A 56,557-nucleotide genomic window follows, 5' to 3' on the forward strand; every position below is an offset into this window, starting at 1 on the left:
GTGATGAGGGTGGTGGAGGTGGAGAGGATGAGCTTCTCCGTCCGCGCGGCGACGTAGCCGAGCATGGTGGTCGGCGACGACGGCACGAACGGCGGATTGTGGTGCTCACCGGTCGCAAAGACGTCCAGGCCGACCTCCTCGGCCTTCAGCGCGATCGCGACCATCGCCTTGATGCGTTCGCGTTCGGTCGGCGTCCGCCCCGTGGTGGGGTCCGGCGTGACGTCGCCGACGCTGAAGATCCCGAACTGCAAGGTTCCTCCGGTTATCAGATGATGGAGTGGTTCTCGAACGGTAGGTCTCCACCGCATGGCTGGGATGACTCTGTGCGCACGGGAAGTGGTCCCACGGCGTTCTTCCCTCCCGCCCCGGTCGTTCGGAGCGAAGGTTCTGAACCGCAAGCCGTGCTGTGCGGCACGAGAAGGCAGTCCTCGACGACTGGGTTGACTCACCCGCGGTGCGTCAAGGCGATGTCATCGCACAGCCGAGAGGCACCCCGGACGACGGCAGGTGATGTGCCGCAGCAGCGCGGCGACCGCCGGGGATGCCTCGCGAGGGGGCGTACCACCATGACCTTCCAGTTCGGTGCGTGCCGGTCGGACCGGTACTGGGGCAGATCGGGGAAGCGGTCCGCGATCGACTTGGGCATGATGCAGGCGCCCAGGCCGTTGCGGACCAGTCCGGCCGCCGGGACGACGTCGTTCACCTCTGACGTCGGGCTCCGGCCGATGCCTGCGGCCCGGAAGGCCCGGTCGACGAGCCGCCTTGCCGATGCCGTGAAACCGCCCGCGTCCGCCGCCGAGACGGCGAACTCCATCTGCCGCAGCTCCCTCATCCGCTCCGGTCGAGCAGCGCTCCGTCTGATGCGAAGGTGACGGTCTTCGGTCTTCGCGGCGTCGTATGCGGACGGCGGGGCGTCGTGCGGGTGTCGGCTCATGGGCCGCCTGGTCCCCGCTCACATGCGTCGGGGCGGCAGGCCGAGGCCGTTCTTCAGGCACGGACCAGTGGTGTGTCGACCAGATGCTCGGCCAGGAACCACGCCTGGCGTTCGCCGGTCCGGATCACCTGGGAGACCAGCAGGTCGATGGTGCCGTCGTCACCGCACTCGGCGGTCCGGGCGGTGGCGTCATGGGCGTCGATGAGGATGGTCTCGTGGGCCTCCAGCAGCCGTGACAGCATGGCCGGCACCTCCTCCACGCCGTCCGGGGGCCGCGGGATCGACGTGATCTCGGCGACGTGCCGGGGATCTCCCACCGCAACGCCGCCCAGGGACTGCACGCGTTCGGCGATGGTGTCGATGATGTCGAGCTGTTCGCCCGCGTGCTTGTCCAGGACCAGGTGGAGTTGGTAGAAGGTCGCGCCGCGCATCAGCCAGTGGTGCTTCTTGTAGAGGCCGTAGAGGATCTGCGTGTCCGCGAGGACCTTGTTCAGGCGTTGGCAGGAGTACATCCGCGCCTCGTAGGACAGGGCGACCGGGAACTGCTTGACGGTCCCGAACTCCTGGATCACCTCGCCTTTCTGGTGCAGCCAGGGCTGGCTGCCGTGCGGGGATGGCGAGTTGGTGGTCATGGGCCGCCTCCTGCGGTGCTGCGCTGTGCGTACCCCGGTGACGCTAGGTGCCCGGTTGGCGGGTGCCTTGACCGGCAGTGCATGCGGCGGTGCCCGCCAGCGCACGGTGCTCGGTGCTTGTCCCCGGCGTTCACTCTGGGGCGAGCCTCCGTGCGCTGGCGGACTCGGGCAGTTGTCCGGCCGCTCTAGCGTCAGCGGGACAGTCCCTGCCCGGAGAGCCGGTGGAACGAGGAGAGGCATGAACGCGAACGAGGCGGATGTGGTGGTCGTCGGGCTGGGGCCGGGTGGTGAGTATGTCGCGGGCACGCTGGCCGAAGCGGGTCTGGACGTGGTGGGGGTCGAGGCGGAACTCGTCGGAGGTGAGTGTCCGTACTGGGCGTGTGTGCCCAGCAAGATGATGATCCGGGCCGGGAACCTGCTCGCCGAGGCGGGCCGGGTCCCCGCTCTCGCCGGCGAGGTGGTCGTGACTCCGGACTGGACGAGGGTCGCCGGACGGATCCGCAACGAGGCCACCGACGACTGGAACGACCGGGTGGCCGCGGACCGTTTCGCGGCGAAGGGCGGTCGGCTCGTCCGGGGAACGGGTCGCCTCGCCGGGCCGCGCCGTGTGACGGTCGGTGACCGCACGTTCGAGGCTCGGCGCGGTGTCGTGCTGGCCACTGGTACCCGGCCCCGGATCCCACCGGTGCCGGGTCTGGAAGGAACGCCGTACTGGACCAACCGGGACGCGATGGGGGCCAAGGAACTGCCCGCGTCCATGGTCGTGCTCGGCGGGGGTGCCATCGGCGTCGAACTCGCCCAGGTCTTCGCCCGCTTCACGTGCGCGGTCACAGTGATCGAGGGGCAGGACCGGCTGCTGTCGCAGGAGGAGCCGGAAGCAGGGGAATTGGCCGCGCAGTTGCTGCGCGCGGACGGTGTCACCGTTCTCACGGGTGCCCGGGCGCGTCAGGTCAGCCATGACGGCACCGCGTTCACCGTCCGCCTCGAAGGCGACGAGCAACTGCTGAGCAGCGAACGGCTCCTGGTCGCCACCGGACGCCAGGCCGACCTGACTCCGCTGGCGGTCGACTCGGTGGGGCTCGATCCGACGGCGGGAACCGTGCCCACGGACGGGCAGATGCGGGCAGGGGAGGGGCTGTGGGCGGTCGGCGACATCACCGGCCGAGGTGCCTTCACCCATGTGTCGATGTACCAGGCGGAGATCGCCGTCCGGGACATCCTCGGCCGGCCCGGTCCCGACGCCGACTACCGGGCGCTTCCCCGGGTCACCTTCACCGATCCGGAGGTCGGTGCAGTAGGGCTGACGGAACGTCAGGCGCGCGAGCAGGGGCTGGTGGTGCGTACCAGCGTGGTGAGCATCGCTTCCTCCACGCGCGGCTGGATCCACGGGCCGGGCAACGAGGGGTTCATCAAGCTTGTCGAGGACACCGACCGGGGCGTGCTGGTCGGCGCGACCTCGGCGGGGCCGGTGGGCGGCGAGGTGTTGTACGGGCTGAACGTGGCCGTCCATGCCGAGGTACCCGTCGACCGCCTTCGGCACATGATCTACACCTATCCCACCTTTCACCGGACGATCGAGGCTGCCCTGGGAGCCCTCCGCTGAACCGCGCCCCTGCTTCCGGGAGACGTCATGTTCACCGGTACTCCGGCCGGTGTCGGTGTCGGTGTCGGTCTCGGCCGCTCGCCGCAGCGCTGACCTGGCCGCCGACGACGAACAGGTCAGCGTCATCCAGGGCATCGGCGAACTGCGTCAACGGTTCGTCGGCTGACCACGTACGAGCGAATCCCGACGTGAATCCGATCAAGCGCCCGCCTGCGCCGCGCGCCCCTGCAATCAGGGAAAGCACACGTATCGCCGAGCAGGAAGCAACAGAATGGAAGAGAAACACATGCCAAGAAGCCTGAAGGGTACGCGGATCGGCCTCCTGGCCGTCGCGACGACCCTCGCCATGACTGCCGCAGGCCCGGCGACCGCGGCCACCGACCCCGTATCGCACGTCCACTTCGTGTCGCATCTGAACATGGCCGAGGGACAGCGGCCGGAGAACATAACTCTGGAACCCGGCGGCGCCGCCGATGTCACCTTCGCCTTCAGCCGCCAGGTCGCCCGGGTCAGCCCCGATGGCCAGGTGCACGTCCTCGCAACCCTGCCGGCGCCCCCGGCCGGCGCCGACACCCCTGCTCTCTCCGCACCGTTCCTCGGCGGGATCGTCCGCGCACACGACGGAACCCTGTACTTCCTCTACGCCACCGGAAGCAGCGACCTGACCGGCCTGTGGCGCCTGCGCCCGGGCGGCACCCCGGAGCGCATCGCCGCGCTCCCCGCCGACAGCCTGCCCAACGGTCTTGCCCTCGACAAGCAGAGCGGCCTGCTGTACGCGGCCGACTCGGTCCTCGGCACGGTCTGGCGGGTTCCGGCCACCGGGGGCACGCCCGCCAAGTGGGCCACCGCACCCGAGCTGGCAGCCGCCGGCTTCCTGGGAGCCAACGGCCTCAAGGTCCACAAGGGTGCGGTCTGGGTGTCCAACCTGGACAAGGGCACCGTGCTGCGCATCCCGATCACCCGCCATGGCGCCGCCGGTCCCGTCGAGACCCGGGCCACCGGCCTGGTCAGCATCGACGACATCGTGTTCACCGGCGCGGGTGACACCCTGCTGGCCGCGATCAACGCGGACAGCGAGGTCGCCCTGGTCAGGCCGGACGGCAGCCACACCACGGTGCTGACCGCCGCCGACGGGCTGGAGAACCCGACGTCACTCGCCGTACGGGGCACCACGGCCTACATCGCCAGCGGCGCCTACGTCACCGACAACGACCCCAACCTCCTCGCCGCCCGGATCACTCCCGGCGAGTAGGCGGCCCTCGAAGCCGCCGAGGTCACCGAGGGGCACGTCGCTGGAGAGCCGGCTTCACGAAGAAGCACCGAGCGAGAGGACCATGTGATGGAGAAGCAGAACAGTGAGCCACAGGCGGCCGTACCGGCCGAGTTCGACCCCGACGCGTTCCTGGTCGTCCCGGCCAGGACGTTCGAGGACCTGCGTATCGGCGAGGTCTTCAGGGCCCCCAGCCGCACCCTGACGGACGCGCATGCCGCGGCCTTCCAGACGGTCTCCGCGGACAACCACCCGGTGCACTACGACGTCGAGTGGGCGCGCAAGCACGGACACTCCGCACCGGTGGTACACGGTCTCCAAGTGCTGGCTTTCACCGCACCGGGCGCCACCCTGTTCCCGCACTTCATCGGCGAGGTGTTCATCAGCTTCCTCGAAGTTTCCTGCACCTTCCTGGCCGAGGTGCACTCCGGGGACACCCTGTACCCGGCGCTCACCGTCACCGGCCTGGAGCCCCAGGGCGGCAACGGCGTCGTGGTCACAGCGGCCACCATCCACAACCAGCGCGGCCAACTCGTCCTGTCCGGGCAGCACAAGTACCTGCTACGGCGACAGTAACCCGTACAGAAGGGCCGAACGGCCCGGCGTTCCCGCGTGCGACAGCACCCGTCCCCCGGTAACGACCACGTCCCCCGGTAACGACCATGCGGGCCGTTACCGGGGGAATCGCATGACAGCCCATCCGGCAACACCGAAGAAGGCAGAACATGACGCACCGCAGAACTGTGCCCGCGGCACTCGCCTGCTGCGCCGCGCTGGCGGCCGCCCTGACCGGTTGTACGAGCACCGGGACGGGCAGTGCCGCAGGCGGCAGCCCGGCTCCGAGCAACTCCGGAAACCCGTCGTCGGCCACCGGCTCGGCGTCCGCCGGCGCTGGTACCGCCAGCCCGTCGGACGGACCGGCGCCGACCGCGTCCGCCGCTCAGGCGCCGACCAGATGCCACAGCTCCGAACTGCGGGCGTCCATCGGCCCGGACCACCCGGGAGCCGGGCAGGAGAACTTCGCCGTCATCTTGACCAATGGCTCCCACCGCACCTGCACGATGTACGGATTCCCGGGTGTGGCGTTCGTCAACAGTGCCGGCGGGGCTGTCACACCGGACCCCGAGCGGACCACGGGGCAGGAGCAACGGATCGTGACGCTTGCCCCCGGAGCGAGCGCGTGGTCGGCGCTGGTCTTCACCAATCCGTCGATCACCGGGGTCACCACCGTGACACCCGCGGCCGTACTCGTCACCCCGCCCGACGAGACGGAGCCGGTCAGAGTCCGCTGGACCGGCGGAAAGGTCTCCGACACGGGCAAGGCGTCGGTTCCTCAGGTGAGTCCCGTCCGGCCTGGCGACGGCAGCTGACTCCCACCCGGCCACCCCCCTGGGGTCGGCTGCGCCGTCAACTGCCGTTCGCCAGTGGGAAAGAGTGCCAGTCAGCGTGAGAAGACGTGCCACGGCCGAGGAACGTCACCGCAGAGGCCGACGGCGGGTGTTCGGGACTGACGGCGCGGATGGCCAGTGAGTGCGGCTTCGAAGTGCGGGGCGGTGGCCAGGCCGATCTCCCCGAGGACGAAGAGGACCACGCGGCCCGGGGTGTACAGGGTGGCCGCCCGAAGCGGCTGCGGCTGGAAACGTACGGCGGGTCCAGTCGGTCGGTCCGCGCTCAGAGCGTGTCCGAGCCGGTGACGGTGATGGTCCGCTGCCGTTCGGTCATGCCGCCCCAGACCCCGAAGCGCTGGTGGGTCCTCTGCGCGAAGGCGGCGCACTGGTCGAGCACAGGGCAGGACCGGCAGACACCGAGGGCCCGCTGCTCGCGGTGGCGCCGGGCGCGGCCACGTTCGCCGGTGGGCGAGAAGAACACGGTCGAAGCCATGCCTCGGCAGGCCGCGTCGGCCTGCCACTGCCAGGCATCCAGAAGGGGGACAAGGCCACGGGTTCTCATGGGCAACTTCATTGCTCGGGGACGACGGGGCGTTGTGGAGGGCCCGAGGTGTGGCGGGCGGGGTGGAGAAAGCTGATCCGCTCGCGGCACATGTGTGAATCCTCGGGCGTTTCGGGGCCGGGGGCCGGTACGGGTGCCCCGACCCCGAGACGTGGGAACAGCTCTGGGGGCGACGCCTGCGGCGGCTGCGGCACAGGCCGGAGGCGACCCGTGTCAGGAGCGGTCGGCCGCTCGGGCGGCGTCGAGGATGACGTCGGTCACCACATCGGGCCGGGTGATCAGTGACAGGTGGCCGGCGTTGACCTCGGTGATGTGAGCGCCCGCGCGGGTGGCCATGGCCAGCTGCTCGGCCGGCGGGATGACGTGGTCGGCGGTGCCGACCACGGCCCAGGAGGGGATGGTCTGCCAGGCGGGCGTACCGGACGGTTCGGATCCGGCGCTGACGGCGAAGGGGCGCTGGCCGGCCGCCAGGAGCTTGGCCTGGGCGCTGGGGACGCCGTTGGCGAAGCAGTCCGCGAATCCCTTGTAGGCACCGTTGGACGCGGTCTTGAGGTAGGCGTCGTAATCGCCCTCGGGCGAGCCCGGGTAGGGCACCAGGTTCAGGAACGTCGACGGGTCGGCGGTGACGCACGAACCGGGCTGGGCGGCGTTGATCTGGAATACGGTCTCGCCCTGGGCCGGGATGTAGGCGTCGTCGTAGACCAGGGCCTTGACGTCGGGATTGCCTGCGGCGGCGTTGGTGATGACCATGCCGCCGTAGGAGTGGCCCACCAGGACGACCGGGCCCTGGATGGTGGCCAGGTAGTTCTTCAGGGTCTGCGCGTCGTAGTCGACGCCGCGTAGCGGATTGGGCGGGGCGACGACGGTGTAGCCGTCGTGCTGGAGGCGGCTGATCACCGGGTTCCAGCTCGACGCGTCCGCCCACGCGCCGTGTACGAGCACGATCGTCGGCTTGGTGACGCCGTCCTCCGCGGTGGTGGTGGCCTGCGCGACAACCTGGGTTGTCGGCATCAGCACCCCGGCGGCGGCCAGGGCGCATGCGGCGGCCAGCACGCGGGATTTACGCAGTCGTGTTCCTCGGAATCGCATGATGGCGGGTCCTTTCCGTGGCCCTGTCATGGGCCATGTGAGTGGGCTCACCGAGCGCCGTGCGGCTTCGGTGCGGTACGGGATCGGGCATGGCCAGGACGGTGGGAAACGGTCCGGCATGTCCTGGGGAGGCCGCTGCCGGGCAGCCCGCTCCCCGCGGTGGTGGCGGCTTCACGCGGATGCGGCCAGTTGTACGGGTACGGCGGCCGGCGCCTGTCGGCGGACGGACCGCGGCCGGAGCAGTGGGTGCGGCGGCTGTCGTCGGCAGCACGGTGCGAGGGTGGCTCAGTCTCCGGTGACGAGCGTGGGAGCGCGAAGGGACTACCGGGCGTCGCTGAAACGGAAGGCATTGGTGCCGCCGCCCATGGTCAGCCGAAGCGTTCGGTGCGGATCGCGGCCGGGTCCCACCGCATGTCGATCAGCAGATTGCTTACGGATTCGACGAAGCCGGTGGGTCCGCAGACGTAAACGGGGCTGTCCGGCTGGAGCTGTGCCGCCTGCTTCTCCAGGTCGCCCCGGGTGACGCGGCCGGGCCTGCGCGTGCTGCCCGGCAGCGCCCGCCGGGTGTACACGATGCGGACGTCGAGCTGCGGGTCCCGGTCGGCCAGGTGGTCGCGGTACCAGACGTCGTCGGGGGTGCGCGCGGAGTACAGCAGGTGGAAAGGGCTGCGCGTCCCTGTCCCGCTGCGTGCGCGGATCATTGCTGCCAGCGGGACGACGCCGGAGCCGCCGGCCACCAGCAGCACCGGCTCGGTCTGTTCGGGCCGCCAGACGAACCAGTTGCCGAGCGGCCCGCGCAGCTCCACGTCGGCGCCCGGCGGCAGGTCGTGAGCCAGGTAAGGGGAGACCTCACCGTCGGGCACGGCTTGCACGCCCAGCTCGACGCGGTCGCCGTCGGCGGGTGCGGCCAGGGAGTAACTGCGCACCGTCTGGTAGCCGTCGTCGGCGGTGAGCCGCACGTCGACGTGCTGGCCGGGCAGGTGGCCGGGCCAGCCTGGAACAGTGAAGACCAGGGAACGGGCCGTAGCGGTCTGGGGGCGGCGCTCGACGAGGCGCGCGGTGCGCCAGGCGATACCCATGGTCAGTCGCCCCAGTTGCGCTGCTCGCGCCACGGGTCGCCGTAGTTGTGGTACCCGACGGACTCCCAGAAGCCTGGCTCGTCTTCGAGCGTGAGCTCAAGTCCGCGCACCCATTTGGCCGACTTCCAGAAGTACAGATGCGGCACGAGCAGCCGGGCGGGTCCGCCGTGCTCGGGTGAGAGCGGGTTGCCGTCGTACGTGTGGGCAATCCAGGCCTTGCCGTCGAGGAGGTCATCGAGCGGCATGTTGGTGGTGTAGCCGCCATGGCTGTGGACGACGACGTGGTCCGCGGCCGTCTCGACGTCATCGAAGAAGGCATGGACGGGGACGCCGCGCCAGCGCGTGTCGAATTTGGACCACCGGGTGACGCAATGAATGTCGGTCACCGTCTCCTGCTGGGGAAGAGCCATCATCTCGTCCCAGGTCCAGCGGTGCGTGCGTCCCTGCTCCGTGGTCACCGTGAAGGCCCAGGTGTCCATGGGAATGCGGGGCGTGGGGCCCGCCGACAGCACGGGAAACTGCTCCGTCGGGTACTGGCCGGGAGGCAGGCGGTGCGCCAGGGGACGGGCGCGCCCGCGAAAGCCAGGTGAGAAGGAGTTCATACGTCGTCTCCAGAATTCGTGGGGGCGCCAAGAGCCGGATGCGGTTGTCGCCTGCGTGCCCGTCGCGATCCGCAACCGGTGCAGCGCAGGAGGACTTGAACGGGGCCGCTCGGACGCGGTACGGGGGAGTCCGTCCACGCGGCTGCCTGTTCCGCCTGGTCAGCTCGTGGCGCGTACCGCGTCCAGGATCAGGTCGGCGACCTCCTTCGGCTGGGACACGGCGACCGCGTGCGATGCACCGTCGATCTCGACGACGGTCGCCCCGGCGCGCTTCGCGCCGAAACGCTCGACCTCGGGGTTGATCGCGTGGTCGGCCCCGGCCACGAGCGCCCAGGAGGGCTTGGTCTTCCACGCGGCCGCGGCGGCCGTCTCCGTGAAGGCCCCGGCGGCGAGCGGACGCTGCGCCACCGCCAGGATCTTGGTGACGGGAGCGGGGACGTCGGCGGCGAAGACGTCCGGGAAGGCCTCGGGCGTGATGCTGACCTCGACCGCGGGATCCGCGCCCTCGACGGGGTACGTCGCCTGCCGCAGGTTGCTGACCAGCGGGCTGTCGGGGAACCGGCCCTGCAGTTCGCCGAGGCTCTCGCCTTCCTCGAGGACGTAGGCCGCTATGTAGACCAGACCGACGACGTTCTCGGTGGTGCCGGCCACGGTGATGAGCGCACCGCCGTAGGAGTGGCCGACCAGGATGACGGGGCCGTCGATCTGGGCGGCCACGGAGGCGATGTACGCGGCGTCGGAAGCCAGTCCGCGCAGCGGGTTGGGCGGGGCCACGACGGCAATACCGCGGCTCTGCAACTCGGCGATGACCCCGGACCAGCTGGCCGCGTCTGCGAAGGCGCCGTGGACGAGAACGACGGTGGGGGTGGAGGTAGTCATGTCAGGGTTCTCTCTTCGGGGTCAGGCGGTGTGAAGGGCGGTGCGCAGGGTGCCGGTGGCCAGCGTGATGGCGGCCTAGGCGGCGTGGGTCTCGCACAGGGCGTTGAGCATCACGAAGTCGTGGAACAGCACCTGCCGGAGCAGCGGGACACCGCCGCGCTCCTTCGCAGTCAGGCTCAGCGCGGCGGTCTCACGACGCGTGCCGGACAGTGCCCGTGGGGCCGCCGGACACCGTGATCCGCTCCTCGTCGATCACCGGCTTCTCGATCTCGCCGGACTGGACCTCGTCGACCGCCTTGCGGCCGTCCGACGGGGCAAGGCCGAACAGGTACGGCGGATGGGCGCTCACCTCGGCGAACGCGGCTGCCGCGGGCTCCAGCACTGGCTGAACCAGTGTGACGGCGTCGGACATGCGGATCTCCCGAGTTCATGTGGTGCGCCGGCCTCTCCGGCGAGGTGAGGCGACTCCGGGCAGGCACGGAGATCTGCGGAGTCGTCGATCGCCACGATAAAGCCGCGCTGGCGGCGGAAATTATCCACGAGCGCACGGGATTTGATCCGACAGTGCACGGAGAGGCAGTGCACTGTCGGAACGCATCCAGTGCACTGCCGGGATACACGGACGCTTTGGTTCGAAATAGCGTCGCGGTGAATGGTCCGCGGGTCGCCGGGGTCTGGGCCTGTGCATCGCGCAGAAATCGCACCCGGAATTCGGATGGGTTCAGCTCGGGCGCAGCAATGCGCATCCGCGGTTCCCGCCCGCCCGCCGCTGTCGCCCACTTGGAAGTCGATCCGATGAAATCGACGCCGTTCATCCCGCAGGAGGTTGTCGAAAGGTGTCCACGATGCCGGTCGGTGGGCTGGTTCCCCGCGCCACCGACAACGCCGCGGACCTGGTCGTCCGCAATGCGAAGGTCCACACCGGAGACACGGTCCGCCCACAGGCCGAGGCGATCGCCATCCGCGACGGCGTCATCACGGTCGTCGGCGGCGACAACGACGTCGCCTCCCATGTCGGCCCGGGCACCAAGGTGGTCGACGCCCTCGGCCGCCGGATGGTTCCTGGCCTCAACGACGCGCACCTGCATGTGATCCGAGGCGGGCTCAACTATGTACTGGAGTTGCGCTGGGACGGCGTCCCCACACTGCGCCAGGGCCTTGCGATGCTGCGTGAGCAGGCCGCCCGCACCCCCAAGGGCCAGTGGGTAAGAGTGGTGGGCGGATGGTCGGCCGAGCAGTTCGCCGAACGGCGGCTGCCGACCGCCGCCGAGCTCAACGCCGCCGCGCCGGACACCCCGGTGTTCGTTTTGCACCTGTACCAGTCGGCGGTGCTCAACAGGGCGGCACTCAAGGCCGCCGGATTCACCCGGGACACCCCCGACCCCAGGGGCGGCCAGATCGTACGAGGCCGGGACGGTGAGCCGACAGGCATGCTGCTGGCCGCCCCCAGCGCCCTCATCCTCTACTCGACCCTGGCCAAGGCTCCCGTGCTGGGGGGCGAGGACAAGAAGACCTCCACCCGTCACTTCCTACGGGAACTGAACAGGTTCGGACTCACGTCGGCGATCGACGCGGCCGGAGGGTTCCAGAACTTCCCGGACAATTACAGCACGGTGGTCGAACTGGCGAAGGCTGGTCAACTGTCGCTGCGCATCGCCTATCATCTCTTCCCGCAGACCGCCGGTCAGGAAATCGACGATCTCACCCGGTGGATCGAGATGGCCCGACCCGAAGACGGGGACGAATGGCTGCGCCTCAACGGCGCCGGCGAGAACCTCACCTGGGCGGCGGCGGATTTCGAGAACTTCGCCCAGCCTCGCCCGGAACACGCCGACTACGAGGCGGAATTCGAGAAGGCCGTACGTCTGCTCATGGAGAACGGCTGGGGCTTCCGGCTGCACGCCACCTACGACGAGACCATCCGCCGGGACCTGGCGGTGTTCGAGAAGCTTGCCGCGGAAGGGCTCTTCCCGGCCGGCAACCGGTGGCTGTTCGACCATGCGGAGACCGTCTCCGCGGACAGCCTGGACCGCATCGCCGCCCTCGGCGGCGCCATGTCCGTGCAGAACCGGCTGTCCTTCCAGGGCGAGGCGTTCGTACGCCGCTACGGCCCCGGTGCCGCCGCGGACGCCCCACCGATCCGGGCCATGCTGGAGCGCGGCCTGACCGTCGGCGCCGGCACCGACGCCACCCGCGTCTCCACCTACAACCCGTGGGTCGCCCTGCACTGGCTCATCACCGGCCGCACCGTCGGAGACCTTGTCGTCCGCCCGCCGCACAACCGGGTCGACCGCCGGACCGCGCTGGCGATGTTCACCGAGGCGGGTGCCGCGCTGACCGGCGAGCAGGGTGTCAAGGGGGTCCTGCGCCCGGGCTTCCTCGGCGATCTCGCGGTCCTGTCCGAGGACTACTTCACCGTGCCCGAGCCGGACATCCCGCACATCGAGTCTCTGCTGACGGTCGTCGGTGGCCGGATCGTCCACGCCACCGCCGAATACGAGGGTTTGGACGAGGAACTGCCTCCGGTCAGCCCCGAGTGGAGCCCCGTGGCGCACTTCGGCGGCTACCAGGGCACGCCCGACACGGGCCTGTCGGGCACCCGCCAGGCCGAACTGCTCGGCCAGGCCGTCGCCGAGTCGGAGCAGCACCGCCAGTGGCGCGCGCGTCGCGGCCTCACCCCCGAAACCGCGAGCGCGTTCTTCGACCCCTGCTTCTCCCTCTGATCTCCCGGGAGGGGCCCGGTCACGAGCCGTCCCTCCCGGGAGACCACCCCAACTCGCGCTGTCCATCGGGTGGTTGCTCTCACCAGCGGGCAACCGTCGCGATCACCACACACCTGGAAAGGCCCTCTTATGGTCAACATCTCCGATGTCACCGCGGCCCCGAGCCCCGACCTGCTGACGCCGGACAACTGCGCGGTGCTGTTCGTGGACCATCAGCCGCAGATGTTCTTCGGTACCGGCAGCGGTGACCGCACCGCGATCATCAACTCCACCATCGGCCTGGCGAAGGCCGCCAAGGCGTTCGACGTGCCGGTCGTGCTGAGCACCGTGGCGGCCGAATCCTTCTCCGGACCGATCATGCCCCAGCTGCCCGCCGTCTTCCCCGACCAGAAGATCATCGACCGCACCACGATGAACGCGTGGGAGGACGTCAACTTCGTCGAGGCGGTCAAGGCGACCGGCCGCGAGAAGCTCGTCATCGCGGGCCTGTGGACCGAGGTCTGCGTCGTCCTGCCCGCGCTCTCCGCCCTCGCACAGGGCTACGAGGTCTACGTGGTCACCGACGCGTCCGGCGGGGTCAGCCCGCAGGCCCACGAACACGCCATCCAGCGCATGGTCCAGGGCGGCGCGGTTCCGGTGACCTGGGTGCAGGTGCTCCTGGAGCTCCAGCGTGACTGGGCCCGCACCGAGACGTATGCCGCCGTGGGCGACGTGGTCAAGGAGCACGGCGGCGCCTACGGCCTCGGGATGGTCTACGCGCAGGCCGTCATCGGCGCCCACGCCGCCGGCTGATCTCCGCACCGGAAGAGGAATGTCAGGAGCAGGCGGGAACACGATGGACGCTGGACTGTTGGTCCTTCGGCTGGTGGTGGGGTTGCTGATCGTCGGGCACGGGGTGCAGAAGGTGAGCTTCCGGCTCGGCGGCAACGGGTTGGCGGGCGGGACCGAGGAGTTCCGCCGGGACGGCTTCCGCGGCGGTCGGCTGACCGCGAGCGTCGCGGGCGCCAGCCAGATCGGTGCCGGCCTGTTCCTGACCGCCGGACTGCTCACGCCCATGGCCGCGATGGCGGCCATGGGCGTGATGACGGTCGCGGGCACCGTGAAGTGGTCCAAGGGCCTGTGGGTGCAGAACGACGGCTACGAATACCCGACGGTCCTTGTCGTCGTCTCCGCGGCGCTGGCCCTCACCGGACCCGGCCGGTGGTCCCTCGACCAGGCGCTGGGCGTCACGCCCTGGCCGCTGTGGATCGTCCTCCCCGCGATCGTGGCCGGCCCGGTGAGCGGGCTGCTCACCCGCGTCGTGTTGCACCGCCCGCCCGCCGCAACGGAAAGGAAGCAGTATGCACAGGCTGCTGAATGACGTGGTACGCACGCTCGTACCGCCCAGACAGGACCGCCACGGCCCGCTGCCTCCCCTGATGCTGATGCTGACGGTGGTCACCGGCCTGGTCGACGCCGTGAGCTACCTGGACCTCGGGCACGTCTTCGTCGCCAACATGACCGGCAATGTGGTGTTCCTGGGGTTCGCTCTGGTGGGAGCCGCGAACCTGTCCGTTCTCGCCTCCGTCGTCGCCCTGGCCGCCTTCCTCGCCGGCGCGCTCGCCGGGGGCAGACTCGGCACGTGGTTCGCGACGCACCGTGGGAAACTGCTGAAGACGGCCACCGCTGTGCAGACGTTTCTGGTCGCCGTGACCGTGGCTGCCGCCGCGGTCACCGACGGCCGGGTCACCACCGGTGTCCAGTACACGCTGATCGTGTTCCTCGGGCTCGGCATGGGCCTGCAGAACGCGGTGGCCCGGCGCCTCGGCGTCCCGGACCTCACCACGACCGTACTGACCCTGACCCTGACGGGGCTGGCCGCGGACTCCACCCCGGCCGGCGGCGAGGCGCCACGCCCGGGCCGCCGGATCCTGTCCGTGCTGGCCATGTTCCTCGGCGCCTTGGCCGGAGCTCAGCTGGTTCTGCACGGCCACCTCGTGCTCACCCTGAGCCTGGCCCTGATGCTCCTCGCGGTCATCTCCGTGACCACCCACCGTCTCTCGGCGGCCGACCCGGCCTGGACCCGGTCGGCGTCCTGAGACGGACCATGCGATCGAGAAGCGGAACACATCGCGCCCGAATGCCTGTTGTCAGGTTTCTCTTCCGAGGAGTTGTGCCGTGTCTGAATCCGGCAAGCCGACCGTCGTCCTGGTCCACGGCGCCTTCGCCGATGCTTCCAGCTACGCGCGGGTCATTCCCGATCTGCTCGCTGACGGCGTCGGTGTGGTCGCCGCTGCGCTGCCCAACCGCAGCCTCCTCGGTGACGCGGCCTACATCGCCTCGCTCGTCCGGGCGATCCCTGGGCCGGTCGTCCTGGTGGGTCATTCCTACGGCTGCGCCGTCATCACCGTCGCCGGTGCCGAGGACAACGTCAGGGCGCTGGTCTATCTGGCCGGCTTCGCCCTGGAGGAGGGCGAGAGCCTGAACGACATGCTGAGCCGGTCCTCGGACACCCGGCTCGCGAACGCGCTCGTGCCCTGGTCCTTCCCGGTCGAGGGCTCGGCCACCCCGGGCACCGAGCTGACCGTCGCGGTCGACAGGTTCCCCGCCCTGGTCGCCGCCGATGTCGACCCCGACGTCGCCGCGGTGCTCGCGGTCTCTCAGCGCCCGGTGGCCGCCTCGGCCTTCTCCGGCAGGGCACCGGTCGCGGCCTGGAGAACGAAGCCCTCGTGGGGGATGGTCGCCGCAGCCGACCTCAATCCCGAGGTGGAGCGCTTCGGCTACGAGCGGGCCGGTATGACCATCGTCGAGGCCGACTCCTCGCACCTGGTGATGCTGGCGCAGCCCGAGCGAGTCGTGGAACTGATCCGCGAGGCGGTCCGGGCCACCGCCGAGGTCGGGTGAACCATGTCCGGGGTCGTCCCGCACGGTCATCCGGAGGAGTTGGCCGCACGCTCCACGGCGCCTCAGCCGGCGCCTCCCCTCCCGGCGCCGCTCATGCGCGCCACCGGCTTTCTCTCCTTCTACGATCGGTTCGCCACCGCTCCCATGCTGGTGGTGTTCACCAGGGAGGAGGGAGTGTCTCTCAGCAGCGCCGTGCAACTGGTGACGGCCTACGTCCTGCTGTACGCGCTGGGCCAGCCGGCGTGGGGGCTGCTCGGTGATCGTCTCGGTCGTCTGAAGGTCCTGAGGCTGGCTCTGGCCGGCACCCTGATCGGCAGTGTGGCCACCATCGCCGCCCCTGGGTTCGTCGCCCTGCTGGTGATCCGAGCGGTGACCGGGTTCTTCGTCGGGGCGCTGTTTCCCAGCATGCTGACCGTCGTGGGCGACTCCTACACCGGTGCGGCCAGGGCGCGTGAGATCTCCAGCCTGCAGACCTTCACCGCCCTGGGTACGACGGTCGCGACGTTGGCGGCGGGTGCGCTGGCCGTCTGGTTGGACTGGCGTGTCGTGTTCGGCATGACCGCGGTCGGGGCCGGGACTTTCCTGGTGCTCCTGCGGCGTGTGAAGCTGCCGTCCGCCGCGGGGGTACGGCACGACATACGGAGAGCCTTCACCGCCTGGCCCGTCTGGCTGTACCTGCTCGGGCTGTTGGAGGGCGGGATCCTGCTCGGCATCCTCACCTACATCGTCCCTGCCCTGGAGCGGGACGGCTTGTCCACTGCCGTGGCGGGCGCCGTCGGCGCCACGTACGGGGCCGGGATCATCGGGGGCGCCTACCTGGCGAAGCGGGTCGTGGCGCGCGCCGGTCGCACTGTCATGATCGCGATCGGTGCCACCACGCTCTTCGTCGCCTTCCTCCTCGCGAGCCTCTCCCAGGGCGTCCCGGCTCTGACGGCCACTGCGGTCCTCATCGGGACGTCGAACGCCTTCCTGCATTCCTCACTCCAGGGGTGGGCCACCGATGTCGCGCCCGCCGCGCGCGCGACGACCGTCTCGTTCTTCGTCTCCTCGGCCTTCCTGGGCAGTTCGGCCGCGACCGGTCTCACCGGTGGGCTGACCGGGCAGGGCTACGGGGCGATCTTCGAGGGGACCTGCGTTGCCACCGTGGTGCTGGCCGTCCTCGCGGTGGGCAGCCACGCGCTCTGGTTCCGCCGCCGCGGTGGCTGACACCCGCGGCTTGTCTCTTGACGTCCGTCCTTGAACGTGCCGCCGGACATCTGGCAGAGCCGAGGCGTCCGGCGGCTGCGGCGTGCGGGGTGGTGTTCAGGGGCGGGGGATGCCGCGGGCGAGTCGGACCACGGGCCGACGCCTCGGCGGAGGACGGTGCGGCTCGCGGAGGGGGAGAAGCCGGTCACCTGCTCGGTGGCGATCCCCGGCAGGGTGGCCGGCGCGTCGGGGGCGGTGACCGCGTCCACCAGCGCGGGAACGGAGTGGGGGAACGCCTTCCGCAGAGCGTCACGCACGTTCCCAAACCGTTTCCTTCAGGCGGGGGAGGAAGTCAACTCCTCCACTCCTGCTTCGAACCCGACGGGGTGAGAGCAGTCGGCACTGCACCTCGCGTCCCAGGTCACCGAAGCTGCCGCATGCCCCACTGCGCGGCCGGTAGGTGGCTGCGGCTTGCTATTCCGGCGCGTGCAGATCAGAGCCGTCGGCGTGGGTGCCGCAGAGCCGGTGGGTGAGCACGGCGTTGTGGTTGTGCGCCCTGTTCAGGACGGTGGCCGCGACCGCGGATCCCACCATGGGGGCGAGCAGGTAGACCCACAGGAAGCCGACTCGCCCGGAGGCCACGGCCGGCCCGAACTGGCGTGCCGGGTTTTCCGATCCTCCAGTGGTGGTGCCCAGCAGGGCGATCGCCGCGCAGATCAGCAAGCCGACCAGCCACGGAACCACGGGCGCCAGTTTCGGGGACTGCAGGAAGAGCCCGACGAGGTAGACGATGCCCCCCATGCTGATGGCCTCGGCCACGAACAGCCCGCCGGCGGACCAGTCCTGACCGGGATGCAGCGCTGCGTCCACCACCGGAGGGTTCGCGACCGCCGGACCCCACAGTGCGCGGGCGGCGAGGACCCCTAGCACGGACCCGACGAGCTGAGCGGCGATGTACGGAAGGACCGACGCACCCGGGAAGACCCCCAGGCGCCACATGGCCAAGGAGACCGCCGGGTTGATGTGCCCCCCGGAGATCCGCCCCGGTCGACTGCGGATGAGCTTCACGAGAAGCAGGCCCACACACAGGCCGATGATCAGCAGCTTCAGGTGGATCTGCGGGATCGCGTCGGAGATCGGCGAGGGCCCGGCGATCCAGCGCACGATCGTGACCACGCCGAAGAGGAGAACCAACGCCAGAAGGCATTCAAGGGCACTGTGTCCCGCGATCACCGCCGGAGGGGGCGCGGCTCCCGTCCTGTCGGGTGTTGCTCGTCGGCCGGGGGGCGTGGCGGCTTCGGTCATGGGTCTCGAACATTTCCTGTGAGCGGTATGGAGGAGGCGCAGAGCCGGCCATGACTGCCGCATCGGCCCTTCGCAGGCGGGCGTACGGCCATTGCGGCATGGCAGCCCAAGCCCTTCGTGTCCGCCTGGGCGTGAAGTCGGGCAACCGAGATCAGCCTCCGCGACGGTGACCGCGGCCCTGAGCGTTCGGTGGTTGCCGGGAGTCTGACTCCAGCCGCAGGGTGCGGCTGGGGGTGAACGGGATCAGATCGTGGTGCCGGTCCGGTAGGGCGATCACCAGGGCGCTGTCCGGCAGGGCGCGGCGGACGCCTGTCAGCATCCGCACCGCCGTACGGTCGTCGAGGCCGGCCGTCGGTTCGTCGAGCAGGAGGACCGCCGGTGCCCGCAGGACCGCTCGTGCGATCACCAGACGGCGTCGCTGGCCCTGCGAGAGCGCACTGCCCAGCGGTCCCGTCGGGGTGTGGAGGGGCAGCTGCTCCAGGGCCGCGGTCGCCAGCGCGGCCCGGAGTGTGTCGTCGTCCGCGGCGGGGGCGGCCTGCCGGAGGTTCTCGGCGACGGTCGCGTCTGCGATCCAGTCCTCCGCCTCGACGAGGGTGAGCGTGTCGGCGATGGCGCCGGTGGGCAGGGACTCGACGGGTACGCCGTCGAGCAGTACCGCGCCGGGGGCGGCGGGTGCGTTGCGTCCCGCCAGGGTCTCCAGCAGCGTGCTTTTCCCGCTGCCGTTGGGCCCGGTGACCACGACGACGCTGCTGGGCTCGATCACCGCGGACCACCGGGTGCGGGCGTCGCCGACACCCACGAGCACCTGGCGGGCCATCAGACCACTTTTCGGCCCAGCGAGCTGCGGCGTCGCAGGGGATGCGGCATCCAGCCCCTCCGTGGGCGCGCGGCGCGCCAGATCCGTCAGCCGCCCAGCGGCGTCGGCGGCCAGGCCGTGGTCGCGGAGCACCTGAGGGAGTGTCTCCACCAGCTCGTACGCGGCCGCGACCATCAGCACCTCGCCGATGGCGTCGGCAGCCGGCTGCGTGAAGACAGGCCCGGACAGCGCCAGGACCAGTACCGCTGTCTGGCCGGCCACGGCCAGCAGCCGCAGCAGCAGCCGGGCCCGTCGCATCACCGACGCGGCCGCGGCCTCGGCCCGCCGGGCCCGGCCGACCGCGTGCGCGACCTGATCGCGGGCCAGATCGACCGCGTCCAGGCAGCGCAGTTCCGCAAGCGCGGAGCGCGCGCTGAGCAGCGCTGTGCGTGCGGTGGCCCGTGCTTCTGCGGCCGTCCGCTGGTGGCCGCGGGTCCGTCGCTCGGCGGCCACCGCCGTGGCTGCGGAGAGCGCGAGCAGCAGTAGTTCGGCCGCGCCTGCCGGCGGACTCGCCACCAGGAGCAGAGTGACGATGACGGTGGCGGTCAGGCCGATCCCGGCCAGTGGCGGGACGACTTGCCCGGCCAGCCCGCTCACCGCGCCGACGTCGCTGGTGAGCCGGGTCATCAGGGCCCCGTCGCGATGATTCCGCAGTTCGCGTGCCGGCACGGCGGCCGCGGCGCGGACCAGCCGTGAGCGCAGCGAGACGGTCGCGTCGAGCAGCGCGCCATGGCTGACCAGGCGCTCCCCGTAGCGCAGACCGGTGCGGCCCAGGGCGAGAGCGCGGACCGTTCCCGAGGGGTACATCCACGACCAGGCGGTGTTCGCCTGTGCGGTGACCACGGCGCAGGAGGTCAGGAACCAGCCGGACACGCCGAGCAGGCCGGCGGCGCAGAGTTCGGCGGTCCCGGCGAGCACCGCTGCGAACAGCAGGTCCCGGCGTGTCCGATGGTCCGCCGCCGTCCACAGCAGCCCGAATGCGGTCACAGCCTCTCCCTGATCCGGGACACCCGTCCCTGGCTCAACTGCACGATGTCATCGGCGATTTCGAGGAGTGCCGGGCTGTGTGTCGTGAGCAGCACGGTTCGGCTGCGCGCGAGCGTCCGGACGGCGCCGATGACGCGGGCCTCGCCGTCCGGGTCGAGATGGGCGGTGGGTTCGTCCAGGCACAGCAGCGGAGTGTCGCGGAGCAGCGCCCGGACCAGCACCAGTTGCTGCATCTGTCCGGAGGACAGCCCCCGTCCGCGTTCCCCGAGCCGGGTCCCCAGACCCTGGGGGAGTGCGGCCAGCAGATCCTCGAAGCCCAGTGCCGCGAACGCCGCGGTCAGCTGTACGTCGTCGGCGTCGCGCCGGGCCAGCAGTAGGTTGTCGCGCAGTGTGCCCGGGAGGAGGTAGGAGGGCTGGCCGGCCCATGCCGTCATGGTCGGCGAGGCGGGCAGGGCCGCGGAGCCGGTGGTGTGCAGGCACCATCCGTGGTCCGGCTCGCGCAGGCCTGCCGCCACGGAGAGCAGCGTGGTCTTGCCGGCGCCGCTGGGCCCGCCGATGGCGACGATCGAACCCGGCGGCACGGTCAGGGTGATGTCGTCCAGTGCCGCGTCGTCACGACCCGGGTACCGGACGCCCACCCCCTCCATGATCAGACCGGCCGGGCTCGGCAGACTCGGACGACGCACGGCGGGCACTCGGGCCACGTGCCCGCCGACCGATGCAACCGCAGTCCCGTCGATGATCTCCGCGATCAGCTCGGCTGCCGCAGACGCCTCGGCACGGGCGTGGTAGCCGCGGGCGAGTTCCCGGGCCGGGGCGAAGTACGCCGGGGTGAGGACGAGCACGAACAGCGCGGTGCCCAGGCTCATGGTGGACGGGACCACCGGCAGGTCGAGGTAGCCGAGCAAGGCGAGTCCGCAGTATGTGGCGACTACAGCCATCGCCACGGTGATGAGGAGCTCGACCCAGGCGGTCGAGAGGAAGGCCACCCGCAGCACTGTGCGGGTGCGCCTGGCCAGCTCCCTGTCGGCTGCCTCGATGGTGAGCACCGCTTCCTCACCGGCTCCGAGGCCGACGAGCGTGGGCAGTCCGCGCAGTTGGTCCAGCAGGCGGGTGCTCAGCCTCCGGGTGGCGGTGAGCTGGGCGTGCACGGCGGCGCGGGTACCCATGCCGATCACCTTGAGGTTGAACGGCAGCAGCGGGGTCGCCAGCACCAGCATCAGCGCGACGGCCCAACTGCGGGTCAGTACCGCGGCCAGCACGATGCCGCTGCCCAGCAGCATCGCCCGCCGGGCGGGGACGTACGTCGTCAGCCACTGGCTCAGTCGGCCCACCTCACTGTCGAGGGCCTCGGCCAGAGCGGCGTCGGACACCTCCTCGCGGGGCGTACCCGTCATGGGGAGCGCGGCCCCGAGCAGGCGGGTGCGCAGGTGGTCCTGGACGGCGGCCGCGCCGTCGTCGGCGATCCGGTCCGCCGCAGCGAGCAGGACTGCGCGCAGCAGCAGCCCGGCGGCGACCAGAGCCGTGCTCGAGAACACCGAAGTCAGGGGCACGCCCGCGGTTGGGGTTCGCAGGGCGGTCTGGGCCGCCCGGCCCAGCCCCGCGGCCCACAGGACATGGCCCGCGGACGACAGTCCCCGCAGGGTCCCGGCTTGCCGGAACGCGGGTTCGCCGACCGCCGCCCAATCGGTGAGCAGTCCCCCCGCCCGCTGCTGGCCTTCGCCGTCCCGGCCGAGCCGGGCAAGGTGGTCGGGGATGTCGTTCACCTGTCGGCTGCCTGGAGGTCGAATTCGCCGGCGGCCGCCGAGCGGCGGTCGGACCTTGTCCACAGGACGAGTGCGGTGACGGAGAACAGGGCGACACCGGCCGGGTCGATCCACCCCCGCACATCACCGAAGATGTCCTGCGAGACGGCGGCCACCGCGACGGCCAGCAGGGTCAGGAGCACGCGCCGGACGACAACGGCCGCCCACGGACCGTCGCCCGCGGCCGGCGCCGCCGCCGCAGCATGCTCCGCGGCAGCCGTGGTGCCGGACGGACCGGCCGCCTCGGCGCGGGCCGGTGGCTGGGCGAACTTCCCACGGAAGACCCACCACGCGTAGATGTTGTAGGTCAGCACGACCGGCATGCACCCGCCCACCCCGATGAGCAGGAACAGCTGCGACCCGTGCGGGCCGGCAGCCGCTTGCACGGTCAGATCGGGTGGGACGACGACGGGCGCGGTGACCGCGACCAGCGCGAGCAGGCCCGCGGCCTCCGTACCGGCCACGGCCGCGAACGGACGCCAGTCCGGCCGACGACCGAAGCCGTACCAGGCGATCGCCGCGCACACCACGGCCACCGCCACCGCGAGGCCGAACAGGGTCGCGCGGAGTGGCTGGTCGAAGCGCAAGTGCTGCGGGTCGGCGAACCGGAGCCCGAATCCCAGGACCAGGCCGGCCGCCGTGACCGCCAGGAGCAGCGGCCGGCCCAGTCGGCCCGCCCAGTCGTGCGCGGTCCCCGTGGTCTTGTCCTGCAGCCATGCGGCACCTGCCAGCAGATAGACGGCCACCAGCCCCAGGGCGCACAGCACGCTGTAGGGCGTCAGCCAGTCCCAGGTGCCTCCGGTGAACACCCCGCCGCGGTGGGACAGTCCGGACAGGACGCCCCCGGCCACGAAGCCCTGGCACACAGTGGCCACCAGCGACGAGACTCCGAAGACCAGACCCCAGCCGCGCCGATAGCCGGTGGCGGCGCTCTGCAACTCGATGGCCGTGCCGCGCAGCACGATGGCGAGCAGCATGACGATGAGCGGCAGGTAGACGCCGGGCAGCACGGTGGCGTAGACACCGGGCAGGCCCGCCCACAGCACGACACCCGCCAGGATGATCCAGCTCTCGTTGGCGTCCCAGGCGGTCGCGATCAGCTCGTTGTACTCCTTGCGCCGCTGGTCGCTGCGGTCGAACAGGCTCAGGATGCCGATGCCCAGGTCGTAGCCGTCGAGCAGGACGTAGGCGCCGAGTGCGAGCAGGACCAGGGCGTATGACGTGTACTCAAGCATGGCTGATCTCCGTGGGGTTGACGGCGGTGCCGTCGTCGGTCACCAGGTGCTCGGGACCGGTCCGTACCGTGCGGACGATGTAGCGGATCCACAGCCCGAGCAGCAGCGCGTAGACGGCGACGAAACCGGTGAAGCTGGCGATCGCCGCGCCGAGGGAGAGATGGGAGACGGCGTCACTGGTGCGGATCAGGCCGTAGACGACCCAGGGCTGCCGGCCGGTCTCCGCGGTGATCCAGCCGCCGCTGATGGCCACGACGCCGGCGGGAGCCATCCAGACCATCAGCCGGTGGAACCGGCGGGCTGTGTACAGCCTGCCGCGCAGTCGCAACACCAGTCCGGCGAAGGCCATGAAGAACATCGCCAGAGCGGTGAAGTACATCGTCCGGAAGCCGTAGAAGGCGGACCACATGTTGGGGCGCTCGTCCTTGGGTGTCTGCAGCAGTCCGGGGACGTCCGCCTTTCCGGACAGGTCCTTGCCGATGACGGCGCCCAGACGCGGTATCTCGACATGAAGCTTGTTCTCGCCCTTGTCCGTGTCGGGCACCACGAGCAGGTTGTAGCCGTTGTTGTCGGTCTTCCAGTTGCCTTCGAAGGCCTCCAGTTTCGCGGGTTGGTGTTCACCCATGAAAACGGCGGTGGCGTCGCCCACGTACAGCTGTACGGGCATCAGGATGGCCAGTACTCCCAGGGCGATGGACAGGGTGCGGCGTGCGAAGGGCAGCGCTCGCTGCTTGACCAGGTACCAGGCGGCGATTCCGCCGATGAACCAACTGGCGCTGATCAGCACCGCGAGCAGGATGTGCGGGTACCGGTAGGAGAACGCCGGGTTGAAGAGCACGTGCCACCAGTCGCTCGCCCGGAACTGGCCGTCGACCTCGGTGAAGCCCACGGGGTCCTGCATCCAGCTGTTGGCGGACAGGATCCACGTCGTGGACAGCAGAGTGCCGACGACGAGCATCCAGCAGGCGAGCGCCATGGTCCGGGGACGCACGCGGCCGTCGCCGTACAGCATGATGCCGATGAACCCGGCCTCCAGGAAGAAGGCCGTGATGACCTCCATTCCGATCGTGACACCGAGGATCGGGCCGACCGCATGGGCGTATCTTCCCCAGTTGAGCCCGAACTCGAAGGTCATGACCGTTCCGGCGACCACTCCGAGGCCGAATCCGACCGCGAAAATCTTCTTCCAGAAACGGAATATCTGAAGGTACAGCGGATTCCCGGTCCTGAGGTACACCGTGTACATCACGGCCAAAAAGACGGAGAGTCCGACAGTCAATGCGGGAAAACTCATGTGAAAGACCGCGGTGACGGCGAACTGCCATCTTGAGATCTCCACCACTGCGGGCGAGGCCACGGTGTCTCCTCCTGGTCGGTTTCGGTCGGTCCGGATGGTGCTGGCCAGCCCTGGCTGAACTGCGCGCGCGATGGGGTTCTGGCCCGGCCGGGAGGCACCGGTGATGGGGCGGCCCGCCCCGCGGACGGCCTTGGGGATGAGGCCCGCGACAGCCTCTGGCTGTGCACCTCGACGGCGTGCGAGACCCCTTCCTCCGCTTGTGGCGTGGGCCGATGGCCGGGGACGGCGGCCGAGAATTCCGCGACGGTGTGGGAATTCCACGACTCCTGCGGGCCACCGTAGGGTCGGCCGGTGGGCGTCCTTTGCCTCCCGGCGCATCACTCGTGTCCCCGCAGCGCAATGCGTGGGATGCAGTGCGGCCGTAGTTCACTTCCGGACCGAAGACAGTGCACCGCCGGGCAAGTGAGGCACTTCAGGGCGCCTTTACGTCCTCGCGGGGGGCCGACGGGTTCGTCGGGGAATACCGCCGGGCACCGCGCTCAGGAGCCACGCGCCGCGCGCTTTCGGCCAACCGCTTCCGCCGCCCGTCCCTGTAGCCGGCACCGGGTATGCCCGCACGGCGCCTGAGGCATTGCCGGACGCAACGTGTCCGCGTTCTCGTTCCGGTACGGACCAGCATGAGCTCCGCACCGTCACCGAAGGACCGCCCGGGACCGGATTCGGCCTGGGCCCCACCTGCGGCGCGCGTCTTCCGCGCGTTGTGGATCGTGCAACTCGTCTCCGGCATCGGGCAGCTGGATGCAGACGGCGGGCGCACAGTGGCTGCTGGTCGGGCACTACGCCGCACTGGGTGACGCTCGTTCAGACGGCCTCCAGCCTCCAGCCTCCCCGTCGTACTGCTGGCCCTGTCCTCGGGCGTGCTGGCCGTGCTGGCGTTCGCGGACGCGCTCACTCCGGAGCTGCTGCCCGGCCTCACCTTCCTGCTGGGTTGCGGCACCGCACTGATGGGGCCGGCCTGGCAGGCGATCCAGCCAGAGCTCGTGGAACGCCGCCAGTTGGGGCAGTCAATGCCGCGTCCTGCCTCGGCATCGCCGCCGTCCGGGGTCAAGTGCGTCTCAGTCGCGCCTGTCGGTGAGCTCGGCAAGAGCACGGTCCATGTCGATGTGATGGCTCTCCGTCCCCGGGGGCACGAGTGAGTCCGTCCGCCGCAGAAAGGCGGCGACTGCGGACGCCGCGATGTCGACCAGCGCCGCGCCGGCGGCCGACCTCAGTACGATGCGCACGCAGTCCGGATGACAACGGTGGCGGGGAATCACCAGCACGTCCCCGGTGCCGGAGGGCCGGCGCAGGCCCTCCGTGAGCAGGGAGCGGGCGAACACCCAGTCGACGGTTCTGGCCGTGGGTGCGCCGAGACACAGTCGGACGGCGTAGGGGTCGGTCATGTCGTAGTGCAGCTCCGCGGGCAGCGGGGCCGACGGCTCGTCCGGGACGCTGACGCGCGCTATCACCATGTACATGACCGATGGGAGAGGCTGGATCATTTCATTCCCCCAACAATGGCTACAGAAGCGGATTTCCTTCGAATGACCCTAAAGCCTCACAGTCAGTGCATGTTGTCGCAGAATGCACGGAATATGGCACGAGAAAGAACCGGACAGAGCAGGGTGTCGGTGGTGTGGAACCGGAGAACGGAAGTGCGGCCATGGACAGTACGAAGTCCGCCGCTACCCCGGTTGGTACCGGAACGGCTCCTTGGCGGAACGATTCACGTGGAGCGGCTCATGGACGCCGTTCACCGGACAGGCCGTGAATCTGCCAGTCGCGGGGCGCTATGCCATAAGCGGCACGGAAAACACGGCTGAAATGGCTGGGGCTCACGAACCCCCAGCGTCGGGCGACGGTCGCCACCCCGAGTCCCAGAGCCGGGGACCGCAGAAGATCTCGGCGGCACCGCTCCAGTCGCTGCATCCGGATCCACTCCCCGACGGTGGTTTCCTCCAGTTGGAACAACTTGTGCAGGTAGCGCACCGAAATGAAGTGGGCGGCGGCGATCGCGGTGGGTGACAGATCCGGGTCGGCGAGGTTTTGCAGGATGTGGTCCTTCACTCGCACCATCATGGCCGCGGAGGTATCAGGAGCCTGAGGCCTGAAGCGGCCGAGCCGCTCGTTGATGAACAGTGCCAGCAGGTCGAGCCCGGTGGCGACGAACTGGCGGCCGACGAAGTCGTTGAAGCCCGCTGCTTCGCACGCCATGCGCGTGAAGTAGGCCGCCACCAGTGCGGCACTTCCGCCACGACCCGAGAACGCTGTCGCAGTCAACGCCCGCAGGTCCTCGTCCCGCACGCGAAGTTCATTCCGAGGGAACTGAAAAGAGGTGAAGCAGACCTCGCCCTCCACTTTCTTTCTGAACACGCGAGACGCATCAGAAATGGAGAAATCTCCCGGATCTATCAGGCACTCTCTCCCGTCCTGCTCCTTGACGGCTCTGCCTCTGCGCTGAAGCGTGAGGATGAGGAGTTCTTTCCCGTCCCGGGCTATCAGGCGCTTGCTGCGCGTCACCTCTTGAGACCCGGCCTGGACGTCCGACACCTGTGTGGCCCCCCATTGGTGGGTGACGATTCTTCCAGGCGACGGATCTTTCTCCAGGAGATTGACATCGAGCGGTACGAACGCCTGGGACACCGCTTCATGCCAGCGCTCTACCCGGTCGGCTGCGGACAGCGCCGCGGTGGAAAGGACGACGGGCATCTGGCCCCCTCGGCATCGTGATCGACAGGCGGTTCGGATCCGGTCACCGGACAGCCCGATCACCGAAGATCCGGTGTGCCTTCCAGAACACCGTGCCAGCCGGCCTGGGCCAGCACATCGCGTGAATCCGTTAGATCAGGGGTGCCGGACTGAGATTCCCCTCACTTGACGGATCCGCCGGTGGCACCGGCGGCGACATGGCGCTGAGCCACGACGAGCAGTACGGCGGCGGGGACGGACGCCATGACCGAGGTGGCCATGACGGCGTTCCACTGGTTCGTGTGGGCACCGAGGTACTGGTAGATCCCCAGGGTGATCGGCCGAACGGTCTCCGTGGTGGTCAGCGTGAGTGCGAAGAGGAAGTCGCTCCAGGTGAAGAGGAACGTGAAGACGGCGGCAGTGATCAATGCGTTGCTGCTCACCGGGAGCACCACGGAGCGGAGGACGCGCAGCCTCCCGGCACCGTCCACGCGCGCGGCCTCGATGATCTCCCTGGGAATGCTCTGCATGAACGAACGCAGAATGATGATCGCGAAGGGGACCCCTGCGGTGGAGTCGGCGAGGATCAGCCCGACGTAGGAGTTCAGGAGTCCCAGGTCGCTGTAGGCGCTGTAGAGCGCGTTGGCCACGACGATACCCGGCACCATCTGCGTGACCAGGATGGCGAAGAGCACGAGGTTGGTTCCGCGGATGCGGAACTGGGCCAGCGCGTAGGCCGCCGGGGCGGCGAGCCCGAGGCTGAGCGCAACGCTGCCGAGGGCTACGACGAGGCTGGTGACGAGGCTGCGTCCCTGATCGCGCAGCGCGGTGGCGTAACCACTGAAGTCCGGATGGAAGGGGAACCAGCCTCCCCGCAGCGTGTTGCCCGTCGGCTGGAGGGAGGCGTTCACCATCCAGTAGACGGGAAACAGCATCAGCGCCAGCAGGACGATCCCGACGATGGTGGACGGCCAACCACGGCCCGGTGCGCGCTTCAACGGATCGCCTCTCCGGCGTTCCAGGCACGACGGCTGGCTCGCAGGTAGACGAGGGCGAAGGCGAGCGAGATGACGACAAGTACATTGCTCATCGCGGCGCCGCGCCCGAACTCGAACTGCTGAAAGGACAGCTCGTAGGACTGGGTGGCGAGGGTCTCCGTGGCGTCGGCCGGTCCTCCGCCGGTCACTACGAGGATGACGTCCAGCACCTTGAGCGTGTAGACCACGCCCAGCACCAGCACGACGCTCACCACGGGCCGCAGCAGCGGCCAGGTGACATGCCGGAACGACGTCACCGGGCCGGCGCCGTCCAGCCTCGCCGACTCGTACAGGTGCGTCGGGATGTCCTGCAGGCCGCCGTACAGGATCGCGGTGTTGAAGGGGATTCCGACCCAGATGTTGATGAGGATCACCGACACGAGCGCCTGTGAGGTGCCGGTGAGCCAGGGGATGCCGGACGACGAGAGATGGAGGTGGCGCAGTGCGTCGTTGACGACTCCCGTGTCGGGGTCGAGCATCCACCTCCACGTGGTTCCGGAGACGACCAGCGGCAGCAACCACGGCAACAACAGAAGCGATCGCAGTACACGGCCGAGCGGGAAGCGCCCCTGGAAGAACAGGGCAAAGGCCAGACCGAGCACGAACTGCCCCAGTATCGAACCAGCGGTGAACAGGGCCGTGGTCACCAGGGCCTTGGAGAACAGGTCCGACGACAGGATCCTTGAGTAGTTCTGCAGCCCTACGAACGGCGCGGCACCGGTGTAGAAGGTCGTGGTCGTGTACTGCTGAAAGCTCATCACGATGTTCTTGAAGATCGGGTAGCCGAAGAACAGCAGCAGGTATGCAGCGGCGGGCATGATGAACATCCACTGGGTCAGCCGCTCCCAGAAACGCGCCCGGGCCACGGTCCGGCCCCTGCTGTGCGCGTCTTCGACCTCCGCCGCATCGCCGGCCGCCGGCGCCCCCGCGGCGACGGCGCCGTCGTCCTGCCCGGTGCTGATCCGTCGCGGCGGGGACAGGTCAGTCACCGGTCGCGATCTGCTGCGCATGCCTGAGGGCTTCCTCCGGTGTCTGCCCGCCCGTCAGCGCGGCCTGGATCGCGGTGTATATCCCGGTCGCCGCCTTGGGCCACTGGACGCCGAGTTCGCTGGTACGGGCTCGGGCCGCTTCAACGCTCTTGACGAAGGCACCCATCGAAGGGACCTGCTCCGCATACTGGGCGGCCACCGCGGAGCGGGAGGGCACGGTGAAATACTGCTTGGCCAGGGCGAGCATGTTCGAGGAGTCGTTCAGGCAAGCGAGGACCTGGGCGGCTTTCTCCTGCCGGGCCTTGGAAGCACTCTGCGGGACCGTCCACACCTCACCGCCGAGCGGTGTGACTGAGGTCTGCCCCGCCCGGGGGACGGGGATGGGGGCCACTCCCCAGTGCAGGTGCTTGTCCTTGTCCAGGGCCGGGATCCGCCAGGGGCCGTTGATCATCATGGCTGTCCTGCCGGCGACGAACTGATCGTGGACGTCGGCCTGTGTCCAGTTCAGTACCGACTTCGACATGGATCCGCTCTTCACCAGGTCGACCCACAGCTGAAGTGCCTGTGCGGCCTGCGGGGTGTCCAACTGCTTCTCGTCCCCGCCGTTGGACCACAGGAAGGGCAGGAATTGCCAGCTGCCCTCAAAAGTGGGGTTTGCGTCGACCGCCATGCCGTAGCGCCCAGGGCGGGTCAGCTCGGTCGCCGCCGCCTTCAGCTCGTCCCAGGTCCTCGGCACGGAGACACCGGCCTCGGAGAGCATGTCCTTGTTGTAGAAGAGAGCGACCGTGCTGACATCGGGCGCCAGTCCGTACACCTTTCCGTTGTAGGTGCCCGCCGACAGGATGCCCTTGGCGAAGCCGCTGGAGTCGGTGCCGTACTGGTCCAGAGGGGTCAGCGCGCCGGTCTGCGCGATCTGCTCCAGGTCGGGGTTGTCCAGCATCAACAGGTCGGGGAGGGTCCGCGACGAAGCCTGTTGCAGGACCTTGGGGATGAGCGACGCCCCCGGAACGCTTGTCTGCTCGACCCTTACGCCGGCGGTCTTGCCACAGGCGGTGAGCACCTCGCCCCATTGGGTGTGCTCGTGTTCGTCGGTGTAGTAGTCGAGTGCGGTGATGGAGGTGACCTTGCCGGTGGCGGACCCTCCACCGGTTCCGGCACCGCACCCGGTGGCCGCCAGCACCAGGGTGAGGGTTCCGGTCAAGAGGGCGGCGATCCGCCGCGTCGGCGGTCTGGCCGGTGAGATCATGCTGGCGCCTTTACCGAGTGACGTCTGTGGCGAGGTCGATGTCGGGAGGATGGGCGGAATCCGAGGGCGCCGTCAAGACGGTCTATACCGGCATCTTCCGTTCGAATGCATGTTAGAGGATGCTCGGTGGCCGATGGCGTGGAGTTTCGGGAAGACCGACTTCCGTAGGGCGTAGCGGCGGCCCGTGTACACGAAGATGTGTGATCACCTCTTTCACGTGTTCAGAAGGCCTTTCGCGGCCCGCCGTCGTCGTGACCATTGCCTCGTCCGGCGGCTTCCTGGATCATCGCCACGACGGCGGCGGGCTGCGACAGCACAACGGCGTGCGAACCGTCCAGTACGTATTCGGTGGCCGCCATGCGCTGTGCCATGAAGCGCTGAGCGGTGGGGCTGAGCATTCGGTCGGCGGTCGCGATGGCGTACCAGGACGGCCTGGAGGCCCATGCCGGGGGTCCTGATCTCCCGGTCAGCGCGCTGCAGGCGATCGGGCGTTGTGTCACGGACAGCACACCGTTGACGTTCGGCGGGAGGTCGGCGGCGTACACCTGAGGGAACTGTTCCTTACGGATGTAGAGCTCGCTTTCCGGGCCGCGGGGAATCTGGGCGGGGAGGGCCGCGGTGACGGTCGCGTCGGCCACCGGCACGGGGGGGAAGCGGTTCGTGATGTCCAGGACGCACTCGCCGGCGTCGAGGCCGAACGCGGCGACGTAGCACAAGGCCACGACGCTGTCGGCGTCGGTGGCGGCGTGTGTGATGACCGCGCCGCCGTAGTCGTGGCCGACCAGTACGACAGGGACATCGATGTCGCGCAGCACGCTCCTGATGTAGGCGGCGTCCTGGGCCAGGCCGCGCAGCGGGTTCGCCGGGGCGCGTACGGTCAGTCCGGCGGCGTGGAGGAGGCTGATGACCCCCGCCCAGGACGAGGCATCGGTGAACGCCCCGTGCACAAGCACGATGGTGGGGGGTGGGGGGACAGGTGGCATGGCGGCGGTGCCCTCCGATTGAGTTACGTTTCCCATCCAAGTGGGTCCAGGTACGGCGGGGCATCGCGTGAACGTACCAATCACCCACAGGTCCGCTCAGCTGTCGGACAAGGCCATGACCAGGTTCGCAAGCTGAACCCGGGAGTTGACCGACAGCTTGCGGAAAACGGAGGTCAGGTGAGTGTTGACCGTGTGCGGGGAGACGACGAGCAGGTCGGCGGCCGACCGGTTGGTGTGGCCCGCTGCGACGAGGCGCGCGATCTTCTTCTCCGAGGCCGTGAGGGCCCCCCATCCCTGCACGGGGCGTTGCGTGGCCGCTGCCCTGCGGCTGTCGTTCCCCGCACCGTCCAGGTCGCGCTGTAGTCGTGCCGCTGCGGCGTGGGCGCCTGACGCGGCGAACAAGCCACGGGCGTGCGTCAGGGCGGCCACTGCCTGGGGCTTCCGGCCTGCTGCCTGGAGCGCCTCTCCGAGATCGGCGTAGGCGGCGGCCCGGACCAGCGGGCGAGGGCTTGCCCTGAGCAGTTCCACGGAGCGTTCGAGCATGGCGAGATCGTTTTTCACGAGCCCGAGGGCCTGTGCCGCGATGCCCGTGGCGGTGGGCACGGCAGGGTTGCGTTCGGCGTGGGACTCGGCCTGTGCGGCCAGGTCCTCGGCCAGCTCCTGATCCGCGCCTCGCAGGGCCATGCGTATCGCGGAATCGACCCAGTTGCGCAGTAGCCGCCAGCGCATGAAGAAACCTTCCTGCTGCACTTGCCGAATCTTGTCGACGGCAAGCCCGACGTGCCCGTCGGCCTCGGCGTGGACCGCTTCCAGGAAGCGCACCGCGGCCGTGTTGCCCGGGTTCGGGCTGACCGCCAGCCGTTCTCGCGCTGCGGTCAGGTGCCGGCGCGCCGCTTCCCGATCGCCGCGCAGCAGGGCGATCCGGGAGCGGATCACGCGAGCGTTCACCTGCTGGACGGGTACCTGTACGTCGTCTTCCAGGCGCTCCATGGTCACGAAGTCGGCGTCGGCGTCGTCGAGGCGGCCGAGCCCCAGATCGTGCTGGCCGTGCGCCCACAGCATCATCGCCTGACGCGTCGCCCCGGCATTGTCCGCTGCTTGCAAGAGCAGTCGTTCGCTGGACTCGAAGTCGTCCATGTGCAGGTGCGCGACGATCTCTTCGGGAAGGAAAGCGGAATCGACGGCGCTGAGCGCGGCAAAGCGCTCCAGCGCGACGGAGTTCTCGCCCGCGTTCTGCGCGATCTCGCCGAGCCCGGACAGGGCCAGGACGTGTGCCTCCCGGTCACCGATCGCGGTGGCGGCACGGAGCGCGGTCTCGCCGGCCTCACGTGCCGCGACGAGGTCGTGGTCCCGTGACAGGGTCAGTGCGCGCAGGGCGGCGAGTCTCGCCCCGATCTCCGGGGCGGCGCTCTCCATGGCGAGGGCGGTTTCGGCCCGGCGGCGCAATTCGCCGGCGAGATCCATGTTCCACAGCGTCCCGCCGAGGGCAGCCTGCAGCCGGCTGAACGCCTCCAGCGGTGGTCGGTCGGCCAGCAGCCGGTCGCCGGCCGACAGCGCCTCTCGGTTCCTGCCGGCCCGTGTCAGGCAGAGGATCGTCTGCTCACCCACTTCGAACCTCAACGGCCGTGCTGGTGGTACCAGTTCGAGGGCGTGCGTCATCAGGTCGGCCGCGAGGCCCGGCGTGACCGGCAGTACGTCGTCAGCGGCTCGCCGCAGCAGCGCTACGGCTTCCTCGTCTCCGGGCAGGGCTCCTCTGAGGATGTGTGGCACCGCGTCGATCGGCTGGTGGCCCGCGGAGACGAGGCGGTGGGCAGCCTCTCGGTGCAGAGCCTTCCGGGCTGACGGCGGGATGTCGGCGTAGACCGCCTGGCGCAGCAGATCATGCCGGAAGACCAGATGATCGCCGTCGTCGTCCAGGAGTCCGGCGCGCACGGCTTCCTCGAGCGCCGCGATCAACGTGGCGGTTGTCTGACCGCAGAGCGCGGCGGCGTCGTGGAAGCCGAACCTGCGTCCCAGCACCGCTCCCATCTGAAGGAAGCTCAGAGTGCTGGGCTGCAGGGACCTGAGTCTGCCGCGCACACCCACCACGAGCCGCGGGGGCACCAGCTCGTCCGAGGCCTCGGACGTCCGCAGTCCCGCGAGCATCTCGACCGCCAGAAACGGATTTCCGCCGGCCCCGTCGAGCAAGTCCCGTACCTGCTCGTCAACCGCTGCCCCCAGGGTGTCGCCGGCCAGTTGGCCGATGGCCGCGCCGGACAGCGGTCCCAATGGCACAGTGACCACCGGGAGGTTGCCGGTCGCGGCTGCGACGACCTCATCTGCTGGGCCGGCGGGCTCCCGTCGCCCGGTCAGCATCCACAGAACCGGTGAGGTCCGCAAGCGTGTCGGCAGCTGCTTCAGGGCAAACCGGCTCAGCGGGTCGGCCCACTGCACGTCGTCCAGGGCGATCAGCACCGGCGCGCTGCCGGCTCTGGTTTCGATCGCCTCTGCCAGGCGCTCCACCAGCCAGATCCGCTGATCGTGATGGTGCGCGAGATCGACAAAGACAGCGTCGGACAGCAACGGCTGATCGCCGTGCAGAATGCAGGCCGCCAACGACGAGAGCGGCACGATGTGATGCAGCTCATCGGCCCTGCCGAAGCCGACTGAGAATCCCGCCGCCCTGGCCCTGGCGGCGGCCTCCGCGAGCAGCGTGGTCTTGCCGATGCCCGGTTCCCCCTGGACCAGCGCCAACCCGCCGCTTCCGGTGTGGACCACCGAGGCGATCAGTGTCTGAAGCTCTTCGAGCTCGGCCTCCCGGCCGCGCAGACCGCTACGGGACAGCGAACCGCCTGACCCCGCCACGTACGCCCCCTAACGTCCGCACCGGCCGGCGCCGGGCTCGGCAGCACATCCGGCCCCGTCCGGAAATCCTTTCAACGGGATCTGGGGACGCGCATCGCACGAGTCCGGCTGATCGTTCGGGTAGGTGTGGGATATGAAGCAGTCACTTTCCGTGTTCGCGCGCCTTGGCCAGGCGGGCGAGCTCGACCCGGGAGGTGATGTCGAGCTTGTGGAACGCGTGCCGCAGGTGTGAGCTCACGGTGTGCGGTGAGATCGCGAGACGCTCCGCGGCCTGCCGGTTCGTCAGCCCCTGCGCCACCAGCCGGATCACCGCGACCTCTGAGACGGTCAGCTCCGGCCACACCTTGACCGACCCCGTGGACGTCGTACGGCGCCTGGGTGCCCCCAGGGCCCGCAGGCGACGCCGGACACGTGCGGCGTCCCGCTCGGCGCCGGCCCGGGTGTACAGGTCGAGTGCCTGGTCGAGGTGGGGCACGGCGTCGACAGTGCGCCGTGCGGCCAGCTTGCGCCCGGTGTCCTCGAGCGCCGAGGCACGGGGAAGCAGCCGCGGGATGCCGTCGTACAACTCGACGGAGCGCAGGAGGAGGACCAGGTCGTTGTCGAGCAGCCCCCGGGCGTGCGCGGCCGCTGCCGCCAGGACCGGGAACTCCGGGTTACGGGCTGCGCGGAGCTCCGCCACGGCGACGGCGGCCGCGGCGCGCTCGGGCGCACCCGCCCGCAGGGCCATGCGGACGAAGCCGGGCGCGTCGGCCGGATCGTCCGGGCTGGCCAGGGAGGGGCCCTCCACGTCGAACGTCCCGAAGGATTCGTCGAGGAGCGTCATGGCCCGACCAGGATCGTCTTCGGCGTCCGCCACCAGCGCCAACAGCCAGGAGCCGACGTTGCGCACGAGGATCGCCGGGTCGTTCAGCATCCGCTTCACCTCGGCCGTGTACGCTCGCGCCGCCTTCAGGTCGTTCATGTGCAGGGCGACGCGTACCAGCGTGTACAGGAGGGTGGCGTCGGCGAAGTTGCCCATGCCCAGCTCGTCGGCCATCGCGGACGCGGCCTCGGCCTCGGCCCGGGCATCCTCCAACCGGCCCGCGTCCAGCAGCACCCGGGACCTGTTCATCATCCACATGCCCATCGCCGCGGCCTGGCCCTGCCGCTGCGTCTCGCGGATCCCGGCCTCGGACTCGGCCAGCGCCGCGTCCGGACGGCCTGCCGCGTTCAGCAGGAACGCCTTCCACAGCGCCTCCGGCACCCACAGCGAATGCTCGATCCCGACCTCTGCCGCCCATGCGGCGCCCTGGTCCGCCCCCTCGAACGCCCGGTTGAAGTCCATCCGGTAGAACTGCACGACCGAGTCGACAGCGATCGCCGTGGCCTGGGCGACCCTGTCCTGCGCATCCGCAGCGGCCGCGAGCGTGTCCGCGACGGCTTCGGCTGTCGCCTCGAAGTCCCCGACCATCGACAGATTGAGGCACCGCAGCGCCAGCAGCTGGGCGCGCAGCGAGGACGGGATGCCGGGCAGGGCAGCCCCGGTGCGGGCCTGGCGCGCGGCCTCCGTGAAGTCGTACTGGCTGGATACCCGCGCCATGCCGAGCCGCACCCGCGCCTCGGCCTCCGGCGGCATGCTCCCCGGTAGCGCCGTCGCGGCGAGCGCGCGGGCCTGTGCGGCCTGGCCGGTCTGCCAGAGGAGCAACATCGTCTCGGCCATGATCTCCGGCCGATCCGGGGCCTGCTCGGCGGTGAGTTCCAGTGCCTGGCGGCTGAGTTCCACTGCCGACGACGGCGCGGACGTGGCGAGTTCGGCCGCTGCGGCCCGCAGCAGCTCCACGGCCTTGCGGTCGCCTGGCTCCGCACTGTCCACCAGCAGGGCGGCCGCTTCGGTCACAGGTGCGCCGCGCGCCACCAGGACGTCGGCGGCATGGCAGCGCAGAGCCCGGCGTACGGACCCGGGCAGGCTGCCCTCGACGGCCTCGCGGATCAGGTCGTGGCGAAACAGCAGCCGCTCGTCCCGCTCGACGAGCAGATGAGAGTTGAGAGCCTCCTCCACCGGTGCTATCAGCGCCGCCGTCGGCTTGCCGAGCAGCTCGGCCAGGAGGCCGATGGTGACCGTGCGGCCCACGGCGGACGCGGTCTGCACGATCTCGCGGGTCGGTTCGGAGAGCTGATCGAGACGCTCTCGTACGGAAGTCTGGAAACGGGCGGGAAGACGTCCGCCCTTCAGACGTGCCACCTCGTTCTCGACGATCACCGCATGTTCGTCGCGCAAACCGCGGAGCAGTTCCACCAGGAGCAGGGGCACGCCTTCTGCACGGCGGGCGACCCTCAGCGTCCCCGGATCCGGAGCGGCTCCGAGTACGTCCTCGGTGATCTGGGCGACCGCGGTGTCGGGCAGGGGGCCGAGCCGGAGCCGGTGGGCACCGGCCTGCTCCAGTCGGGCCAACGTCGTGCGCACTCCTGGTGCCGTGGTGTTGCTGCGGACGGCCACCAGCCACAGGATCGCGTGGGAGGACAGCCGGGCCGAGAGCGTGCGCAGGGCGAGCAGTGTCACATCGTCCAGCCACTGGACGTCGTCCAGGATGATGATCAGCGGAGTGTTGAGCGCGGCCTGTTCCAGCCGGTCCTGCAGCTCCTGCAACAGCCAGAACCGCTGCTCGGGCGCCGCGGCCAGGTCACGCAGCCTGTCCACGTCGAACAACGGCTCAGAGCCGGTCAGCAGCCCGTCCAGGAGCGGGCCCAGGGGGACGAACTGCCCGTCGGGATCCGCGCCTCCCCGAAACACCTCCAGGCCACGGAGCACTGCGACGGCCTGAGCCTCAGCCAGGAGACGGCTCTTGCCGCTGCCGGGCGCGCCCTCGACGCACACGATGCCGCCACGGCCCTGAGCCAGCGCATCGAACCGTGCGCCGACGAAATCCAGCTCCTTTTCCCGGCCCCGCACTGGCGGCTGCAGGCCACCGATTCCATCAGTCGGGAACAGCTGTTGAAAGCGGTGCAATGCGGTCCCCGTGTGGGTGAGTGGCCCGAAGGCGATGGAACATGTGGAACTGGGCGAGTACCACCGCAGCATGCCACGTCGCTCCCGCGCGGGAAACGGCAACGTCCGTCACGCGAGGCGCACCCTCACCTGCCTCTTGGACGGGCCCAGGCCCGCCAGGAGCGGGCACCCGGCGTCACCGCCTTGTCCTGCCCGGCTCAGCCGCCGCACGCTGTCGGCGCTCGGTGGTCCGGTAGAGGAGTGCGACGAGGGGGGAGGACGGGGCCGAGGACGGTCGGCTGGGCCGACCCCACGTCGTGCTGATCGCCTTTGCCGCGATCACCATCTGCGCCGCTGGCTGCGCGAGCGCGGCATCATGCCGCGGATCGCCCGCCGTGGCATCGAGTCCTCCCACCGCCTCGGCAGCCATCGCTGGGTCGTGGAACGCACGATGTCCTGGCTTGCCGGCTGCCGGCGCCTGCATCGGCGATATGAGCGCGAGGCCGAGCACTTCCTTGCCTTCACGGGTATTTCCGCGGCCCTCATCTGCCTCCGCCGCCTCGTTCGTGCGGACGCGCAGAACCGGTCAGCCACGTGATCGTTGTCTCGTCCGGCCGATCGGGTACTCAGGTCCTGCAAGGCCGGCCAGCGGTCAGCCGCCGTGAAGACCCCACTCGTCAAGGCCACCGTAGACATGGGCTTCAAGGCATCCCGGAGCGTCCATGCCGACGGCCTCGCCCCGGTACAGGGCGATGAGCGAGTCCCTGCCCCGCCACCAGGTGTCGGTCAAGCCCCGCACTTCAGGTACCGGCTCGTACCCATCGAGGTCCAGGGAGTCGACGGCCTTGCCGGTGATCCTCGTGATGGTTTTGGCCCAGCGTCTTGCATGGCCGGCCAGCGCCAACGACTCCACCCAGCCTTCGGTACTGGCATGCAGTGGTGCCCAGTGGTAGCCGTGAATCCCGAACTCGCCGCCAGAGCCGATCATGAATCCGTAGGCCATGGAATATCGGCAGTCCCCGGCCGGGATCCACCAGCCCTCAGTGGCCGAGCCCTCGGGAACGTCCGCGCCGAGGATGCGCGGGCCGCTCTCGTAAAACGGCGCCGGCGGCAGCGCGAGACCGCCCCAACGGGCCTCGAAAGCCACTGCGCGATCGATCTCCGCGGCCGGGATACCGTGCTCGATCCAGGCGTCGCGGTGACGCTCGATGCCCTGCCGGGCAACACAGATGCCTTCCGACTCGACGAACGTCCTGGCCCTGCGGGTCAAACTGGCCGGCGCGACCGGGACAGGCGATACGGGAGTGGCGGCCATCATGGCCTCGGAGTCTACTGGCGAGTCTGGTAGCGCGTTGGACAGAAGCCCGCCCGTTCCGGTGTGGCCCAGGACTTGCACTCAGGCACCAACAAGCATGCTCAAGAGCCAGCTTTCGTGCTAAGAGATCGTCTCAACTGGCTTGATCACCAGGGTGGCGGCCGTGATGGCGATGGTGGAGCGTCTGGTGCCGGACGGGTTGTGGGAGTTGTTTCAGCGGGTGGTCCCGGCTGCGCCGGTGCGTCCGCAGGGCGGCGGCCGACGCCGCTACGGTGATCGCGAAGTGCTGGCGGCGATCCTGTTCGTGGCCACGACGGGGTGTACCTGGCGGCAACTGCCGCCGGTCTTCGGCCCGTCCGGACCGACCGCGCCCCGGCGGTTCACCGAGTGGAGCCGGGCCCGAGTATGGGGCAAGCTCCACCGCCTGGTCCTGGACGAACTCGGCGCGCGTGGCGAGTTGGACTGGTCCCGGTGCGCCATCGACTCCGTGAACATGCGTGCGACGAAAGGGGGGACCTGACGGGTTCGAATCCCGTAGATCGCGGCAAGAAGGGATCAAAGATCCACTTGATCACCGAGCGGACCGGTCTGCCCCTCTCCATCGGGATCTCCGCCGCGAACACCCACGACAGCCAGGGGCTCGAACCCCTGGTGCGCGGCATCCCGCCCATCCGCTCCCGCCGCGGGCCGCGCCGACGACGGCCCGCCAAGCTCCATGGCGACAAGGGGTACGACTACGATCGCCTGCGCTGGTGGCTACGCTCCCGGAACATCACCCCGCGCATGGCCCGCAAGGGCATCGAGTCCTCCCAGCGCCTGGGCCGTCACCGATGGACCGTGGAACGCACAGGGGCCTGGCTTGCCGGGTGCCGCCGTCTGCACCGCCGCCATGAGCGCAAGGCCGAACACTTCCTCGCCTTCGCCGGCATCACCGCCGCGCTCATCCGCTACCGGCGTCCGGATGCGTGAGCCGGTTCATGCGGCTCCGAGGAACCCCGGGTCGGCGCCGTCGAACTGCAGGCACGAGTCGCGGCTCAGCCCCAGGAGTTCCGCCATGGGCACCGCACGGCGACTGGTCGCCAGCAGGTCCTGGCGGGCCTCGGCCGACCACAACGGCGGGAAGAACGACAATCCCTGGCGGCCGTTCAGCACGGACACCTCGCTGCACCAGCCGTCCCACCGCAGGCCCCCGTAGAACTCCTCCAGCCCTCCGGAGAGAATCCAGGACAGCCAGGCCGAGTGCCCGGCGCCCAGCGCCTCCCAGCCAAGGGAGTCGGGGGCGAAGTACAGGATCTCGCCCGGCTCGCCGGGCCGACCGGCCACCCGGGGGTTTCCCCCGTTGAGGGCGAACACCCCGCCCAGCACATCGTGCGCAACCACGAGTCCCGCCCCTGGCCGCCAGGCCGGATCGAACGTCGAGGGCATCGCGTTGATCTCCGCCAGGCCCGGCAGCCTCTCGGCGTGGGCGTCACCCGGGCTTCCGAAGATCCGCAACCAGCCGCTGTCCACCAGCAGACCGCCGCTGTTCAGGATGATCCCGCCCAGATGCGACCGGGCCGAGACCTGGAGCTGCAACAGCGAGGCACGGCCTGTCTCGGCATCGCCGGGCAGCACCTCAACCGGTACGTCAGTGCCGGACAGCTCCTGGAGAAAGAGCGGCCAGGCTGGATCATCGACGCTGAGCAGCTCATCGGCATCGCGCATCCCCGCATCGTCGCACCAGCACTGAAGACACAGCCCGCCGGGGCACCTTCACTTCAAGCCACCAAACGAGATGATCTCTAAGGGGCGGGGAAGGGGATGCGTCCCCGGACGGACGGGGACGGGGCGCCGCGTGAGCAGGGCGCCTCAAGGTTCCGCGACAGTCCGAACCGGCCCTGTCCGCAGATGATCGTCCGGCCGGGCAGCGGAGAGCGCCGCCGGCCGAAGCCGCCACGCGGGCGGCTGGCGCCACGGGCGTCCGCGTCGCGGAGGAACGGCTGCCGGCCTGTGGTCGAAGCACGACGGCAAGGGGCCGAGGGGCAGGCCGTGTCAGAGGGCGGTGGCCCGGACGGCTTCCTCGATCAGCTTGATGACGCACTCGGGATGGGCGAGCATCACCAGGTGCGAGGAGTCGACCTCGACGGTGGTCATGCCGGCGCGCTTGTAGCCGAAACGCTCCACATCGGGGTTGATGGTGTGGTCGGCTGCGGCGACGAGACCCCAGGAGGGCTTGGTCTTCCAGGCCGCCTTCGGCGCTTTCTCGCTGAAGGCCTGTGCGGCCAGCGGACGCTGGGAGACGGCGAGGACGGAGGCGAGGCGGGGGTCGACATCGGCGGCGAAGATGGACGGGAACTTGTCGATCCGGACCGACACGTCGGTGCCCGAAGTCGTCGAGCCCTCGATCGGGAACGGGGTGTACACGAGCGCGGTGGCGAGGTCGGAGTCCGGGAAGCGGCCCTGCAGTTCGCTCAGGCTCTCGCCCACCTCCAAGGCGTAGCCGGCCAGGTAGACCAGCGCCCTGACGTTGTCCTCCACGCCAGCGACGGTGATGACGGCCCCGCCGTAGGAGTGCCCGACCAGGACGACTGGTCCGGGTGTCTGACGGATGATCGTGGCGATGTAGTCGGCGTCGCCGAGCAGGCTGCGGTTGGGCACCGCTGGGGCCACCACGTCCAGGCCGCGGGCCGTCAGTTCGGGGATGATGCGGGCGAAGCTGGACGCGTCGGCGAAGGCGCCGTGGACCAGGACGACGGTCGGGCTGTCGGAACGGGACATGGCACAACTCCCTTTTGATGTCTCGGTGATCGGACGATGCGCGGCCGGGTGATCGGGCTCAGGCTCGCTGTCGTGTCGGGGCGAGCGGCGCCAGGAGACACGGACAGCTGCCCCGGTCCAGGCTTTTCGCCGGGCGGCACCGGCGCAGACCGTGTTCGAGCCGGGCGACGGGCCGCAGGCTTGAACAGCACATTAGGGGCGGCCGGTGAAGGCGCCTTGTCTGTCGGTGCATCACCTGTTGTCCGTCCGCGCCTCCGAGGGGCGCCGGGAGGGACGTCATCGTAGGCCTTGCGTAGCAGCGGGCGGGGACGCGTGCCCCTCCTGGCCTTACCAGGCAAGAAGCGATGCGCCCAAGGACGACGGACGACGAGACGTTCGCCCTGGAGTGATGACATCCCGTGCCGCGAAAGCCCGGACGGCGGAAGCTGATGGCTGACTTCACCTGGGCCAGGACGGCGACACCGGTGACTTCCCGGCCAGCGTCCACGAACTCGATCCGACCGTCGATCGCGAAGTCACGTTCGGCGTTGTTCCACGCGAGGCCGGCGTCGGAGACGGCCTCGTCGACGGTGGTGCCCGCCGGTCACCGACGGTACGCGTCGGCGCTCTGCCGGCGAGGCGGATCCGATGCGGGCGGGGCGCCGCTTCACCGCCCCGCCCGCACTCTCGTCACGGCCGTGGCGTCACACGCGCGGCCGGTGGCGAGGGCGCTTCCCGCCCAAGCAGCTCCGTACGCAACTCAAGCGGGGTCGCTCCGTGCCACCGGCGCACCGCTCGCCGTAGTGCGCTCACGTCGGCGAAGCCGGCCTGCCGGGCGATATCACGGAGGGTGAGCTCCGGTCGGCGCAGCAACTGCTCCGCTCTCTCGCGGCGTACCCCGTCGACGATCGCCTCGTAGGTGGTGCCGCAGTCGGCCAGGCGGCGACGCAGGGTGCGTTCGCTGGACGCGCGCCGACGCGCCTGCTCAAGGAACGAGGGGACGACCGGAAGGCTCTGGGCGATGGAGATCTCCAGCACCTCGAGGAGTTCCTGCTGGTTACGCTGCGATGCCATCTCCCTGTCCAGGACGTCGAGCGTTGAGGCGTAGGTGATGGGGTCCCGTCCCGGCATGGCGGCCTGGGCCCACCGGGTGAGGATCACCATGCGGTTGCCGGCGGCGTCGAAGCGCACCGGGCAGCGGAACAGCTCCTCGAACGGGCGTCTGTCGCGCGGGGCGGGGAAAGCGAAGTCGATTGCCTGCGGGGCGAACGAGGCACCGACGTTCAGACGGAGGAGGGTGACGACGCTGGAGTACCCCTCCTCGATCAGGAAGACGGCAACGGTCGGATCCAGCGCGGGATCCGGCAGATCTGCGCGCAGCACGTACCCGGCGTCCTCCCAGCCGGCCGACCACACGGTCATGGCCCCGGACAGGTTCTGATAGCGCACCCCCGTCTCGATGGCCTCCTGCTGGGTGTCGGCGGCCATCATGGCGAAGCCGAGCAGTCCCCACGCGGTCAGGTGCTGCGCCGCGCCCACCCGCAGCCCCAGATGTTCGTCCCCGGTCTGCTCCACCGCCTGGCGGATGACGTCACTGCCCTGTCGGTAGGAGACGCGCAGCGCTGTGGATGCCATGACAGTCGCGTCCAGCCCGACCCTGGTCAGCAGCGGCTGCAGATCGACGTCGTAGTCGTGGGCGACCCGAGCGAGGTAGCGCAGGATGGTCGGCGCGATGGTGGCCGAGGTGCTGCGGCTGGTTCCCGGAGAAGGGGCCGGGGCCGGGGCGGAAGCATCGGGCATCGCGTTCCCTCTCACCAGTGCGTTTCTCGCCTCACTGTAGGCAGAAGTGCCAAACCTGTCGCGGGCCTGGCCGCCAGGGCCTTTCATCCGGCCTCCGACGCACTGCACGTGGTTTCCCCGGCTTTCTAGCGTTGCGGAAACCCGCCCGCCCTGTCGTCCGTGCCCCCACGGACCTCTGGCGCGAGAGCGGCAGAAACGAAGGATCGCCATGACCGCACCTCTTCAGACGACGGCTCCGCGACGAAGCCCGGTCGCGCCGGCCCGACGGGTCACGGCGACGGTGTTCGCCGCCCAGGGAGCGGCGATGGCCGCCGTTTCCACCACGGTGCCCGCCGTGAAGGAACTGTTCGCCCTGTCTCCGCAGTTGATGACCGTGCTCGTCGTGGCCGTCGCCCTGAGCGCGGGTGTCGGCAGTTTCGTCGGACTGGGGGTGATCCGGCGTCTGGGCCTGGTCGCCGCCATGCGGACCGCCGTCGTGGCGACCGCCGCGGCTCTGCTGCTGATCGGCTGGGCGCCCGGCCGAGCCGCGGTCGCGGTGTCCTACTGCCTGTTCGGCATGGCGCTGGGCTGCATCGACGTGTCGGCGAACACCCGGGCCGCGGCGGTCGAACGCCACTACGGCCGGAGCGTCTTCGCCTCCTTCTACGCGGCCTGGAGCACCGCCGGTGTCGCGGCCGCTCTGCTCACCGCGGGTGCCGCGCACCTTGGCTGGAGCGTCGAGTACACCCTGACCGCCCAGGCCGCGCTCGTCCTGACCCTCGCCCTGACCATCCGCTCGCACATGCTCCCCGCCGACTCCCCGACCCCCGTGCCCGACCATGCCGCGGGCCCGACCGGACTCGATCGTGGGCTGTGGGCACAACTCGCTCCCTTTGGTTTCGTCCTCCTGGTCGCCTACGTCATCGACTCCACGGTCTCGTCCTGGTCGACGCTGTATCTCCACCAGACCCTCGACACCGCCCTGTCCGTCGCACCCCTGGCCTATGCGGCCTACCAGGTGGGTACCGTCACCGGGCGGGCGGCCGCCGACCTGCTGGTGCGCAGGATCGGACCGGCGGCCGTGATCCGTGCCGCCGCGCTGCTCACCGCCGCCGCGCTGGCCGGCCTGGCAGCCGCTCCGGCCTGGCCGTACGCGATCCTGGCGGCTGCGTGCACCGGGCTCGGAGTCTCCGCGCTCGTTCCCCTCTGCCTGGCCTCCGCCGGACGCCTGCGACCGGGGGCGACGGAAACGGTCCTGGCACGTCTGAACGTCTTCAACTACACAGGCGTGCTCGCCGGCGGAGCGGCCAGTGGGACTCTCGGATCCACCGGCCACTTCAGACTCGCCTACGCGATACCTGCCGGACTGGTCCTGACGCTTGTGGCGACCGCACGATTCTTCGACAAGCCGGTTCCGGCCGCAGACCGCGCGTAGCTAGCCCTGCTTGCTCTCGGTCAGCAGACCTCGCAGGGCCCGAAGCTGGGCGCGACGCCAGGCCATGGGTTTCGTCCGTCCGGTCGCGAAGGTGGCGCGCAGGCGGTGGACGGTGGCCGCCACAGCGGTCGCGGAGATCTCGGTGAGATGCGGCATCGAGCGCACCTTTCGTTGAGCGTCCGTTCGCTCTGGTCCGACGGGCGCTGCGACACGGGCCGGCCTCCCCACGAGACCCGGCGTGCGACCGCTGTGCGCCATGGAGGGAAAGCGGCGACCTCGGGCCGGTCGGAGGAAGGCATCCGATCAGGCCGGCGAAGGTCGCCCGAGGGCCGGCCGCCACCGAGCCGTCAACGCGACTCCAGCGCCGGTGCCGTGGCGGCGAAGGCGTCCGCGGCGGCGAGGTCGAACTCCCCGTGGTCGCTGCCGAGCCCCTGGGCCACCAGCGCCGCCGCCGCACAGCCGAGCACCGCGCACTCCCGCAGCGTGCGGCCCAGCCCCAGACCACGCAGGAAGCCGGCCGAGAAGGCGTCGCCGCAGCCGGTGGTGTCCACCACGTCGACCACGAAGGCCGGAACCTCGATCACCTCGTCCGCAGTGACCACCAGCGCCCCACGGGCACCCCGGGTCGCGGCGACACAACCGACCCCTGCCGCGAGGAACCTGCGCGCGCCGTCCTCCAGCGTGGCTGCGCCGGTGAGGCCGAGCACCTGTTCCTCGTTGGGCAGCAGGTGGTCCAGGTACGGGAGCGCGGGCGCGACCCAGTCGAACAGGTTGCTGTCGCCGGAGGCGAGCAGGTCGGCGGAGGTGACCACACCCGCGGCCCGTGCGGGAGCGAGGATCTTCGCGGCAGCCTCCCCACCCATCAACTCCGGCGCCCCCATGTGCAGATGACCGGCCCCGGCGATCTCGGTGTGCGGCGCGTCGTCCGGGCCGTAGGCGATGTTCGCGCCCAGGACGTGGAAGGCGGGACGGCTGCCGTCGGGGCGGATGGGCAGCACCGAGGCCGAGGTCTGGGTGTCGTCGCGGCGCAGGACGAGCGAGGTGTCCACGCCATGCGCGGCCAGCATGCTCAGCAGCAGGTCACCGATCGGGTCGGTGCCCACCGCCCCGGCGGTCCGCACGACCGCGCCCAGCTTGGCCAGCGTCAGCGCGGTACCGGCGGCCGCACCCGCCGGGCTGAACCGGATCTGGTCCACCAGAGCCGCGCCCTGCCCCTCCGGGATGGCCTCGACCGGCCGGACCTGCACGTCGAACACGTGGGCCCCGAGAGCTATGACTGTCTGTCGCATCAGCGGCTCTTCTCCTCGGTGGAGCGGGTGGTGTCATCGATGGGACGGGGGGTGCCGTAGCCACGTCGCATCGCGGCGCGGATGACGGCGGCCTGCTGGTTCTCGTCCAGGACCCGCGGTACGCCGAGGCAGGCGGCGCGCAGGTAGAGGCCGCACGCCCACTCCAGCAACAGCGCGTTGTCGACGGCCTTTTCGAGCGTCGGCCCGTACACGAGCGCGCCGTGGTTGGCCATCAGCGCCGCCGATCGGCCGTCGAGCGCTGACAGGACATGTTCGGCGAGTTCCGGGCTGCCGAATGGGGCGAACGGTGCGACCCGTGTGGTGCCGCCGAGCACGAGCTGCTGGTAGTGGACGCACGGAAGCTCGTCGAGCACCAGGGACAGCGCGGTCGCCTGCGGCGAGTGGGTGTGCACCACGGCGCCGGCGTCGTACCGCCGGTAGACCCCGAGATGCAGCTCCACTTCGGACGTGGGCCGAAGGTGCCCGGCGACCACGCGGCCGTCCGGGCCGACCACGGTGACCTGCTCGGGAGTGACCTGGCCGAGGACGACGCCGGTTGCGGTGACCGCGATCCGGTCGCCGGTTCGCATGCTCACGTTGCCCGCCGTGCCGATCAGCAGCCCGGCTTCGGCGAGGCGATGGCAGGCAGCCGCCACGGAACGCCGCTGTCCTGCGAAGAGCTGAGGGGACTCCGGCATGTCAGCGTGCCGCCGTCGAGTTCTCGGAACGCAGCAGTGTGTCGAGGTTGGCCATGGACGTGCGCATACCGGCGCGCATCGCGGGCTGCTGGATGCAGTCCAGGAGGAGCCCGAGGGGGCCGAGGCCCATGGTGTATTCCACCTGGTAGGTCATCTCCGTGGCGTCCTCGCCCTGCGGGCCCTTCACGGACTGGAACTCGAAGACGTTGGTCACGTCCCTCAGCGGCGCGAAACCGGTGCCGGTGTCGACACGGCGCCGCATGGGCTCGATCTCCCGCACGGTCCACACCGAGCGGGTCCGCAGCGGGCCGAGGGTACGGTTGTGCTCGGCATACGTCCGGCCCACCGTGGCGATTCCGTGGTGGTCGGTGACCTCGATGGCACCGGCGACCCACTCGGCGTACCGATCGGTGCGGGAGACGACCTCCCAGACTCGCTCGACGGGAGCATCGACGACGGCCTTCTCGGTGACGACGTACTTGTTCACGACAGGGTTCTCTCTCTGCTTGCGTCTGTGGTGCTCAGCTGTGGTCGAGCAACTCGGCGGCGGCCTGCTTGCCGGAGCGGACGGCGCCGTCCATGAAGCCGGTCCAGTACGGGGAGAACTCAGCGCCCGCCCAGTGCACGCGGCCGAAACGCCGCCCCATCCACTCGCCGTAGCCGGTGAGCACGCCGGGCGCGGCGACGGAGGTGGGACCGCCCTGGGTCCACTGCTCGGCGGTCCAGTCCTGCTCGACGTAGTCGACCGTGTCGAACGCCCGCTCCCCGACGACCCGGGCGAAACAACGCAGCACCGCGCCGCGCCGCTCGCCGGCCGGGCGGTGCGCCCACTTGCGCCATTCCTTACCGCCGAGGAAGCCCATGAGAACACCCGGCCCGCCGTCGGGCGGGGTGTTGTCGAACATCTCACGGATGGGGGAGCCGTCGCGCAGCAGGCCCATGCCGGAGAGGCCGTCCGCCCGCCAGAACGGCTTGTCGTAGACGGCCACGCACTTCATGAGGGTGCCGAAGGGGAGCCGCTGGTAGAGCTGGTCCTGCTGCGGCGGCAGCAGCGGGTCCCAGACGATCCGGGAGGCCAGCAGCGGCGGAACGGCCACGATCACCCGGCCGGCCCGCCAGTCCCCGGCGTCCGAGACGACGGTGACGCCGGTGGAGTCCTGGCTGATACGGCGCACCGGCGCCGCGAGCCGGACCCGTCCGTCGAGTTCGAGGGCCAGCCGCTGTGCGACCAGTTGGGAGCCGCCGACGAACCGGCTGTCCTGGGCACCGCCCTCGGTGCCCGTGCCGCGTTCCATCGTGCCCGGATGCGTCTCGTCACCGAACGTCGAGACGTACCAGAGGCTGAACAGCGCGGACGCGTCACGCGCCTCGCCGCCGTACGCGGAGTTGAGGAAGATGTTGACCAGATCGACGGCGGCCCCGGTGACCTCGGCCTTGCGCAGCCAGGTCTCGTAGGTCATGCCGTCCAGCTCACGAGCCTTCGGCGCCTGCCGTGGAGCCAGCGGGGACAGCTTCCGCACCGCCTGGCCGATGCGCGCCAGGGCGATGCCCATGTCCGGCAGCGCCAGCAGGTCCGGGAGCGTCTGCCCGGAGAACCGCTTGGCCCTGCCCGCGTGCACGTAGACGCTCTCGCCGGGGACCGTCGCCTGGTACGTGGCCACGCCGACCTGTTCGGCCAGCGCCAGGATGTGGTCCTGGGTGGGGCCGACGAACTGTCCGCCGATCTCGGTCACCTGTCCATCGCCCAGATCGTGGTTGAGGAGCCGGCCGCCGACCCGGTCGCGGGCCTCCAGGACCGTCACGGACAGCCCCGCCGCAACGAGCTCGCGTGCCGCGGTGAGTCCTGCCAGGCCCGCGCCGATCACCACGACGTCGGCTTCGTTCCTCCGGTGGCCGCTCGTGGGCGCACTTTCCTGCGAAACGGTCATGGTCACTCCAAGATGTGTTCCAGCGCCCCTGCTGAGTTCCGCCGTGCCGCGTGACAGCGCCGCGACGGCAGGCAGCGCCCGGCGTTGCGTGCCGGGGGATTCACCGCACAAGAGCTCGAATCGATCGGTCGGACCGGCAGATGAAGCCGCACCCCTTCCGGCCGATGTGGCCCCGTGTCGCAGGGCCCGAAGAGAACCTATGCACCTGCCGGTCGCAGGGAACCGGTCGGAACGGTCAGAGGCGGGGCCTCAGCGGCCAGACGGGTGTCCCTCCGGAAGACCCCTGCCTCAGCCGTGGGCGAGGCGCAGACCAGGCAAGAAAGGAGGAAAAGGGATCAGGTTCAGCTCGGCTCTACCTCGCCCGCCAGCCAGACCTGGCCACCCGTGTGCGCGCGGCGGACGAACTCGACCACCATCTCCGGGTACTCGCCCGGCTTCGGGAAGCGGCCCAGGACTCTTCCGCCGCACGGGCAGGAGCCGTTGCGGCAGTGCGCGGCCCCGGTCCGCGACATGCCTCCGATGCAGCTGCTCCCGGTACCGCCCTGGTGGCCGGGCCTCATCTCGGTTTAGGGCTCGGACGGCACCCGGTACACCCTGTCCACCCGCGACGACCTGCCCCCGGACGTACCACGGTGGGGACCGGGGCAACGCACGACTACCCAGGTGGGACGGCCGTCAGACAAGGTCAAGAGGGGATGATCACCCGGCCGGTGCCGCGGGGAGGCCTCGATGTGCAGGCCGGTGAAGAAGGGGGGCCGCACGGAACAGGGCGGCCAGCGCGGTGTGATCGAGGACTGCCGTCAGGTTCATGCAGCCGCGTCGCCGTGATGGGCGCGGATCTTCGCCCAGGCGCCCTGGTCGGCCCGCTGGATTTGGCCGGTGTACCCGATGCCAAGCGCACGGGCAGCCTCGACACCCCGCTGCTCCCGCTCGGCCGCCGTGAGTTCCAGGGCGGCGATTTCTTCCAGCAGCTCCGTGATGGTGGTGCCGCGCTCCTCGGCGAGAACGCGAAGCCGGTCACGTACTTCCTCGCTGGTCTTGATACTGGTCGGCTTGCTCAGGCACCGAATCTACCGCCGGTAGAATCGTGGGCGCATCAGGTCGGCGGGCGCCAGGACGCGAACGTCGTGGGTGAACAAGGGGAGTTCGGTCAGGGCTTCGCCCACGGCGGTGCGCGCTTCGGGTGCGGCCCGCTTGACCGCCACCTTGCTGCGTGCCGGGCTACCCTGCTGGCATGCCCATGCGCGGTACGGATCGTGACAGAGACCGGGAAGCCGATTCCGGAAGTGGCTGAGGAACCGGGCATCCACCCGGGGACGTCGAGCTGGATGCCTCGAGGCCGCCCTCCTGTACGGCCCGGTCCCGGCGACCCGACCCGACCCGACCGCACCCTTTCCACCACCTGAAGGAGATACGTTCCGTGGCCAGCCCCACCGAGACGCTGGAGTTTCAGGCGGAGACCCGCCAGCTGCTGCAGTTGGTGATCCACTCGATCTACTCGAACAAGGACATCTTCCTGCGCGAGCTGATCTCCAACGCCTCCGACGCCCTCGACAAGCTCCGCCTGGAATCTCTCACCCACACCGACCTTGATTCCTCCGACCTGCACATCACCCTGGAAGTCGACAAGGACGCCCGTACTCTGACCGTGCGGGACAACGGCATCGGCATGACCCGCGACGACGTCGTCGACCTGATCGGCACCATCGCCAAGTCCGGCACCGCGAGCCTGCTCGCCAAGATCAAGGAAGCCAAGGACGCCGACGCGGCGCAGCACCTGATCGGGCAGTTCGGCGTCGGCTTCTACTCGGCGTTCATGGTCGCCGACAAGGTCACCCTGTGCACCCGTCGCGCCGGCACCGGGCAGGGCACGCTGTGGGAGTCCGACGGCGAGGGCACCTACACCGTCCAGGAGGTCGGCGGTCTGCCGGTGGGCACCTCGGTCACGCTGCACCTCAAGGCCGAGGACAGCGAGGACGGTCTCGGCGACTACCTGGCCCAGTGGAAGATCCGCCAGATCGTCAAGCAGTACTCGGACTTCATCCGCTGGCCCATCCGCATGGCCGCCGAACCCACCGACACCGCCGACGCGGACACCGGCGCCGAGGGGGAGACCGCGGGCGAGCTGGAGACACTGAACTCCATGAAGGCGCTGTGGGCCCGTCCGCGCAGCGAGGTGACCGAGGCCGAGTACAGCGAGTTCTACCAGCAGATCACCCACGACTGGCAGCCCCCGGCCGAGACCATCCACATGCGCGCCGAGGGCACCTTCGAGTACGAGGCGCTGCTGTTCCTCCCCGCCCACGCCCCGTTCGACCTGTTCTCCCGCGACACCAAGCGCGGTGTGCAGCTGTACGTCAAGCGCGTGTTCATCATGGACGACTGTGACGCGCTGATGCCGAACTACCTGCGCTTCGTCAAGGGTGTCGTCGACGCCCACGACCTGTCCCTCAACGTCTCCCGCGAGATCCTTCAGCACGACCGCCAGATCACCGCCGTGCGCCGACGCCTCGTCAAGAAGGTCCTCGCCGCGATCAAGGACATGCGGGCCACCAGGACGGACGCCTACACGAAGCTGTGGGAGCAGTTCGGGCGCGTGATCAAGGAAGGCCTGCTCGAGGACCGTGACAACACCGACGCGATCCTGGAGCTGGTCTCCACCGCCTCGACCAACGATCCGGAGAAGACGACCACGCTGCGCGAGTACGTCACGCGGATGAAGGACGGCCAGGACACCATCTACTACCTGACCGGCGAGAACCGCGCCATGGTGGAGAACTCCCCGCACATGGAGGCCTTCACCGCCAAGGGCTACGAGGTCCTCATCCTCACCGACCCCGTCGACGAGGTCTGGACCGACCAGGTCCCCGCGTTCGACGGCCACCGCTTCCAGTCCATCGCCAAGGGCCAGGTCGACCTCGACAGCGACACTGACGGCAGCGACGAGGCGAAGGCGGAGAAAGTCCAGCGCGAACAGGACTACGCCCCCCTCCTCGCGTGGCTGCAGACCACCCTCGACGAGCAGGTCAAGCAGGTCCGCCTCTCCACCCGGCTCACCACCTCCGCCGCGTGCCTCGTCGGAGACGCCCACGACCTGACCCCCACCCTGGAGAAGATGTACCGGGCCATGGGCCAGGATCTGCCCAACGTGAAGCGGATCCTCGAACTCAACCCCACCCATCCCCTCATCACCGCCCTGCGCCAGGCCCACGAGGCGAACGTGGACGATCCGGCCCTCGCGGAGATCGCCGAACTCGTCTACGGCGGCGCGCTGCTCGCGGAAGGCGGAGACCTGCCCGACCCCGCCCGCTTCACCCGGCTCCTCACCGAGCGCCTCACAAAGGCCCTGTAGCCGCTGCGGCCGAGCAGGAGGCCGGCCCGCCGCGACGAGGGAGAGCGACGGGCCGGCACACCCCCACCACGTCACAGCTGTACGCCTGTCGTACGACGCGACGGCGAGGGTGAAGCCACCCCCGTCTCAGACGCGGCAGCAGGGAGTTCCTCGGAGCCGCGAACGCGAGTCCTACGGCCGTCGCAGCCGCGCGAACTCAGTGTCCGGCCGGGCGGCCTGCCGGGCCGTTTTCCTGCCGCCTCCCACCCGAACGGGAGCGTCCGGCCTGCTCATCGACGGCATCGGCAGTCGCGGGTGACGGTCTGGGCGGACGGCGTGCAGCAAAAGAGCCGGTTCGCGCCGGTGCGTGCGGCGCACTTCGCGTGGCACGAGCGCCCCGTGGGAAAATCCGCACGCTCTACCGGTGCCCGCGGGCGGCGGAAATGATGAGACATACCGCATATGGACCAGGTGGTCCGCACCCCTGTCCCTCGGCCAGGCGGACTTGCGGCGGAAGGAGCTCATCGTGTTGCTTCTCATCTCCCCGGACAGCGTGGAGGAGGCCCTCGACTGTGCGAAGGCGGCGGAGCACCTGGACATCATCGACGTCAAGAAGCCCGACGAGGGCTCGCTCGGCGCCAACTTCCCCTGGGTCATCAAAGAGATCCGCGACGTGGTCCCGGCCGACAAACCGGTGTCCGCCACCGTGGGAGACGTCCCGTACAAGCCCGGCACGGTGGCTCAGGCCGCGCTCGGCGCGGTCGTCTCCGGCGCCACGTACATCAAGGTCGGCCTCTATGGCTGCACGACGCCCGACCAGGGCATCGAGGTCATGCGCGCGGTCGTCCGGGCGGTGAAGGACCACCGGCCCGAAGCGCTCGTCGTCGCCTCGGGCTACGCCGACGCCCACCGGATCGGCTGCGTCAACCCGCTCGCCGTACCCGGCATCGCCGCCCGCTCCGGCGCCGACGCGGCCATGCTCGACACCGCCGTCAAGGACGGGACCCGGCTGTTCGACCATGTTCCCCCGGACGTCTGTGCCGAGTTCGTCCGGCTGACCCACGCCTCCGGTCTGCTCGCCGCCCTCGCCGGCAGTGTCAAACAGACCGACCTCGGTCAGCTGACCCGCATCGGCACGGACATCGTGGGCGTGCGCGGAGCGGTCTGCGAGGGCGGCGACCGCAATGCCGGAAGGATTCAGCCGCATCTGGTGGCCGCCTTCCGGGCGGAGATGGACCGGCTGGCCGAGCAGCACGCCGCCGGCGTCCCCGCCGTGAACTGACCACCGGCATGCCGGCCTCTGAGCCCGACCGCGTCCCCGGACGCCGGGCCGCGCACTTCGCCGTCGTCGACCCTGCCACCGGGGAGACCTTCGACGAGGCCCCCGACCAGCAGCCGAACGAGTTGGACGCCGTCGTCGACCGGGCCCACCGAGCCTGGCACGGCTGGCGCGCCGACCCCGCCGCCCGCACCAGCGCGTTGCGCGTGGCGGCCGACGCCGTGGAGACGGCCGGCGAGGACCTCGCCCGGTTGCTCACCCGGGAACAGGGCAAGCCCCTGGCCGAGTCATACGCGGAGATCGCCCGTACGACGGCCCGCCTGCGCTACTTCGCAGACCTGGCACCCGCAACCCGGCGGATCACCGACGGCCGGCCCGTGCACAGCGAGATCCGCTGGCGGCCCCTCGGACCCGTCGCCGCGATCGTGCCGTGGAACTTTCCCCTCCAGCTCGCGGCGGCGAAGTTCGCACCCGCGCTCGCGGCGGGCAACACAGTGATCCTCAAACCGTCCCCGTTCACCCCCCTCGCCACCCGGCTGCTCGGCTCCGTCCTGGCCACCGCCCTGCCCGAGGACGTACTGACCGTCGTCACGGGCCGCGAACCCCTCGGCGCCCGCCTCGCCTCCCACCCGGGCATCCGCCACGTCACCTTCACCGGCTCGGTGCCCACCGGGCGGGCCGTCGCCGAAGCGGCGGCGGCCTCGCTCGCCCGGGTCACCCTGGAACTGGGCGGCAACGACGCCGCCGTCCTGCTGGACGACGTCGAGGTGGACCGGATCGCGGACCGGCTGTTCTGGGCCGCGTTCCGCAACTGCGGGCAGGTCTGCATGGCGGTCAAACGCGTCTACGCCCCGGCCCGGCTCCACGCCGAGGTCGTCGAAGCCCTCGCCCAGCGCGCGAAGACCGTCGCCGTCGGGGCCGGCCTCGACCCGGAGACCCGGCTGGGCCCGGTCAACAACGCCCCCCAGCTGGCCCGGGTCGAGCAGATCGCGAAACAGGCCCTGGCGGACGGCGCCAGGGCGGCGGCCGGCGGCCACCGGCTGGACAGGCCGGGCTACTTCTTCGCGCCCACGATCCTCACCGATGTCCCGCCCAGCAGCCCGGTGGTGACCGAGGAACAGTTCGGACCGGTCCTGCCGGTGCTGCCGTACCGGAGCCTCGGCGAAGCCGTCGACGCGGCCAACGGCACGGGCTTCGGACTGGGCGGCTCCGTCTGGGGCACTGATCTCGACCGGGCCGAGGCGGTGGCCGACCGGCTCGAATGCGGCACGGCCTGGATCAACCACCATGCCGAACTGTCCCTCGCCCAGCCCTTCGCAGGCGTCAAGAACAGCGGTGTCGGCGTCGCGGGCGGACCGTGGGGGCTGTACGGCAACCTCCGGCCGTTCGTCGTCCACCGCCCGCAGGAGGAAGGACGATGAGGTTCCAGGCGGCCGTACTGCGCTCGCACGAGGGCCCGTTCGCGGTCGAGGAGGTGACCCTGCGCACGGAACCCGCCGCCGGCGAGATCCTGGTCGAAGTCGTGGGCTGCGGGATGTGCCGGACCGATCTCGCGGTCCGGCGATCGGCCGGCCGCAGCCCGCTGCCGGCGGTGCTCGGCCACGAGGGGGCCGGGGTCGTGGTGCAAACGGGCGACGGCCCGGACACCGGGATCGCCGTCGGTGACCACGTCGTGCTGAGCTTCGACTCCTGCGGACACTGCCGGAACTGCCGCGGCGCGGCCCCTGCCTACTGCGACTCCTTCGCCTCCCTCAACCTCTTCGGAGGCCGCAAGGAGCACGCGCCGCTCCTCACCGACGCGACCGGGGGAGCACTGGCCCCCCGGTGGTTCGGCCAGTCCTCGTTCGCCGAGTACGCGCTCGTCCCGGCCCGCAACGCCGTCCGGGTCGACCCCGCACTGCCCCTCGAACTGCTCGGGCCGCTCGGCTGCGGCTTCCTCACCGGCGCCGGAGCCGTCCTGAACGCCTTCGCCGTCGGCCCCGGCGACACCCTGGCGGTCTTCGGCGCGGGAGCGGTGGGCCTGGCCGCGGTGATGGCGGCCACCGCTGCCGGCGCGCTGACCGTGGCCGTCGACCGGCATCCCCGACGGCTGGCCCTGGCCGAACGGTTCGGCGCGATCCCGCTCCCCGCCGAAACGGCCGGACTGCCCGAGCAGATCCGGCGGCTGACCGACGGCGGCGCGCAGTACGCGCTGGACACCACGGCCTCGTCCCCGCTCATCAACGACGCGCTGCGGGCACTGCGCCCCACCGGCAGCCTCGGCCTGGTGGCACGGCTCCACACCGTGCTGCCGCTCGAGGCGGGCACGCTGGACCGAGGCCGCAGCATCCGCCACATCTGCGAAGGGGACGCCGTACCCGGGCTGCTGATACCCCGGCTCACCGGACTGTGGCAGACCGGGCACTTCCCCTTCGACCAGCTGATCCGCACCTACCCGCTGGCCGACATCAATGAGGCCGAACGCGACTGCGACGCGGGCCGCGTGGTCAAACCCGTCCTGCTCCCGGAGGGAAGAAGCCGATGAGCCAGGCATGCAGCATCGCGCACTCACCGCATCCGGCAAGCAGGCACCTCGCAGTCCCCACTCCCGCCAACGGAGGAAACATGGTCAGCACGGCGCCGCAGCACACGGACGGGGAGGGCGTGGACGCAGGCGTGGGTGTGACTGCCCTCCTGGTCGCCGCCGCGCGGGCGATCGAGACCCACCGCCACGACAGCCTGGCCCACGACGTCTACGCGGAACACTTCGTGCGCGCCGCCCCGGCGTGCGCCGACTGGCCGGTGCGCATCCAGCAGGTCCCGGACGGGGACGGCAACCCGCTGTGGGGACGGTTCGCCCGCTACTTCGGCCTGCGGACCAGGGTCCTCGACGACTTCCTCCTCCGGTCGGTCCGTACGGGTGCCCGTCAAGTGGTCCTGCTGGGCGCGGGGCTGGATACCCGCGCCTTCCGGCTGGACTGGCCGCCCGACCGCGTGGTCTTCGAGATCGACAGGGCGGCCGTGCTGGCATTCAAGCACCAGGTGCTCAGGGAACTGTCGGCCACCCCGAAGGTGAAACGCGTTCCCGTACCGGTCGACCTGCGCGCCGACTGGGTCACCGCGCTGACCACCGCCGGCTTCGCCCCGGCCGCACCGAGCGTCTGGCTGGCCGAGGGACTGCTCTTCTACCTGCCCGGCCCCACCGAGACACACCTCATCGACACGGTGCACCGGCTGACCACCGAAGGCAGCGCACTGGCCTTCGAGGCCAAGCTGGAGAAGGACCTGCTGGAGTACCGCGACAGCGCGATCTACACGGCGACGCGAGAACAAATCGGCATCGACCTGCTCCGCCTCTTCGACAAGGGGCCACGACCCGACTCCGCGGGCAACCTGGCGACCAAGGGCTGGTCCACCTCGGTACACACCCCCTTCGACTTCACCCACCAGCACGGCCGCGGCCCCCTGCCCGAGCCCAACGACGCGCTCGAGGGAAACCGGTGGGTGTTCGCGCACAAGCCCCGGCTATGACATCCGCAGCGCGTACGTCTTCATCCGCACAGGGCCGGGCATCCAGCAGCCCACGGGCACGACGGCGTCCTGCTCCCGGACTACCCGAAGGGGCCGCAGGACGGGCCGTTCCTGGACACGGTCGACCTTTTCCTGGCTGTGGCCGCACGCTC

At 70.1% G+C, this 56,557-nt stretch carries 51 protein-coding genes and 1 pseudogene; 20 read left to right on the forward strand and 32 right to left on the reverse strand.

Annotated features, from left to right (window positions below; all coding sequences use genetic code 11):
• The 3 genes from AB0P24_RS37370 to AB0P24_RS37380 all read right to left on the reverse strand — a co-directional run.
• Window positions 1-251: LLM class flavin-dependent oxidoreductase (locus AB0P24_RS37370; protein WP_365801991.1), on the reverse strand; the 251-nt coding region annotated here is incomplete at its 3' end.
• A gap of 194 nt (window positions 252-445) precedes the next feature.
• Window positions 446-814: a LysR substrate-binding domain-containing protein gene (locus AB0P24_RS37375; protein ID WP_365801993.1), complete on the reverse strand. Its 369-nt coding sequence runs from the start codon at window positions 812-814 to the stop codon at window positions 446-448.
• 173 nt (window positions 815-987) lie between these two features.
• Window positions 988-1,566 (reverse strand): DNA starvation/stationary phase protection protein, encoded by a 579-nt coding sequence (locus AB0P24_RS37380; protein ID WP_316784728.1) that lies wholly within the window; start codon window positions 1,564-1,566, stop codon window positions 988-990.
• Between the two features lie 238 nt (window positions 1,567-1,804).
• Between AB0P24_RS37380 and AB0P24_RS37385 the strand changes: the two genes are divergently transcribed.
• From AB0P24_RS37385 to AB0P24_RS37400, 4 genes are all read left to right on the forward strand, one after another.
• Window positions 1,805-3,169: an NAD(P)/FAD-dependent oxidoreductase gene (locus AB0P24_RS37385; RefSeq protein WP_365801995.1), complete on the forward strand. Its 1,365-nt coding sequence runs from the start codon at window positions 1,805-1,807 to the stop codon at window positions 3,167-3,169.
• Window positions 3,170-3,455: 286 nt separating this feature from the next.
• Entirely contained in the window at window positions 3,456-4,421 is a 966-nt protein-coding gene (locus AB0P24_RS37390) for a hypothetical protein (protein ID WP_365801997.1), read from the forward strand.
• Window positions 4,422-4,508: 87 nt separating this feature from the next.
• Window positions 4,509-5,015 (forward strand): MaoC family dehydratase, encoded by a 507-nt coding sequence (locus AB0P24_RS37395; protein WP_365801999.1) that lies wholly within the window; start codon window positions 4,509-4,511, stop codon window positions 5,013-5,015.
• Between the two features lie 149 nt (window positions 5,016-5,164).
• Window positions 5,165-5,809, forward strand: coding sequence for a DUF4232 domain-containing protein (locus AB0P24_RS37400; protein ID WP_365802001.1), 645 nt, complete (start codon window positions 5,165-5,167; stop codon window positions 5,807-5,809).
• 301 nt (window positions 5,810-6,110) lie between these two features.
• Here AB0P24_RS37400 and AB0P24_RS37405 read toward each other — a convergent pair whose 3' ends face one another.
• The 6 genes from AB0P24_RS37405 to AB0P24_RS37430 all read right to left on the reverse strand — a co-directional run bounded on the left by AB0P24_RS37405 (window position 6,111) and on the right by AB0P24_RS37430 (window position 10,450).
• The gene (locus tag AB0P24_RS37405) at window positions 6,111-6,389 is read right to left on the reverse strand and encodes a WhiB family transcriptional regulator (RefSeq protein ID WP_365802003.1); all 279 of its coding nucleotides are present in this window, start codon (window positions 6,387-6,389) and stop codon (window positions 6,111-6,113) included.
• 213 nt (window positions 6,390-6,602) lie between these two features.
• On the reverse strand, window positions 6,603-7,478 hold the full coding sequence (locus tag AB0P24_RS37410; protein WP_365802005.1) for an alpha/beta hydrolase: 876 nt from the start codon (window positions 7,476-7,478) through the stop codon (window positions 6,603-6,605).
• 368 nt (window positions 7,479-7,846) lie between these two features.
• Window positions 7,847-8,557, reverse strand: a complete 711-nt coding sequence (locus AB0P24_RS37415) for a ferredoxin reductase (RefSeq protein ID WP_365802007.1) — start codon at window positions 8,555-8,557, stop codon at window positions 7,847-7,849.
• A gap of 2 nt (window positions 8,558-8,559) precedes the next feature.
• Window positions 8,560-9,159 carry a sulfite oxidase-like oxidoreductase gene (locus tag AB0P24_RS37420; protein WP_365802009.1) on the reverse strand — a complete coding sequence of 200 codons (600 nt, stop codon included), beginning with the start codon at window positions 9,157-9,159 and terminating at the stop codon, window positions 8,560-8,562.
• A 159-nt stretch (window positions 9,160-9,318) separates the two neighbouring features.
• Window positions 9,319-10,038, reverse strand: a complete 720-nt coding sequence (locus AB0P24_RS37425) for an alpha/beta hydrolase (RefSeq protein ID WP_365802011.1) — start codon at window positions 10,036-10,038, stop codon at window positions 9,319-9,321.
• 190 nt (window positions 10,039-10,228) lie between these two features.
• Entirely contained in the window at window positions 10,229-10,450 is a 222-nt protein-coding gene (locus AB0P24_RS37430; protein ID WP_365802013.1) for a hypothetical protein, read from the reverse strand.
• A 433-nt stretch (window positions 10,451-10,883) separates the two neighbouring features.
• On the opposite strand from AB0P24_RS37430, the gene AB0P24_RS37435 reads away from it, so the two are divergent.
• The 6 genes from AB0P24_RS37435 to AB0P24_RS37460 all read left to right on the forward strand — a co-directional run bounded on the left by AB0P24_RS37435 (window position 10,884) and on the right by AB0P24_RS37460 (window position 16,850).
• The gene (locus AB0P24_RS37435; RefSeq protein ID WP_365802081.1) at window positions 10,884-12,761 is read left to right on the forward strand and encodes an amidohydrolase; all 1,878 of its coding nucleotides are present in this window, start codon (window positions 10,884-10,886) and stop codon (window positions 12,759-12,761) included.
• Between the two features lie 129 nt (window positions 12,762-12,890).
• Window positions 12,891-13,553 carry a hydrolase gene (locus tag AB0P24_RS37440; RefSeq protein ID WP_365802015.1) on the forward strand — a complete coding sequence of 221 codons (663 nt, stop codon included), beginning with the start codon at window positions 12,891-12,893 and terminating at the stop codon, window positions 13,551-13,553.
• Between the two features lie 43 nt (window positions 13,554-13,596).
• Complete coding sequence (locus tag AB0P24_RS37445) at window positions 13,597-14,121, forward strand: DoxX family protein (protein WP_365802016.1); 525 nt, start codon at window positions 13,597-13,599, stop codon at window positions 14,119-14,121.
• Window positions 14,102-14,839, forward strand: a complete 738-nt coding sequence (locus AB0P24_RS37450; protein ID WP_365802017.1) for a YoaK family protein — start codon at window positions 14,102-14,104, stop codon at window positions 14,837-14,839. Before AB0P24_RS37445 ends, AB0P24_RS37450 begins: the two co-directional genes overlap by 20 nt.
• A gap of 79 nt (window positions 14,840-14,918) precedes the next feature.
• Window positions 14,919-15,644 carry an alpha/beta hydrolase gene (locus AB0P24_RS37455; protein WP_365802019.1) on the forward strand — a complete coding sequence of 242 codons (726 nt, stop codon included), beginning with the start codon at window positions 14,919-14,921 and terminating at the stop codon, window positions 15,642-15,644.
• A 3-nt stretch (window positions 15,645-15,647) separates the two neighbouring features.
• The gene (locus AB0P24_RS37460; protein ID WP_365802021.1) at window positions 15,648-16,850 is read left to right on the forward strand and encodes an MFS transporter; all 1,203 of its coding nucleotides are present in this window, start codon (window positions 15,648-15,650) and stop codon (window positions 16,848-16,850) included.
• Window positions 16,851-17,303: 453 nt separating this feature from the next.
• On the opposite strand, the gene AB0P24_RS37465 is transcribed toward AB0P24_RS37460, so the two are convergent.
• The 5 genes from AB0P24_RS37465 to AB0P24_RS37485 all read right to left on the reverse strand — a co-directional run bounded on the left by AB0P24_RS37465 (window position 17,304) and on the right by AB0P24_RS37485 (window position 24,374).
• Window positions 17,304-18,197, reverse strand: a complete 894-nt coding sequence (locus AB0P24_RS37465) for an aquaporin (RefSeq protein ID WP_365802023.1) — start codon at window positions 18,195-18,197, stop codon at window positions 17,304-17,306.
• Between the two features lie 88 nt (window positions 18,198-18,285).
• Window positions 18,286-19,977 (reverse strand): ATP-binding cassette domain-containing protein, encoded by a 1,692-nt coding sequence (locus tag AB0P24_RS37470; protein WP_365802025.1) that lies wholly within the window; start codon window positions 19,975-19,977, stop codon window positions 18,286-18,288.
• Window positions 19,974-21,743, reverse strand: coding sequence for an ATP-binding cassette domain-containing protein (locus AB0P24_RS37475; protein ID WP_365802027.1), 1,770 nt, complete (start codon window positions 21,741-21,743; stop codon window positions 19,974-19,976). The genes AB0P24_RS37470 and AB0P24_RS37475 overlap by 4 nt, the downstream gene beginning before the upstream one ends.
• A complete protein-coding gene (locus tag AB0P24_RS37480) occupies window positions 21,740-23,017 on the reverse strand; it encodes a cytochrome d ubiquinol oxidase subunit II (RefSeq protein ID WP_365802029.1) in 1,278 nt (425 codons plus the stop codon). The genes AB0P24_RS37475 and AB0P24_RS37480 overlap by 4 nt, the downstream gene beginning before the upstream one ends.
• Window positions 23,010-24,374 carry a cytochrome ubiquinol oxidase subunit I gene (locus AB0P24_RS37485; RefSeq protein ID WP_365802031.1) on the reverse strand — a complete coding sequence of 455 codons (1,365 nt, stop codon included), beginning with the start codon at window positions 24,372-24,374 and terminating at the stop codon, window positions 23,010-23,012. The genes AB0P24_RS37480 and AB0P24_RS37485 overlap by 8 nt, the downstream gene beginning before the upstream one ends.
• 845 nt (window positions 24,375-25,219) lie before the next feature.
• Between AB0P24_RS37485 and AB0P24_RS37490 the strand changes: the two genes are divergently transcribed.
• Window positions 25,220-25,510 carry an MFS transporter gene (locus AB0P24_RS37490; RefSeq protein WP_365802083.1) on the forward strand — a complete coding sequence of 97 codons (291 nt, stop codon included), beginning with the start codon at window positions 25,220-25,222 and terminating at the stop codon, window positions 25,508-25,510.
• On the opposite strand, the gene AB0P24_RS37495 is transcribed toward AB0P24_RS37490, so the two are convergent.
• From AB0P24_RS37495 to AB0P24_RS37530, 8 genes are all read right to left on the reverse strand, one after another.
• Window positions 25,430-25,855: an SsgA family sporulation/cell division regulator gene (locus AB0P24_RS37495; RefSeq protein ID WP_365802033.1), complete on the reverse strand. Its 426-nt coding sequence runs from the start codon at window positions 25,853-25,855 to the stop codon at window positions 25,430-25,432. The two genes, AB0P24_RS37490 and AB0P24_RS37495, sit on opposite strands and share 81 nt — an antisense overlap.
• A gap of 238 nt (window positions 25,856-26,093) precedes the next feature.
• Window positions 26,094-27,062, reverse strand: coding sequence for a helix-turn-helix domain-containing protein (locus AB0P24_RS37500; protein WP_365802035.1), 969 nt, complete (start codon window positions 27,060-27,062; stop codon window positions 26,094-26,096).
• A gap of 161 nt (window positions 27,063-27,223) precedes the next feature.
• On the reverse strand, window positions 27,224-28,039 hold the full coding sequence (locus AB0P24_RS37505) for a carbohydrate ABC transporter permease (RefSeq protein WP_365802037.1): 816 nt from the start codon (window positions 28,037-28,039) through the stop codon (window positions 27,224-27,226).
• A complete protein-coding gene (locus tag AB0P24_RS37510) occupies window positions 28,036-29,067 on the reverse strand; it encodes a sugar ABC transporter permease (RefSeq protein WP_365802039.1) in 1,032 nt (343 codons plus the stop codon). Before AB0P24_RS37510 ends, AB0P24_RS37505 begins: the two co-directional genes overlap by 4 nt.
• The gene (locus AB0P24_RS37515; RefSeq protein WP_365802041.1) at window positions 29,060-30,313 is read right to left on the reverse strand and encodes a sugar ABC transporter substrate-binding protein; all 1,254 of its coding nucleotides are present in this window, start codon (window positions 30,311-30,313) and stop codon (window positions 29,060-29,062) included. Before AB0P24_RS37515 ends, AB0P24_RS37510 begins: the two co-directional genes overlap by 8 nt.
• A 221-nt stretch (window positions 30,314-30,534) precedes the next feature.
• Complete coding sequence (locus AB0P24_RS37520) at window positions 30,535-31,260, reverse strand: alpha/beta hydrolase (RefSeq protein WP_365802043.1); 726 nt, start codon at window positions 31,258-31,260, stop codon at window positions 30,535-30,537.
• A gap of 132 nt (window positions 31,261-31,392) precedes the next feature.
• Complete coding sequence (locus AB0P24_RS37525; protein ID WP_365802045.1) at window positions 31,393-34,140, reverse strand: AAA family ATPase; 2,748 nt, start codon at window positions 34,138-34,140, stop codon at window positions 31,393-31,395.
• A 142-nt stretch (window positions 34,141-34,282) separates the two neighbouring features.
• The gene (locus AB0P24_RS37530) at window positions 34,283-37,069 is read right to left on the reverse strand and encodes an AAA family ATPase (RefSeq protein ID WP_365802047.1); all 2,787 of its coding nucleotides are present in this window, start codon (window positions 37,067-37,069) and stop codon (window positions 34,283-34,285) included.
• A gap of 127 nt (window positions 37,070-37,196) precedes the next feature.
• Here AB0P24_RS37530 and AB0P24_RS37535 point away from each other — a divergent pair, with 127 nt between their 5' ends.
• Window positions 37,197-37,703 (forward strand): transposase, encoded by a 507-nt coding sequence (locus tag AB0P24_RS37535; RefSeq protein ID WP_365802085.1) that lies wholly within the window; start codon window positions 37,197-37,199, stop codon window positions 37,701-37,703.
• 54 nt (window positions 37,704-37,757) lie between these two features.
• Here AB0P24_RS37535 and AB0P24_RS37540 read toward each other — a convergent pair whose 3' ends face one another.
• The gene (locus tag AB0P24_RS37540; RefSeq protein WP_365802087.1) at window positions 37,758-38,420 is read right to left on the reverse strand and encodes a hypothetical protein; all 663 of its coding nucleotides are present in this window, start codon (window positions 38,418-38,420) and stop codon (window positions 37,758-37,760) included.
• 172 nt (window positions 38,421-38,592) lie between these two features.
• Here AB0P24_RS37540 and AB0P24_RS37545 point away from each other — a divergent pair.
• Window positions 38,593-39,389 (forward strand): IS5 family transposase gene (locus tag AB0P24_RS37545; protein WP_365802089.1). Its coding sequence is split into 2 segments (ribosomal slippage): window positions 38,593-38,928 and window positions 38,931-39,389, totalling 795 coding nucleotides; the frame shifts between segments, so codons are not numbered across the junction.
• 6 nt (window positions 39,390-39,395) lie between these two features.
• Here the strand turns inward: AB0P24_RS37545 and AB0P24_RS37550 are convergent.
• The 3 genes from AB0P24_RS37550 to AB0P24_RS37560 all read right to left on the reverse strand — a co-directional run bounded on the left by AB0P24_RS37550 (window position 39,396) and on the right by AB0P24_RS37560 (window position 42,956).
• Entirely contained in the window at window positions 39,396-40,124 is a 729-nt protein-coding gene (locus AB0P24_RS37550; RefSeq protein ID WP_365802049.1) for a DUF2625 family protein, read from the reverse strand.
• Window positions 40,125-40,451: 327 nt separating this feature from the next.
• Window positions 40,452-41,177, reverse strand: a complete 726-nt coding sequence (locus AB0P24_RS37555) for an alpha/beta hydrolase (RefSeq protein WP_365802051.1) — start codon at window positions 41,175-41,177, stop codon at window positions 40,452-40,454.
• A 669-nt stretch (window positions 41,178-41,846) separates the two neighbouring features.
• The gene (locus tag AB0P24_RS37560) at window positions 41,847-42,956 is read right to left on the reverse strand and encodes an AraC family transcriptional regulator (protein WP_365802053.1); all 1,110 of its coding nucleotides are present in this window, start codon (window positions 42,954-42,956) and stop codon (window positions 41,847-41,849) included.
• A 208-nt stretch (window positions 42,957-43,164) separates the two neighbouring features.
• Here AB0P24_RS37560 and AB0P24_RS37565 point away from each other — a divergent pair, with 208 nt between their 5' ends.
• Complete coding sequence (locus tag AB0P24_RS37565) at window positions 43,165-44,370, forward strand: MFS transporter (RefSeq protein WP_365802055.1); 1,206 nt, start codon at window positions 43,165-43,167, stop codon at window positions 44,368-44,370.
• 15 nt (window positions 44,371-44,385) lie between these two features.
• Here the strand turns inward: AB0P24_RS37565 and AB0P24_RS37570 are convergent.
• From AB0P24_RS37570 to AB0P24_RS37595, 6 genes and pseudogenes are all read right to left on the reverse strand, one after another.
• Window positions 44,386-44,526: pseudogene (locus AB0P24_RS37570) on the reverse strand (aldehyde dehydrogenase family protein); the annotation flags it as partial.
• A gap of 191 nt (window positions 44,527-44,717) precedes the next feature.
• Entirely contained in the window at window positions 44,718-45,659 is a 942-nt protein-coding gene (locus tag AB0P24_RS37575) for a PfkB family carbohydrate kinase (RefSeq protein WP_365802057.1), read from the reverse strand.
• The gene (locus AB0P24_RS37580; RefSeq protein ID WP_365802059.1) at window positions 45,659-46,357 is read right to left on the reverse strand and encodes a class II aldolase/adducin family protein; all 699 of its coding nucleotides are present in this window, start codon (window positions 46,355-46,357) and stop codon (window positions 45,659-45,661) included. The genes AB0P24_RS37575 and AB0P24_RS37580 overlap by 1 nt, the downstream gene beginning before the upstream one ends.
• A gap of 1 nt (window position 46,358) precedes the next feature.
• Window positions 46,359-46,844 (reverse strand): SRPBCC family protein, encoded by a 486-nt coding sequence (locus AB0P24_RS37585; protein WP_365802061.1) that lies wholly within the window; start codon window positions 46,842-46,844, stop codon window positions 46,359-46,361.
• A 34-nt stretch (window positions 46,845-46,878) separates the two neighbouring features.
• Entirely contained in the window at window positions 46,879-48,285 is a 1,407-nt protein-coding gene (locus AB0P24_RS37590) for an FAD-dependent oxidoreductase (RefSeq protein ID WP_365802063.1), read from the reverse strand.
• A gap of 341 nt (window positions 48,286-48,626) precedes the next feature.
• Window positions 48,627-48,797, reverse strand: a complete 171-nt coding sequence (locus AB0P24_RS37595; protein ID WP_365802065.1) for a hypothetical protein — start codon at window positions 48,795-48,797, stop codon at window positions 48,627-48,629.
• 315 nt (window positions 48,798-49,112) lie between these two features.
• Between AB0P24_RS37595 and AB0P24_RS37600 the strand changes: the two genes are divergently transcribed.
• The 6 genes from AB0P24_RS37600 (at window position 49,113) to AB0P24_RS37625 (ending at window position 56,405) form a co-directional block, all read left to right on the forward strand.
• A complete protein-coding gene (locus tag AB0P24_RS37600; protein ID WP_365802067.1) occupies window positions 49,113-49,691 on the forward strand; it encodes a hypothetical protein in 579 nt (192 codons plus the stop codon).
• Window positions 49,692-49,705: 14 nt separating this feature from the next.
• Window positions 49,706-51,637: a molecular chaperone HtpG gene (gene htpG / locus AB0P24_RS37605; RefSeq protein WP_365802069.1), complete on the forward strand. Its 1,932-nt coding sequence runs from the start codon at window positions 49,706-49,708 to the stop codon at window positions 51,635-51,637.
• A 505-nt stretch (window positions 51,638-52,142) separates the two neighbouring features.
• On the forward strand, window positions 52,143-52,898 hold the full coding sequence (locus AB0P24_RS37610) for a (5-formylfuran-3-yl)methyl phosphate synthase (RefSeq protein WP_365802071.1): 756 nt from the start codon (window positions 52,143-52,145) through the stop codon (window positions 52,896-52,898).
• 8 nt (window positions 52,899-52,906) lie between these two features.
• Window positions 52,907-54,316: an aldehyde dehydrogenase family protein gene (locus AB0P24_RS37615; RefSeq protein WP_365802073.1), complete on the forward strand. Its 1,410-nt coding sequence runs from the start codon at window positions 52,907-52,909 to the stop codon at window positions 54,314-54,316.
• Entirely contained in the window at window positions 54,313-55,419 is a 1,107-nt protein-coding gene (locus AB0P24_RS37620; protein WP_365802075.1) for an NAD(P)-dependent alcohol dehydrogenase, read from the forward strand. The genes AB0P24_RS37615 and AB0P24_RS37620 overlap by 4 nt, the downstream gene beginning before the upstream one ends.
• Before the next feature lie 80 nt (window positions 55,420-55,499).
• Window positions 55,500-56,405 carry a class I SAM-dependent methyltransferase gene (locus tag AB0P24_RS37625; protein WP_365802077.1) on the forward strand — a complete coding sequence of 302 codons (906 nt, stop codon included), beginning with the start codon at window positions 55,500-55,502 and terminating at the stop codon, window positions 56,403-56,405.
• Window positions 56,406-56,557: the final 152 nt, after the last annotated feature.

This window comes from Streptomyces sp. NPDC086519, assembly GCF_040686075.1.
Lineage (GTDB): Bacteria > Actinomycetota > Actinomycetes > Streptomycetales > Streptomycetaceae > Streptomyces > Streptomyces shenzhenensis.

Excerpts from the sequence above, each read along its gene's own strand:
- AB0P24_RS37385 (WP_365801995.1), top strand. The coding sequence starts at position 1,805 with ATGAACGCGAACGAGGCGGATGTGGTGGTCGTCGGGCTGGGGCCGGGT.
- AB0P24_RS37615 (WP_365802073.1), top strand. The coding sequence starts at position 52,907 with ATGCCGGCCTCTGAGCCCGACCGCGTCCCCGGACGCCGGGCCGCGCAC.
- AB0P24_RS37555 (WP_365802051.1), bottom strand. The coding sequence starts at position 41,177 with ATGTCCCGTTCCGACAGCCCGACCGTCGTCCTGGTCCACGGCGCCTTC.
- AB0P24_RS37550 (WP_365802049.1), bottom strand. The coding sequence starts at position 40,124 with ATGCGCGATGCCGATGAGCTGCTCAGCGTCGATGATCCAGCCTGGCCG.
- AB0P24_RS37500 (WP_365802035.1), bottom strand. The coding sequence starts at position 27,062 with ATGCCCGTCGTCCTTTCCACCGCGGCGCTGTCCGCAGCCGACCGGGTA.
- AB0P24_RS37625 (WP_365802077.1), top strand. The coding sequence starts at position 55,500 with ATGGTCAGCACGGCGCCGCAGCACACGGACGGGGAGGGCGTGGACGCA.
- AB0P24_RS37390 (WP_365801997.1), top strand. The coding sequence starts at position 3,456 with ATGCCAAGAAGCCTGAAGGGTACGCGGATCGGCCTCCTGGCCGTCGCG.
- AB0P24_RS37395 (WP_365801999.1), top strand. The coding sequence starts at position 4,509 with ATGGAGAAGCAGAACAGTGAGCCACAGGCGGCCGTACCGGCCGAGTTC.
- AB0P24_RS37600 (WP_365802067.1), top strand. The coding sequence starts at position 49,113 with ATGGGCGCGGATCTTCGCCCAGGCGCCCTGGTCGGCCCGCTGGATTTG.
- AB0P24_RS37410 (WP_365802005.1), bottom strand. The coding sequence starts at position 7,478 with ATGCGATTCCGAGGAACACGACTGCGTAAATCCCGCGTGCTGGCCGCC.
- AB0P24_RS37420 (WP_365802009.1), bottom strand. The coding sequence starts at position 9,159 with ATGAACTCCTTCTCACCTGGCTTTCGCGGGCGCGCCCGTCCCCTGGCG.
- AB0P24_RS37415 (WP_365802007.1), bottom strand. The coding sequence starts at position 8,557 with ATGGGTATCGCCTGGCGCACCGCGCGCCTCGTCGAGCGCCGCCCCCAG.
- AB0P24_RS37595 (WP_365802065.1), bottom strand. The coding sequence starts at position 48,797 with ATGTCGCGGACCGGGGCCGCGCACTGCCGCAACGGCTCCTGCCCGTGC.
- AB0P24_RS37535 (WP_365802085.1), top strand. The coding sequence starts at position 37,197 with ATGCCACGTCGCTCCCGCGCGGGAAACGGCAACGTCCGTCACGCGAGG.
- AB0P24_RS37380 (WP_316784728.1), bottom strand. The coding sequence starts at position 1,566 with ATGACCACCAACTCGCCATCCCCGCACGGCAGCCAGCCCTGGCTGCAC.
- AB0P24_RS37435 (WP_365802081.1), top strand. The coding sequence starts at position 10,884 with ATGCCGGTCGGTGGGCTGGTTCCCCGCGCCACCGACAACGCCGCGGAC.
- AB0P24_RS37450 (WP_365802017.1), top strand. The coding sequence starts at position 14,102 with ATGCACAGGCTGCTGAATGACGTGGTACGCACGCTCGTACCGCCCAGA.
- AB0P24_RS37575 (WP_365802057.1), bottom strand. The coding sequence starts at position 45,659 with ATGCGACAGACAGTCATAGCTCTCGGGGCCCACGTGTTCGACGTGCAG.
- AB0P24_RS37580 (WP_365802059.1), bottom strand. The coding sequence starts at position 46,357 with ATGCCGGAGTCCCCTCAGCTCTTCGCAGGACAGCGGCGTTCCGTGGCG.
- AB0P24_RS37405 (WP_365802003.1), bottom strand. The coding sequence starts at position 6,389 with ATGAGAACCCGTGGCCTTGTCCCCCTTCTGGATGCCTGGCAGTGGCAG.
- AB0P24_RS37430 (WP_365802013.1), bottom strand. The coding sequence starts at position 10,450 with ATGTCCGACGCCGTCACACTGGTTCAGCCAGTGCTGGAGCCCGCGGCA.
- AB0P24_RS37425 (WP_365802011.1), bottom strand. The coding sequence starts at position 10,038 with ATGACTACCTCCACCCCCACCGTCGTTCTCGTCCACGGCGCCTTCGCA.
- AB0P24_RS37375 (WP_365801993.1), bottom strand. The coding sequence starts at position 814 with ATGGAGTTCGCCGTCTCGGCGGCGGACGCGGGCGGTTTCACGGCATCG.
- AB0P24_RS37445 (WP_365802016.1), top strand. The coding sequence starts at position 13,597 with ATGGACGCTGGACTGTTGGTCCTTCGGCTGGTGGTGGGGTTGCTGATC.
- AB0P24_RS37565 (WP_365802055.1), top strand. The coding sequence starts at position 43,165 with ATGACCGCACCTCTTCAGACGACGGCTCCGCGACGAAGCCCGGTCGCG.
- AB0P24_RS37540 (WP_365802087.1), bottom strand. The coding sequence starts at position 38,420 with ATGGCCGCCACTCCCGTATCGCCTGTCCCGGTCGCGCCGGCCAGTTTG.
- AB0P24_RS37560 (WP_365802053.1), bottom strand. The coding sequence starts at position 42,956 with ATGCCCGATGCTTCCGCCCCGGCCCCGGCCCCTTCTCCGGGAACCAGC.
- AB0P24_RS37495 (WP_365802033.1), bottom strand. The coding sequence starts at position 25,855 with ATGATCCAGCCTCTCCCATCGGTCATGTACATGGTGATAGCGCGCGTC.
- AB0P24_RS37465 (WP_365802023.1), bottom strand. The coding sequence starts at position 18,197 with ATGCGGCAGTCATGGCCGGCTCTGCGCCTCCTCCATACCGCTCACAGG.
- AB0P24_RS37515 (WP_365802041.1), bottom strand. The coding sequence starts at position 30,313 with ATGATCTCACCGGCCAGACCGCCGACGCGGCGGATCGCCGCCCTCTTG.
- AB0P24_RS37460 (WP_365802021.1), top strand. The coding sequence starts at position 15,648 with ATGTCCGGGGTCGTCCCGCACGGTCATCCGGAGGAGTTGGCCGCACGC.
- AB0P24_RS37590 (WP_365802063.1), bottom strand. The coding sequence starts at position 48,285 with ATGACCGTTTCGCAGGAAAGTGCGCCCACGAGCGGCCACCGGAGGAAC.
- AB0P24_RS37620 (WP_365802075.1), top strand. The coding sequence starts at position 54,313 with ATGAGGTTCCAGGCGGCCGTACTGCGCTCGCACGAGGGCCCGTTCGCG.
- AB0P24_RS37480 (WP_365802029.1), bottom strand. The coding sequence starts at position 23,017 with ATGCTTGAGTACACGTCATACGCCCTGGTCCTGCTCGCACTCGGCGCC.
- AB0P24_RS37400 (WP_365802001.1), top strand. The coding sequence starts at position 5,165 with ATGACGCACCGCAGAACTGTGCCCGCGGCACTCGCCTGCTGCGCCGCG.
- AB0P24_RS37440 (WP_365802015.1), top strand. The coding sequence starts at position 12,891 with ATGGTCAACATCTCCGATGTCACCGCGGCCCCGAGCCCCGACCTGCTG.